General features: G+C 41.9%; 31 protein-coding genes and 2 pseudogenes (2 of these 33 running past the window's edge). 19 read left to right on the top strand and 14 right to left on the bottom strand.

Annotated features, from left to right (window positions below; all coding sequences use genetic code 11):
- The 15 genes and pseudogenes from HMPREF9010_RS10465 to murQ all read left to right on the top strand — a co-directional run.
- Nucleotides 1-548, top strand: the 3' portion of a protein-coding gene (locus HMPREF9010_RS10465; RefSeq protein WP_004324552.1) for a DUF4876 domain-containing protein. The gene continues 685 nt to the left of window position 1, outside the view; 548 of the gene's 1,233 nt are visible here — the last part of the coding sequence; its start codon lies beyond the left edge, outside the window; the stop codon is at nt 546-548.
- A complete protein-coding gene (locus tag HMPREF9010_RS10470) occupies nt 541-2,052 on the top strand; it encodes a DUF6850 family outer membrane beta-barrel protein (protein ID WP_004309656.1) in 1,512 nt (503 codons plus the stop codon). The genes HMPREF9010_RS10465 and HMPREF9010_RS10470 overlap by 8 nt, the downstream gene beginning before the upstream one ends.
- A gap of 35 nt (nt 2,053-2,087) precedes the next feature.
- A complete protein-coding gene (locus HMPREF9010_RS10475; RefSeq protein WP_004324550.1) occupies nt 2,088-3,713 on the top strand; it encodes a fimbrillin family protein in 1,626 nt (541 codons plus the stop codon).
- A gap of 180 nt (nt 3,714-3,893) precedes the next feature.
- Complete coding sequence (locus HMPREF9010_RS10480) at nt 3,894-4,481, top strand: hypothetical protein (RefSeq protein ID WP_004309654.1); 588 nt, start codon at nt 3,894-3,896, stop codon at nt 4,479-4,481.
- On the top strand, nt 4,468-5,034 hold the full coding sequence (locus HMPREF9010_RS10485) for a PepSY-associated TM helix domain-containing protein (protein ID WP_004305100.1): 567 nt from the start codon (nt 4,468-4,470) through the stop codon (nt 5,032-5,034). The genes HMPREF9010_RS10480 and HMPREF9010_RS10485 overlap by 14 nt, the downstream gene beginning before the upstream one ends.
- Nucleotides 5,035-5,056: 22 nt before the next feature.
- On the top strand, nt 5,057-5,944 hold the full coding sequence (locus HMPREF9010_RS10490) for an ABC transporter ATP-binding protein (protein ID WP_004309652.1): 888 nt from the start codon (nt 5,057-5,059) through the stop codon (nt 5,942-5,944).
- A gap of 70 nt (nt 5,945-6,014) precedes the next feature.
- Nucleotides 6,015-6,683 (top strand): hypothetical protein, encoded by a 669-nt coding sequence (locus tag HMPREF9010_RS10495; RefSeq protein ID WP_004299700.1) that lies wholly within the window; start codon nt 6,015-6,017, stop codon nt 6,681-6,683.
- Nucleotides 6,684-6,723: 40 nt separating this feature from the next.
- The gene (locus tag HMPREF9010_RS10500; RefSeq protein WP_008649530.1) at nt 6,724-7,758 is read left to right on the top strand and encodes a DUF4857 domain-containing protein; all 1,035 of its coding nucleotides are present in this window, start codon (nt 6,724-6,726) and stop codon (nt 7,756-7,758) included.
- A 261-nt stretch (nt 7,759-8,019) separates the two neighbouring features.
- Complete coding sequence (locus HMPREF9010_RS10505; protein ID WP_008649529.1) at nt 8,020-9,294, top strand: hypothetical protein; 1,275 nt, start codon at nt 8,020-8,022, stop codon at nt 9,292-9,294.
- Between the two features lie 91 nt (nt 9,295-9,385).
- Nucleotides 9,386-10,879 carry a sodium:solute symporter gene (locus tag HMPREF9010_RS10510; protein WP_008649527.1) on the top strand — a complete coding sequence of 498 codons (1,494 nt, stop codon included), beginning with the start codon at nt 9,386-9,388 and terminating at the stop codon, nt 10,877-10,879.
- The gene (locus HMPREF9010_RS10515; protein WP_008649525.1) at nt 10,879-13,344 is read left to right on the top strand and encodes a DUF4922 domain-containing protein; all 2,466 of its coding nucleotides are present in this window, start codon (nt 10,879-10,881) and stop codon (nt 13,342-13,344) included. Before HMPREF9010_RS10510 ends, HMPREF9010_RS10515 begins: the two co-directional genes overlap by 1 nt.
- Nucleotides 13,341-14,690 (top strand): SpoIID/LytB domain-containing protein, encoded by a 1,350-nt coding sequence (locus tag HMPREF9010_RS10520; protein ID WP_008649523.1) that lies wholly within the window; start codon nt 13,341-13,343, stop codon nt 14,688-14,690. Before HMPREF9010_RS10515 ends, HMPREF9010_RS10520 begins: the two co-directional genes overlap by 4 nt.
- 14 nt (nt 14,691-14,704) lie before the next feature.
- Nucleotides 14,705-15,988 (top strand): MFS transporter, encoded by a 1,284-nt coding sequence (locus HMPREF9010_RS10525; RefSeq protein WP_004309646.1) that lies wholly within the window; start codon nt 14,705-14,707, stop codon nt 15,986-15,988.
- A gap of 13 nt (nt 15,989-16,001) precedes the next feature.
- Nucleotides 16,002-16,837, top strand: a pseudogene (locus tag HMPREF9010_RS10530) (ATPase).
- A gap of 40 nt (nt 16,838-16,877) precedes the next feature.
- On the top strand, nt 16,878-17,684 hold the full coding sequence (gene murQ, locus HMPREF9010_RS10535; protein ID WP_008649520.1) for an N-acetylmuramic acid 6-phosphate etherase: 807 nt from the start codon (nt 16,878-16,880) through the stop codon (nt 17,682-17,684).
- A gap of 101 nt (nt 17,685-17,785) precedes the next feature.
- Here the strand turns inward: murQ and HMPREF9010_RS10540 are convergent, their stop codons facing one another.
- The 6 genes from HMPREF9010_RS10540 to HMPREF9010_RS10565 all read right to left on the bottom strand — a co-directional run bounded on the left by HMPREF9010_RS10540 (nt 17,786) and on the right by HMPREF9010_RS10565 (nt 31,578).
- Entirely contained in the window at nt 17,786-19,126 is a 1,341-nt protein-coding gene (locus HMPREF9010_RS10540; RefSeq protein WP_032852738.1) for a hypothetical protein, read from the bottom strand.
- Nucleotides 19,127-19,160: 34 nt separating this feature from the next.
- Complete coding sequence (locus tag HMPREF9010_RS10545; protein WP_008649509.1) at nt 19,161-21,155, bottom strand: hypothetical protein; 1,995 nt, start codon at nt 21,153-21,155, stop codon at nt 19,161-19,163.
- 10 nt (nt 21,156-21,165) lie between these two features.
- Nucleotides 21,166-22,458 carry a glycan-binding surface protein gene (locus HMPREF9010_RS10550; protein WP_008649507.1) on the bottom strand — a complete coding sequence of 431 codons (1,293 nt, stop codon included), beginning with the start codon at nt 22,456-22,458 and terminating at the stop codon, nt 21,166-21,168.
- 18 nt (nt 22,459-22,476) lie between these two features.
- A complete protein-coding gene (locus HMPREF9010_RS10555; RefSeq protein WP_008649506.1) occupies nt 22,477-24,099 on the bottom strand; it encodes a RagB/SusD family nutrient uptake outer membrane protein in 1,623 nt (540 codons plus the stop codon).
- Nucleotides 24,100-24,111: 12 nt separating this feature from the next.
- Nucleotides 24,112-27,390, bottom strand: a complete 3,279-nt coding sequence (locus tag HMPREF9010_RS10560; RefSeq protein WP_083792345.1) for a SusC/RagA family TonB-linked outer membrane protein — start codon at nt 27,388-27,390, stop codon at nt 24,112-24,114.
- Nucleotides 27,391-27,603: 213 nt separating this feature from the next.
- Nucleotides 27,604-31,578, bottom strand: a complete 3,975-nt coding sequence (locus HMPREF9010_RS10565) for a two-component regulator propeller domain-containing protein (protein WP_008649504.1) — start codon at nt 31,576-31,578, stop codon at nt 27,604-27,606.
- A 280-nt stretch (nt 31,579-31,858) separates the two neighbouring features.
- Between HMPREF9010_RS10565 and HMPREF9010_RS10570 the strand changes: the two genes are divergently transcribed.
- The 4 genes from HMPREF9010_RS10570 to HMPREF9010_RS10585 all read left to right on the top strand — a co-directional run bounded on the left by HMPREF9010_RS10570 (nt 31,859) and on the right by HMPREF9010_RS10585 (nt 44,123).
- On the top strand, nt 31,859-34,210 hold the full coding sequence (locus HMPREF9010_RS10570) for a glycoside hydrolase family 2 TIM barrel-domain containing protein (RefSeq protein ID WP_008649503.1): 2,352 nt from the start codon (nt 31,859-31,861) through the stop codon (nt 34,208-34,210).
- Between the two features lie 52 nt (nt 34,211-34,262).
- On the top strand, nt 34,263-36,803 hold the full coding sequence (locus tag HMPREF9010_RS10575) for a glycosyl hydrolase 115 family protein (protein ID WP_008649502.1): 2,541 nt from the start codon (nt 34,263-34,265) through the stop codon (nt 36,801-36,803).
- 706 nt (nt 36,804-37,509) lie between these two features.
- Nucleotides 37,510-39,945 (top strand): glycosyl hydrolase family 95 catalytic domain-containing protein, encoded by a 2,436-nt coding sequence (locus tag HMPREF9010_RS10580; protein WP_008649501.1) that lies wholly within the window; start codon nt 37,510-37,512, stop codon nt 39,943-39,945.
- Between the two features lie 158 nt (nt 39,946-40,103).
- Nucleotides 40,104-44,123 (top strand): two-component regulator propeller domain-containing protein, encoded by a 4,020-nt coding sequence (locus HMPREF9010_RS10585; protein ID WP_008649500.1) that lies wholly within the window; start codon nt 40,104-40,106, stop codon nt 44,121-44,123.
- A gap of 21 nt (nt 44,124-44,144) precedes the next feature.
- On the opposite strand, the gene HMPREF9010_RS10590 is transcribed toward HMPREF9010_RS10585, so the two are convergent.
- From HMPREF9010_RS10590 to HMPREF9010_RS10625, 8 genes and pseudogenes are all read right to left on the bottom strand, one after another.
- A complete protein-coding gene (locus tag HMPREF9010_RS10590; protein ID WP_008649499.1) occupies nt 44,145-45,533 on the bottom strand; it encodes a glycoside hydrolase family 43 protein in 1,389 nt (462 codons plus the stop codon).
- Between the two features lie 7 nt (nt 45,534-45,540).
- The gene (locus HMPREF9010_RS10595) at nt 45,541-47,457 is read right to left on the bottom strand and encodes a sialate O-acetylesterase (RefSeq protein ID WP_008649498.1); all 1,917 of its coding nucleotides are present in this window, start codon (nt 47,455-47,457) and stop codon (nt 45,541-45,543) included.
- Between the two features lie 33 nt (nt 47,458-47,490).
- Nucleotides 47,491-48,804, bottom strand: a pseudogene (locus tag HMPREF9010_RS10600) (glycoside hydrolase family 5 protein); the annotation flags it as partial.
- A 127-nt stretch (nt 48,805-48,931) separates the two neighbouring features.
- Nucleotides 48,932-51,130 (bottom strand): endo-1,4-beta-xylanase, encoded by a 2,199-nt coding sequence (locus HMPREF9010_RS10605; protein ID WP_004324537.1) that lies wholly within the window; start codon nt 51,128-51,130, stop codon nt 48,932-48,934.
- A 19-nt stretch (nt 51,131-51,149) separates the two neighbouring features.
- The gene (locus HMPREF9010_RS10610; protein WP_008024360.1) at nt 51,150-52,208 is read right to left on the bottom strand and encodes a DUF5627 domain-containing protein; all 1,059 of its coding nucleotides are present in this window, start codon (nt 52,206-52,208) and stop codon (nt 51,150-51,152) included.
- Between the two features lie 26 nt (nt 52,209-52,234).
- On the bottom strand, nt 52,235-54,022 hold the full coding sequence (locus HMPREF9010_RS10615; protein ID WP_004305123.1) for a RagB/SusD family nutrient uptake outer membrane protein: 1,788 nt from the start codon (nt 54,020-54,022) through the stop codon (nt 52,235-52,237).
- A gap of 33 nt (nt 54,023-54,055) precedes the next feature.
- Nucleotides 54,056-56,890 (bottom strand): SusC/RagA family TonB-linked outer membrane protein, encoded by a 2,835-nt coding sequence (locus HMPREF9010_RS10620; RefSeq protein WP_004305124.1) that lies wholly within the window; start codon nt 56,888-56,890, stop codon nt 54,056-54,058.
- A 42-nt stretch (nt 56,891-56,932) separates the two neighbouring features.
- Nucleotides 56,933-57,671, bottom strand: the 3' portion of a protein-coding gene (locus tag HMPREF9010_RS10625; RefSeq protein WP_032846732.1) for a RagB/SusD family nutrient uptake outer membrane protein. It continues 1,262 nt past the right edge of the window; 739 of the gene's 2,001 nt are visible here — the last part of the coding sequence; its start codon lies off the right edge, out of view — the gene reads right to left on this strand; it ends in the stop codon at nt 56,933-56,935.

Below are 57,671 nucleotides of genomic sequence, written 5' to 3'. Positions count from 1 at the left end.
CGGTTGACCATGCGGCACAATATCCGCAATCTGTCAACCTGAACAAACCCGGATATTTTGTATGCTATAATAATGTTTATTTTCCGAACACACAGTATCATCCGGCTCCGGGCGACCAGATCACACCGGATCATTACCTGAACGTAGTGTTGAAGACTGGTCAGGCGAACGCCTATTCATTCTCGATATTTTCTCCTGCCGCGGTTATTTTTAAAGCCAAGGATACCACGATACAGGACTTCGTTCTAAAAGAGGGAAGCGTCATACAAAAACCGGGAAGCACTACGGATCAGGTGATAGCGATACCACTTGACTGGATGATTGATGGCACGGAAGTATATTATGGCGGTTCTTCCAACAATAAAAAGCGTATTTCTCCATCCATCGATGCGGGATATGTCACTCAAAGTGCCACATACAACGGACGCAGTTTATACCGTCATGTGGATGAAGAAGCGACACAGGAAGCGGGTTACGAAGTACTGGTAGATACAAACAACTCTTCTACCGATTTTTATGAACGGGAAAAACAATCTTTGCATGAGTGAGATGAAGAAAATATATATAACAGGCCTTTGGATCCTATGTCTGACATCCGGAGTTTCGGCGCAGACTTATGACATCATCGAACGGCGTAACTCCTGGAATGCCGGGACAAATGTCACAGGTATCATGATGGACAGTATTTCTGCTTCCTATGCCGAACTGTACGGAAAGAATAACCACGGTGATTTCCGCAACTATTACGAAGCAAAAGAAGCATGGAGTGCCGGAGCGGTAGCAAAGTCCATCACTCATCTGAAAGGTTATTCACTGACGGGTTCGTTCTCATTCGATCATACTTCAGGCAAGGATATGAGCGGTTCGATGTTTATCCACCCAGGATTTTATCCCGTAGACCTCCTGGAGTTCACACCCGGACGTAAAGACTTGCAAACTTACACTTTCATGGGTGGTATTGCAACTGATATTTCACCCAACTGGCGATTAGGAGGAAAGATAGACTTTGCCGCTTCCAACTATTCCAAACGAAAGGACTTGCGGCATACCAATTACCGACTGGATTTGAAAATAGCCCCCAGCATCATGTATCATTTGGGAGATATGGCGATCGGCTTTTCCTATATTCTCGGCAAAAATAGCGAATCAGTAAAAGCAGAAGTCATCGGTACAGCCGAAAACTCTTACAATGCTTTTCTGGATAAAGGACTTATGTATGGAGCTTACGAGGCATGGGACGGGAGTGGAATCCATCTTAGTGAATCGGGTGTCAACGGTTTCCCCATCAAAGAATTGTCGAACGGGGTAGCCGTGCAACTTCAATGGAAAGGATTTTACGGAGATGCAGAATACACATATTCTTCAGGTTCTGCCGGTGAAAGAGATGCTATCTGGTTTAAATTTCCAACCCACCGAATTACCTCCCATTTGAGTTATCATTTCAAACAGGGAAAGAAAGAGCATTTTCTGCGACTGAACTTGCAATGGTCACATCTGGTCAACAACGAAAATGTGATAACCAAAGAAACTGTGAACGGGATAACGACCACTCACGTACACGGTTCCAATCGTATTTTTGAGCAGGATGTTTTCTCTGCTAATCCCGAATATGAATTGATTAGTCCCCGCACGGAACTTCGCCTGGGAACGAATATATCAACATTCAGACGACTGACCACACAGATGTATCCTTATGTGGTTTCGGAAAAGATGATTTGTAGCCAGACTTATATCTCCAGCGTATTTCATCTAGGGAAACTCGACCTGAAAGCGGCTGCATCCTTTGCCATAGGAAACTTTACCGAGAAAAACAGGACTACGGCAACAGATACGGAACCGGGTAATCCGCCTTATCGGCTGACTGATTATTACAATCTGAAAAATGAATATGCAACCGCCCCACAAGCGACATTTCATCTCGGATTGCGCTATCATTTCAACTATGGAATTTATGCGGAAGTAGAAGGTAGTTATACGCACGGTTTCAACCTGCAATATATAGATGGTTCGAACCGTTGGAACGAGACTATCAAATTAGGATATACTTTTTGAAAACAATGAATATAAATAAACTAAATTATTAAGCAATGAAAAAGAGTTTGACATTTATCTTCGCAGCAGCGCTTTTGGTATCTTGCCAACAGGAAGAGAACGAAGCTACGACTCCTGCAAACAGTCGCATTACTATCTCTCCTATTATTACACGTGCTACGGAAGTTAACTTTGAGACCGGAGATAAAATCGGTGTTACAATCACCCAAAACGGTGACTTCGTATATGCAGAGAATAAACAGATGACATACAATGACGGAGTATTTGCAGGCGATTTACTCTGGTACCCGGAAGGAAATGACAAATCGCAAATAGTAGCCTATTATCCCTATAAGGAGGGTAATACTCCGGCTTCATTTACTGTTGAAACCGATCAGACTAGTGGATATGGAGCGTCAGATTTTATGGCAGCAAAGAAATCGGATGTACTTCCGACTACCAACGTTATAAGCATGAACTTCAAACACATGTTTACTAAATTAGTGATTAATGTAACAAAGGAAGTAGAAGCTAACATCTCGTCTATCGCATTGAAAGGTTCCATCCCGACTGCAACTCTTGATTTGAGTGCTCTCACAGTGACTGCTGATGCAAACGCCTCCGCAACAAGCATTGTTGCACAAGCCGTTAAAGCGAATGAGACATACCGCGCCATTATCGTTCCCCAAACAGTAGCCTTGACGCTTGAAGTAGCAACATCTGACGGCAAGACCTTGTCACAGAAGCTCACATCTACCACTTTGGCACAAGGAGGACAATACAGTGTGAACATTCGCGTGTTACCTGACGATATAGAAGTCAAACTTAGTGGTGACATTGAAAACTGGACAGATGAGGGTGAAATTGGAGCTGATAATGAGATTCCTTTCGAGGAACATCTCGATCAGAACTATTTCCTGTATGATAATGTAAAATATAAGACTGTAACTCTCTCAAACGGTACGACATGGATGGCTGAACCGCTTATTTATTTACCGAAAGGGTATACTCCTTCAAGTGATCCAACTGCTGATAGCCATGTTTGGTATCCGTATGAAATCACAGCCGACGGTGCAACCGTAGCTACAACAAAAGAAAGTGCCATAAAAGAATTAGGTTATCTATATGATTTCCAGGCTGCACTGGGTGGTAAAGAAATTACTGATAGTAATCTGACCTCCTTTGAAGGAGCACAAGGAATCTGCCCGAAAGGATGGCACATACCGACACGTCTGGAGTACTTTAATCTGGTAGGAAAAACAACGAATGATGCCGACGGCAAGGTACCGGCTGATGGTGATAAAGCTCTTTTTTATGATACAGCTTATGATGGAGCCAAAATATCATCACTGATGGATGCAGGATTCAATTACCAATTCTCCGGTGTTCGTATGGCAACAAGTCTTACAGGCGCCGGCAGCTACCAAAAAACTGCAATAGCAGATGACGCCAAGATTCAAGCTGCGTGGCATGGAAAACCGGCAATGAATTATCTCATGACTTCGACCGCCTACAAACCCATATACAATAGTACCAGCGGCCTACTAACCAATATACAGTTCTTTGGATTAATGAGTACAATCAATGCAACCAAGTATCCGGAAGGCAGATTATCATTATCTTATGTTAGCATTAAAGCCGGTATGCAAGTTCGTTGCATAAGGGATCAAGCCGGCAACTAAAAGACTAATATTTGTTTCATGCCTTGAAACCTTTAGTTTCTCGGTGAGAAACTACCAGTTTCAAACTGGGAAACTAAAAGTTTCAAGTAAGGCTACCCCCCTCGCCCGTAAGGCGAACTACGATAAGCTATAAACAAACGAAAAACAGATTACAAACTATATAAAAACGAAGCAATAACAATGAAAACAAAAAAGCTAACAATCGCAATTGCCATCATGGCAATGACTTTTATCGGAACTTCATGTGGTAACAAACAACAGAAAAGCGCATCAGAAGCGACTACAGAACAGTCTGCATCTTCCGCCTTGGAAATTGATTCTCTTCTTGCCAATGCCGAAAGCCTTGCAGGACAAGAAGTGACCATTGAAGGCGTCTGCACACATACCTGCAAACATGGCGCAAAGAAAATCTTCCTGATGGGTAGCGACGATACCCAAGTGATCCGTGTAGAAGCGGGCACTTTGGGGACATTCGATCCTAAATGCGTGAACTCCATCGTTCGTGTTACCGGAACACTGAAAGAACAACGCATTGACGAAGCCTACCTCCAGAACTGGGAAGCGCAACTCAAAGCACAGGCTGCCGAGAAACACGGAACCGGTGAAGCCGGATGCGACTCTGAAAAGAAAGCACGTGGTGAAACAGCCAACAGCCCTGAAGCCCGCATTGCAGATTTCCGTGCAAAAATAGCCGACCGCAAGGCAGAAACAGGAAAAGAGTATTTATCTTTCTATTTCATGGAAGCTGACTCGTATGAAGTGGAGTAGTAACATCCGTAAGTGGAGTCGGCTCATACACCGTGACTTATCATTTTTCTTTTCCGGAATGGTATTGATATATGCCATTTCCGGAATTGTAATGAATCACCGTGACACTATTAATCCGAACTTCTCCATCACACGGAAAGAGTATAAGATAGCAGAAAAGCTACCGGATAAAGCAGGAATGAATAAGGAGAAAGTGCTCACTCTCCTGGAACCATTGGGAGAAAGCGGCAACTATACCAAATATTACTTCCCGAAAACGGACGTAATGAAAGTATTCCTGAAAGGTGGCTCCAACCTTCTAGTAAACGTAAAGACAGGGGAAGCGGTATATGAATCCGTCACCCGCCGCCCGCTTATCGGAGCAATGTCCCGTTTACATTACAACCCGGGACAATGGTGGACTTACTTCGCGGATATTTTCGCCATCGCTCTTATTATCATTACTCTCTCCGGCATCATCATGCTGAAAGGGAATAAGGGCATTATCGGCAGAGGAGGGATCGAAGTCATTGTCGGAATCTTGATTCCCATTCTTTTCCTTTTCTTCTTTTGAATAGAATAACAGATTAAATCAAATGGAACATATTATCGAATGTAACAATCTGACGCACTATTACGGCAAACGGTTGATTTACGAAAATCTTAGTTTCACAGTACCCAAAGGACGCATCCTGGGACTGTTGGGAAAGAACGGTACAGGCAAGACCACCACTATCAATATCTTGAGCGGTTATCTGAAACCCCGTTCAGGGGAATGTCGCATCTTCGGACAGGAGATTCAGACAATGGCACCGGCTCTGCGTCGCAATATCGGACTGCTCATCGAAGGTCATGTGCAATATCAATTCATGACCATCACCGAGATAGAGAAATTCTACGCAGCTTTCTACCCCGGTCAATGGAAAAAGGAAGCGTACTATGAACTGATGAATAAGTTGAAAGTCGCTCCCGGACAACGTATCTCACGTATGTCATGCGGACAGCGCTCACAAGTTGCCCTCGGACTTATCCTTGCACAAAACCCGGAACTTCTAGTATTGGACGACTTCTCACTCGGACTCGATCCCGGTTATCGCCGCTTGTTTGTCGACTATCTCCGTGACTATGCCCGCTCGGAAGGGAAAACCGTCTTCCTGACCTCACATATCATTCAGGATATGGAACGACTCGTTGATGACTGTATTATCATGGACTACGGAAAGATACTGATTCAGAAACCAATCGTCGAATTACTGGAAAAAGGACGTCGCTACACTTTCACTATTCCCGAAGGTTATGAACTTCCTGCGTCTGATGATTTCTATCATCCTTCTGTCATGCGAAACCAGTTGGAGACTTTCTCCTTCCTGCAACCGGCAGAGACAGAAGCAAAACTGAAATCAATGTCAGTACCTTACACTAATTTTCATAGTGAACAGGTAAATTTGGAGGATGCATTTATCGGCCTGACAGGCAAATACTGATTAAATTAAGAATAAAAATTGGCTACTCGTAACCCACAAATCATAATTCATAAATCATAAATCCTCAAAAATGTACGCTATATTTTATAAAGAATGGATAAAGACACGGTGGTATTTTCTGCTTGCCGTGCTCGCCACACTCGGTTTTACAGGCTATTGTATGCTTCGCATCAACCGGGTGGTAGAAATGAAAGGGGCTGCTCATGTATGGGAAGTCATGCTGCAACGCGATGTTATCTTCATTGATATGTTGCAATATATCCCCCTGATTGCCGGAATCCTGATGGCAATCGTGCAGTTTGTCCCCGAGATGCAACGCAAATGTTTGAAACTGACTCTCCATCTGCCTTATCCGGAACTAAAAATGACGGGCAATATGTTACTCTCCGGACTCATATTGATTCTTGTCTGTTTTGCTTCTAATTTCCTGTTGATGGAAGTATACCTGAACGGAATACTTGCCCATGAACTGAAGAACCACATATTGCTCACCGCTTTAACGTGGTATCTTGCCGGGATTTCCGGCTACCTGCTCGTCGCATGGATCTGCCTTGAACCGGCATGGAAACGTCGTATTCTGAATCTCATTATCGCTGTATTGTTACTACGGATCTTCTTTCTGTCGCCCACACCGGAAGCATACAACAAGTTCCTCCCTTATTTAGTGGTTTATACTTTGTTGACAGCTTCTTTCTCGTGGCTTTCTATCGTACGATTTAAGGCCGGAAAGCAGGACTAAACAATTAAAAATTAAAGATTAAAAATTAAAAGATTGAGAAATGAGACGTTTCAGTACCATACTATTATATGTAACCATCGCTTTCCTGCTTCTTTGGCAGTTGCCTTGGTGTTACAATTTCTTTGTCGTAAAGCCGGAGAAGACTCCCTTTACCCTATATAGTTTCGTCATTGGCGATTTCGCACAGATGGGACAGGAAGAGGGAAAGGGAAGCGTGCGTCGCGACTTGGCAGGAAACATTTATTCGGAAGCTGCTTTCGACAGCATCCTGCCTATGTTTTACTTCCGCCAGTTGATGTCTGACGAGCGTTTTCCAGATACCATTCAAGGAATCGCAGTGACTCCCAAAATGGTGCAGACGGAAAACTTCAACTTCCGCAGCGTTCCTTCGGATATCAATGCGCCTTCTATCGGACTTTACCCGCTAATGGAATCCATGTCAGGACGTGTGGACTTAAAAATGCCGGATGACGTATTTCGTATCACCACCAAAGGGATCGAATTCATCGACATGGCCTCCAACAGCGTAAAGGAAGACAAGAGTCTTCAGTTTACCGAAGCTATGACTAAAAAGGAGTTTCGTTTCCCGGCAACGGAGATCGTAGGAAATCCAACGGTGAAAAAGGAGTATGACGAAGGTTATCTTCTATTGGATGCCGACCGCCGTCTGTTTCATCTGAAACAGGTGAAAGGGCGTCCGTATGTTCGTGCCATCACCTTGCCTGAAGGACTGACACTGGAACATCTGTATCTGACAGAGTTCAGAAATAAGAAAACACTTGCGTTCATGACCGATGTCAACAATGCTTTCTATGTACTGCAGAGCCGGACATACGAAGTAGTGAAAACAGGAATTCCTGTATTCAATCCCGAAACGGATGCATTAACCATCATCGGTAATATGTTCGATTGGACGGTACGTGTGACTACTCCGACCTCTGATAATTATTACGCATTGAATGCCGACGATTATTCATTGATTAAAAAATTAGAGAACGCATCGTCTACTCATTCCATGCCCGGTATTACTTTCACATCTTATACTGATAAATATGTAATGCCACGTTTCGAATAGTATTCCCATATTGAATGTAACAGTTGTAAGGGACTATCAAAAGTCAATCTATTAAATATGACTTAGGGTAGTCCCTTACTGTTTTCTTCCCATGCGTGTATAGGAAACAAAAAGAATTACAATCTTTTCTTCTGTAAGTATGGGCTTTTTCCGGCAAGAAAGTTTATCTTTGCCGACTCATTCAAATATTCAGACCGCAATTGCTTCTGCATTATACACAAACAAATACGGTAAAACGAAAAAACTCAAATTAAAAACCGTATGAAAGTTTACAAAGCATTTGCTTTCCTAAGTATCTTCATCATATTGTTCTATAATTGTTCGCTCCCTACTGATGACGAAGAAAAAGGAGATTCAGAGGGAGAGGATACAGTTACCTCCGAACTTCCCTGGGAAGGAGAGATGGACAAATTCACCATCAATTCTAAAGAAGGAATCCATCTGAATGATCCATACGAAGACGCCGGAACAGCTTATGTCACCATTCCTTCCACCTCTGTAAAAAATACCCGTTGGGAATTTGGAGTTCACCTCACCTTTAATCCTTCCGCTAACAATTATGCACGATTTTATCTGACTTCTTCCTCAAACATTCTTTCCGGTAATTTAAACGGTTATTATATTCAGATAGGAGGAGCCAAAGATAATGTAACTCTTTATCGTCAAAACGGAGACCAATCTAAACTACTGGCTTCGGGAAGAGAGTTGATGAAAGGAGACTCTTCACCGAAACTATATATAAAAGTAGAACGTGACAATAATGGTTACTGGACTTTTTGGACACGACGTGAATCCGAGAATGAATACGTAAAAGAAAAACAAATAAAAGATACCGATATACAAACTTCCCGCTACTGCGGTATATACTGCATTTACACCAAAACCCGCTGTAAAGGATTTACATTTCATCACATACAGCTATCTAATAACGTAGAAACGGACACTACACCTGATGAAACACCCGATCATCCCGGAACAGACATTCCAGATAATCCGAACACCCCCGAATTACCGAAAGATGTGAGAGGTATGCTTCTTTTCAATGAAATCATGTATAATAATGCCACTGATGGTGCAGAATATATAGAAATCTACAATCCGACTGAACAGGCTATCATTTTACCGGCACTTTATCTATATAAGATGTATAAAGACGGGGCAATATACAATACTACCATCCTTCAAAATGAAAGTCCTTCTACTCCCCTAACCATTCCTGCCAAAGCATATCTTTGCTTCACGAAATACTTCAACAGAGTTGTTCAGAAACATAAAGTCGGTGGAGAAAATATAATAATTATACCGAACTTCCCGGCACTGAACAATAATGGCGGGTATCTGGCACTTTCAAGTAGTAAAGAGACTGCACCAGGACATACTTTTGACACTTGTTGTTTTAGAGATGAAATGCACACCATTGATAAAATAACCGGCGTTTCGCTTGAAAAGAAATCTCCGGAGTTGTCCTCGCTCAACAAAAACTGGCATTCATCAAAACATGCAACCGGAGGCACACCCGGAATAAAAAATATGTAAGAGTATGCATATCTATGATAAATTCCCTACATTTGTAGGCAAAGTAAACAAGTTCCGGATATTTATCCTCAAACGAATTTAAACAGCAGATATGAGTCCAGCCGTTATATCTATTACTATTGTGGCATACTTTATAATCCTGTTCACTATCTCTTATATAGCAGGACGCAAAGCCGACAATGAAGGATTCTTTGTAGGAAACCGTAAATCAGCCTGGTATATCGTTGCCTTTGCCATGATCGGTTCCACCATTTCCGGAGTCACTTTCGTTTCCGTTCCGGGTATGGTACAGGCAAGTAGCTTTTCTTACCTGCAAATGGTGCTGGGATTCATAGTAGGACAAATTATCATTGCGTTTGTACTCGTTCCTCTCTTTTATCGTATGAACCTGGTTTCCATATATGAATATCTGGAGAACAGGTTCGGAAGCTCTTCCTACAAGACGGGAGCCTGGTTCTTTTTTATTTCAAAGATGCTAGGGGCAGCCGTCCGACTCTTTCTCGTATGCCTGACATTGCAGTTTCTTATCTTCGATCCTTTCCATCTTCCATTCCTGTTGAACGTAATTCTTACGGTATTTATCGTATGGCTTTACACTTTCCGCGGTGGAGTGAAATCATTGATATGGACGGATGTTCTAAAAACATTCTGCCTGGTAGTGTCGGTTGTACTTTGCATCTATTATATTGCTTCCAGCTTGCATCTGAATTTCAGTGGTTTGGTTAGTACGATTTCAGACAGTGACTTTTCCAAGACATTCTTTTTTGACGATGTTAATGACAAACGATATTTCTTCAAGCAATTCCTGGCAGGAGTATTCACCGTTATTGCCATGAATGGGCTCGACCAGGATATGATGCAGCGCAATCTTAGCTGCAAGAACTTCCGGGACTCACAGAAGAATATGATTACCAGTGGAATCTCACAGTTCTTTGTCATTCTGCTTTTTCTGATGCTGGGAGTACTGTTATATACGTTTACAGCACAGCAAGGCATTGGGAATCCGGAAAAAAGCGACGAGTTGTTTCCGATGATTGCTACCGGAAATTATTTTCCCGGCATAGTCGGAATATTATTCATTATCGGACTGATAGCCTCCGCCTATTCTGCAGCGGGTTCTGCCTTGACGGCACTGACCACTTCCTTTACTGTAGATATTTTACATGCACAGAAAAAAGGAGAGGCGGCACTTAGCCAAATACGCAAACATGTACATATCGGTATGGCAGTTGTGATGGGAGCAGTCATTTTCGTATTCAATCTGCTGAACAACACGAGTGTGATTGATGCGATTTACACACTGGCCAGTTATACGTATGGCCCTATCTTAGGACTGTTCGCTTTCGGCATCTTCACCAAGAAACAAGTTTATGATAAATATATTCCGTTGGTAGCTATCGCTTCTCCTATTCTTTGCTATATCCTGCAAAGAAATTCGGAAGCATGGCTCAACGGTTACCAAATTAGTTACGAGTTGTTGATAATCAATGCCCTGTTCACATTCCTTGGACTTTGTTTGTTCATCAAAAGACAAGACAAAGAAACATCTTACACAACTCATACTACAAAACAAAAAGTAAAATAATGAAAACAACAATCAACTGTTTTCTTCCTTTCAGCCGGTTGGAAGAAACTGTGCAAACAGTTAAGGAGTTACGTGCATCGACGCTGGTAGACAAAATTTATTTATTGGCATCGCCAATTACCAATGTCTGTATTCCCGGATGCGAACTCATCTCTGTAGAGAAAATGCAGTCTACACAAGCAATGCGAGCTATTGCAGAACATTCTGATAAAACATATACCTTGCTCTATACCAAACACACTGCACTAAAAATAGGCATGTTCGCTCTTGAAAGAATGGTTCAAGTAATGGAAATGACCCAAGCTGGCATGGTATATGCAGACCATTACCAACAGATAGACGGTGTGCAAAAAACAGCTCCGGTCATTGATTACCAACCCGGTAGCCTGCGTGACGACTTCAATTTCGGCTCGGTTTTACTGTTCAATGCCAACGCATTCAAGGAAGTTATAGAAAATACGGAAGAGGAATATCAATATGCAGGCTTGTATGATTTGAGACTCAAAATATCCCAAAAGAGCAAACTGGTACATATCAACGAATATCTATATACCGAAGTAGAAAGTGACAAGCGGAAAAGCGGTGAGAAGCAGTTCGATTATGTAGACCCTAAAAACCGTCAGGTACAGATCGAAATGGAACAGGCATGCACCAACCATTTGAAGGAAGTTGGCGGATATCTTTATCCTATCTTCCGTCCTGTAGACTTTTCTTCCCACACTTTTGAGTATGAAGCTTCTGTCATTATACCCATACGCAACCGTATTCGCACAGTCAAAGATGCCGTACGCTCGGCACTGAACCAGCAAACGACCTTTCCGTTCAATGTCATTGTCATCGACAATCATTCGACAGACGGGACCAGTGAAGTTCTCCGTGAACTTAGTTCGGACAAGCGGCTGATTCACGTCATTCCCGAAAGAGATGACCTCGGTATAGGCGGATGTTGGAACATAGGTATCCATCACGAGAAATGCGGAAAGTTTGCCGTCCAACTTGATAGCGACGACGTGTATAAAAACGAACATAGCCTGCAAATCATTATTGATACTTTCTATAAACAGAAATGTGCAATGGTAATCGGCACTTATATGATGACTAACTTTGATATGCAGGAAATTGCCCCCGGCATCATCGATCATAAGGAATGGACACCCGACAACGGACGAAATAATGCATTACGTATCAACGGTCTGGGAGCTCCCCGTGCATTCTACACGCCCATTCTTCGGGAAATCAAAGTCCCGAACACAAGCTATGGAGAAGATTATGCCCTTGGATTGAAAATTTCACACGATTATCAGATAGGTAGAATATACGACGTGATTTACCTTTGCCGCCGTTGGGACGGCAACTCGGATGCTGCACTGCCTGTTGAGAAAATCAACCAGAATAATCTATATAAAGACCGGCTTCGTACGTGGGAATTGGAACAGCGCATCCTGCAACAAAGAACGACATTAGAGAAAATTCAGCAAAAAATCGAACAGTTATTCCAAAAGCAAACTCTTTCTTGGGAACTAGCCAAAGAGAATTACCAAGCACTGGAACAGTATCGGTCACGAACAAAAAAAATATCCAAGTGGTTTGGTAACAATTGTTTAAGTGCGAAACTATTCTTTAATCCGAAACGTATTCTTTCGGCTACCGCACAGACAGATACTGCCTCCATTCACTCACGGCCTTGCTTCCTCTGCCAAACAAACCGACCGCAGGAACAAGAGTTCATCAGTTATGGAAATTATCAGATACTGGTTAATCCCTATCCCATATTTAAACACCACTTTACAATTGTAGATAAGGAACACAAGTCACAATCCATAGCCGGGCGTTTTAAAGATATGATAGAACTCACCGACATTATGGAAGAATACTTCCTTTTGTATAATGGACCGGAATGTGGAGCTTCCGCTCCCGATCATGCCCATTTTCAAGCTTGCAGTAAAGAGGAAAGTATGCAGGGATCATATTACGATCACATAGAATTAATAGATAACGACAAGGTGCGAATTAGTTATGAAGATTTTCCGTACAGTTTCATCAGGATTCAGGCGAAAAATAAGAAAACAATGTCGAGAACCTTTCATCTGATTTACGACATCTTAGCTGCCAATAATAACGGAAAAGAACCAATGATGAATATTCTTGCCTGGTATGGTTTGGAACGCACCAAAGAGGATTTTAGAGAGCGCTACGAAGAAGAATTTGAATCAGTGGCCGAACACCCTTACAATTGTGTTATCTTCTTACGCAGCAAACATCGTCCTGATTGCTATTACGCAAAAGGAGACGAACAAATTCTCATCAGTCCTGCTATTGCTGAAATGAACGGCATATTCCCTATAGTACGTGAAGAAGATATGAAGAAACTGACTCCTGAAAAAGTATATGATATCTATCGGGAAGTATCGATATCTAAAGAAAAGCTACAAGAAATAATAGAACGCATTAAAGCCGCCTTATGACAGAGCCTCAAATAGCAGTTGGCATTCTTTCCGGGAAAGAGATTGAATTCTCTTTCCCGGAAAAATTTAATTCTTCTGTCGGAACGGAAATTTCCGGGACACAGAAAGTTATTTATCAGGATGGGAAGATTCATTGGCAAGGGAAAGAATATAATGAATTATCTTTCACTCCCCAACAAGGTGCACATGCTTTCTTTGAACTGAAAGATGTAACCATCGGAATCAACTTCCATTGGGAACGCAAAGAAGTCCAGAAATTCAAAGGGGAATTAAAGATTATCATCGAAGGAGAACAACTAACCGCCATCAATGTGATTTCCATTGAAGAATATCTTACCAGTGTAATTTCATCCGAAATGAGCGCAACAGCTTCTTTAGAACTACTAAAGGCTCACGCCGTCATCTCCCGAAGCTGGTTACTTAATAAGTTGAGAGTTGAGAATGGAGAGTGGAGAGTTACTGTGCAGCCGGATAGCGCAGCCCACTCTCCACTCTCCACTCTCCATTCTCAATTTATAAAATGGTATGACCATGAAGCGCATAGAAATTTCGATGTATGTGCCGATGATCATTGCCAGCGTTATCAGGGAATTACACGAGCCTCAACACCACAAGCCATCGAAGCAGTCTCCGCCACGCGGGGGGAAGTGCTGATGTATAAAGGAGCGATTTGTGATGCCCGTTTCTCTAAATGTTGTGGCGGAGCTTTTGAAGAGTTCCAAAATTGTTGGGAAAACGTAAAGCATCCTTATCTAATCAGACAACGGGATAGCAAGACTGAAAAACAACTTCCCGATTTGGCCATAGAGGCGGAAGCTGATAAATGGATACGTACCTCACCTGTTGCTTTTTGTAATACGCAGGATAAGAAAATTCTAAGCCAAGTACTAAACAACTACGATCAGGAAACAGCAGACTTCTATCGTTGGAAAGTCAGTTATACCCAACAGGAACTTTCAACACTGATTCATCAACGTTCGGGAATTGACTTCGGACAAATTCTGGATTTAATTCCTATAGAACGTGGAACGTCGGGACGTCTTGTCCGATTGAAAATTATAGGAACCTTGCGAACGCTTATTATCGGGAAAGAACTGGAAATACGCCGTACCTTATCTACTTCTCATCTGTATAGTTCCGCCTTCGTAGTAGACAAGGAATATGAGGAAAAAGGACATAAAGAGGATAAAATCCCTTCACGATTCATCCTTACCGGAGCCGGATGGGGGCATGGAGTAGGACTTTGCCAGATTGGTGCTGCCGTAATGGGAGAGCAAGGTTACAAATATGAAGAAATACTGTCTCACTATTACCCCGGCAGTACGCTCGAGAAACAATATCAATAAAAAAGAATAATACCATGACAACCCCCACTATAAAAAGAAATCCCTGGAGCTGGATACCCACCCTCTACTTCGCAGAAGGGCTGCCATACGTAGCGGTAATGACGATTGCTGTTATCATGTACAAGCGTTTGGGATTATCCAATACGGAAATAGCCTTATACACTTCCTGGCTCTACCTTCCCTGGACTATCAAACCGCTATGGAGTCCATTCGTCGATCTGGTGAAAACGAAGCGTGCCTGGATTATTGCCATGCAAGGTTTCATCGCTGCCGGATTTGCGGGGATAGCCTTCTTTATTCCGACTGCTCATTATGTACAGTTGACTCTTGCTTTTTTCTGGCTGTTGGCGTTCAGTTCCGCTACGCATGACATCGCAGCAGACGGTTTCTATATGCTCGGACTCAATAATAAGGAACAATCTTTCTTTGTCGGTATCCGGAATACTTTCTATCGGCTTGCCAATATTTTCGGGCAGGGAATTCTAGTCATGCTGGCAGGATGGCTGGAAACGTCACAGAACAATATTCCCCTGGCATGGAGTATTACATTCTACCTCCTTGCCGGATTATTTCTGGCTCTTACTATCTATCATCGGCTTATCCTCCCCCATCCTGATTCGGACATTAAACGTCCCGGACTCACACCGGGTAAGTTGTTGGGAGATTTCCTCCTGACCTTTGTCACATTCTTTCAGAAAAAGAACCTCGGTCTCATGTTCTTTTTCCTCCTCACCTACCGGTTGGGAGAATCACAGTTAGCCAAAATAGCTTCTCCTTTCCTGCTCGACACGACCGATAAAGGTGGACTGGGTTTATCCACAGCAACTGTCGGAATGATCTACGGCACGATAGGTGTCATAGCTTTATTGCTCGGTGGAATCATTAGTGGTTTCCTCGTTTCCCGTGACGGATTCAAGAAATGGATATTACCCATGGCATTAGCCATCAACATTCCCGATCTATTATATGTATGGATGGCTGCCGCCACCCCGGACAATCCTATATTTATAGCCATTTGTGTAGCGATCGAACAGTTGGGGTATGGTTTCGGTTTTACCGCTTATATGCTATATCTGATTTATATAGCAGAAGGTGAACACAAAACGGCGCACTATGCTATCGGAACCGGATTTATGGCACTAGGCATGATGATTCCCGGTATGCCTGCCGGATGGATACAGGAACATCTCGGATACACAAACTTCTTTATCTGGGTTTGTATTTGTACCCTACCCGGTATCGTCGCCTCATTAATGATTCGCAACCGACTGGAGGATTCTTTCGGAAAGAAACAATAAAAAACTCAAAGATATGATACTCATTGCAGATAGTGGTTCTACAAAAACCGACTGGTGCATCGTTTTCAACGACACCCCAATCAAACGAATGGGAACGAAGGGAATTAATCCCTTCTTCCAATCAGAAGAAGAAATTCAACAAGAGCTGACACATTCCCTTCTGCCACAACTACCGGAAGGAACGATCAACTCCGTCTTTTTTATGGTGCAGGCTGCACTCCCGAAAAGGCTCCCGTCCTCCGGCGGGCCATCGCCGACAGCCTGCCTGTCATCGGAAATATCAAAGCCAACTCGGATATGCTTGCCGCTGCCCGCGGACTATGCGGACATGAAGCAGGGATTGCCTGCATCCTCGGCACAGGTTCCAATTCCTGTTTCTACAACGGTGAAGAGATTGTCAACAACATCTCCCCTCTTGGATTCATCCTGGGAGATGAAGGAAGCGGCGCAGTCTTAGGAAAACTACTGGTAGGCGATGTACTGAAAAACCAGCTTCCACCCGCCATCAAAGAAGCTTTCTTAAAACAGTTCGACCTGACGGCCCCCGAAATCATCGACCGCGTTTACCGCCAACCCTTTCCGAACCGTTTTCTGGCTAGTCTCTCCCCTTTCCTTGCACAGCACTTGGAAGAACCGGCTATCCGTTCACTAGTACTCAACAGCTTTATCGCTTTTCTCCGCAGAAACGTGATGCAATATGATTATAAGCAATATCCGGTACATTTTATTGGTTCCGTAGCTCACTGTTACAAGGAGATTTTGCAGGAGGCTGCGCAAACAACAGGAATTCAGATCGGTAAGATTCTTCAAAGTCCGATGGAAGGGCTGATTCAATACCATCAACAATAGTTCTTTTACCTATTGTAATTTATAACCAGTAATTATAAAAATGCAAATAACCGAACAACCGTCCTTTTACGATCATCTGGAAAAGAAATCTGTGCGAGAGATCTTAGAAGATATCAACCAGGAAGATCAGAAAGTAGCGTTAGCCGTACAAAAGGCTATTCCACAAATTGAAGAGCTTGTCAATCAGATTGTGCCCCGCATGAAACAAGGCGGACGCATCTTTTATATGGGGGCCGGCACAAGCGGTCGCCTGGGAGTATTGGATGCTTCCGAAATTCCTCCTACTTTCGGTATGTCTCCCAACTGGATTATCGGACTGATTGCAGGAGGCGATACAGCCTTGCGCAATCCGGTAGAAGGAGCCGAAGATGATGAAAATCGAGGTTGGGAAGAACTCGTCGAACACCAGATCAACGAAAAAGACACCGTTATCGGCATTGCCGCTTCCGGCACTACCCCGTACGTAATCGGTGCTTTGCGGGAAGCCCGTAAACACGGTGTCCTGACAGGTTGTATCACCAGTAATCCCGATTCTCCAATGGCAGCAGAAGCGGATGTAGCCATCGAAATGATTGTAGGACCGGAATATGTGACAGGCAGTTCCCGGATGAAATCAGGCACCGGACAGAAAATGATTCTGAATATGATTAGCACCTCCGTCATGATTCAACTCGGACGGGTGAAAGGGAATAGGATGGTGAATATGCAGTTGACCAATCATAAACTTATAGAAAGAGGGACGCAGATGATTATGGATGAATTAGGATTGGACCATGACCGTGCGCAAAAACTCCTTTTACTTCATGGTTCTGTAAAAAAGGCTATTGATGCATATCAGAAACAATAACAAGTGTCTTTGATTCAAGCTAGAAGAAACCTACAGGTCCCCAATTAAGACAGGATTCTTTTTCTGCTTTAATTGGGGGCCTTATAAATAAAACAGTACAGCTATCTCTTTATATTCACAGTCACAATACTATATGCCTTTATATCCAGCCCATTCTCTAAAGAAGAAATAGCAGATTCTACTAACATACCTTTATTTGTTTCAGGAAAAGATTCTGTAGGTACTGTCGACACAGTCATTTTTACTTCCGCAGGAATGAAAGGAAGAGCCAGATTCAAACCTTTTATATCCGAAGAAGTCCTATTGACAAACATCAAAGTAAGATTTCCCTGACTATCTTTATATGCCGTACAATCTACAGAGGCAGATACATTTTTGGAAGCAACGACCTTGACACGCGTTTTTCCCGTCAGATTTTTTGCAAACTGTGTATACATATACCCTCGGGGAGTAATAGCACTCATAGTAGAGTTAGCCAGACCATCACCCAACATTCCATAATAGCGACGACCATACCAATAAATATAAGCATTGAATCCCGAAGCCATTGCAGTATTAATCTCCGCTGCCAACTGTAATGTTTCCGCACGGACATCACCAATCAACAGGTAAGGAGCTTTCTTTTCCCATGCTTCATTCAGCAAATGTTCAGTCATCCAATATTCTTTACCTTTAGCTTTTGCCAGATCATACGGAGTATTTCCACCTCCATAGATGTGTCCTCCCACAACATCAATTACAGCGCAGGCTTGTTCATCTTCAAGAATGGGATCTGTACTCTCATGCCTGTACTGGAATGACTCTCCAGTCATTAGTTTCACATCGGGATGAGCAGCTTTAATACTCGCACCATACTGTTTAAAGAACTTAGCCTGCTGCAAACCTGTCCATCTACAACTTTCATAAGTCACTTCAAAATCCGGTTCATTCTGAATAGATACTACATCAACCGCAGCGCCCTGTTGTTTCATATAAGTAAGGAACTCTTTCAAATATTCAGCATATCCAGCATAATCAGCCAGTTCACCATCCACAATATTATCAATTGTTTTCAAAGACACAGGTGGCGTCCAAGGAGTTGCCAGAATCGTGGTTCCCAGATCCTTTGCCACTTTCGCAACCCGAGCAACAGTTCCCCATCGACTATCCGCAGTCTGATTCTTATCTTTAGGGGCAATGCGGATCCGCAAAATATTACATCCTAGCTGATCAGCTCCCGTACCAAACAAGGTATTCATCTCCTCCTCTGTCAGTGCAGTTTGCTGCCAAGATGTTTCCATCACTCCAAAACCCTGCACTTTCTGATATTCGATATCCGGTTGAATAGTCAATGTAGCCGGAATCTGTTCGGGTACAGTATAGCCTGTTGTATCTTCATCACTGCATGAGGCTAACAAGAGTAATAGAGAGTATAAAGTATACATATATTTAATCGTATTCATAATTCTTCTTTAAGTCTAAATTATTATTCCAAGATTACTGCTTCTCCGGCTTAGTATAAGGCACCAGGCGGAAGTTTCCAAAACCTAGTTGATAACCAATCATGTCGGTTCCCTTTGAATACTTGCCATCTGTTCCCATATAGCTACCCGCTTTCAAAGACAGATAAGTATTCAGAGAAGCCGGAAAGCTCGTCTTTGCATCGTTTACTGTCAAGCCACTAAAACAGGACAACTGTGACAAAGGAATGACCATCGTACGCCATCCGCCATAAAACTCAAAAGGTACAATCTTACCATTTTGGTTCCAGGAGATCAACGTGATTCTGCCATCTCCGTCAGAGGAATTCTTCCCTGTCTCCCAACGCCAAGCTCCTAAAGTCCAATTGCAAGTCATATAGAAGTCAAACTCTATAGCTAAGTCGGAACACAAGGTAGCATCCGTAATTAAACCACCCGAGTTTGCAACGACTACTGACCATACTTTTCCGTAATCAAATCTAAATTTCAGTAAATCGTCTCCATTCGAACTGATCTTATCCACAGTCACATCAATCGGATTTCCAGTGGGGATAATGCGATACAGATCGGGAGCTGTCGGAGCTTTATCCGGATTAAGAATAGGGAACGGATTGGCTGATGCTGTATTATTGGATGACATAGCGAGATTAATTCCATCAAACCTAGCCTGATTACTACCAGCATAGGCATCCCCTCCATTCGCAAAACGGTTAATGAATAAACATCCCTTACAATTTATATCTTTATAAGAATATCCCTCACCTGAAGCAGATACTACTGTAATATATCCGGGCGTCTGATCACCTCCGGTTGGAACGACCACTTTTATGTTCTTATTATCAACCGTTTCAAAATCCGTTGCTTCCACATCTCCCGGGAATATGATCTTCTGAATGCTCTCGAAGTTCATACCATAAATGTAAATAAACTCCCCAGCCTTAGCCATCGTATGAGATACACTAGTAATAAATGGAGCGCCCGCATTACCTGCAAACTTGATTTCAATCAGCTTCTCCGAGTAATCAGAAACCAGTTTAATGGTATTCATATCCTCCACATTCGTCACATTGCCCTCTCCGACAGGAAGATCTGACGGAACAGAAATTGTAAGAGCCGTTTCCGTGGCAACAAAACTAGTAACCAAAGTTCCGTTACAGTAAACCTCTTTCACCAGATTCAAATTTGTTCCGTTCAATACAACATCACTTCCCAAAATAATTAGAGTGACAGGTTGTCCGTCCGTGCCAACCACTGTCTCATCAACGGTTATCGTAGGCCCTGATATTGTAAATGAATAGTTATAGGTTTCCCCTAACTCTGTTTCAAGTTTAATCACATTCTCATCGTTTACATTCTGAATCTGTTCCCCCAAAGGCGTTTCTTCAGGAATGACAATGCGAAGAGCAGTAGAAGCAAGATGATTTTCAGAAGTCATATTTACAGCATAACCGTTAAAATACACTTTACTCACATAATTCAAACCGGCACCTTCCAATTGAATCTCTTCACCAATTGATGCAGTTGTTGTCAATGTACCTACCAGATCATTCACATCTGCAAAAACCCGTACTCCATTCACTGCCAATTTCCAACTGATAATACTCAGAGAAAAGATAAATTCATTTCTATCACTTTTCACCTTCACCGTATTCTTTAATGACTCTTCGACAACCTGATAACCCAATGGGGTATTTTGAGGAATGACTACCTCAATATATGTATTTCCTTGTTTCAGAAAATCCTTAGCAGCCACTTCCAATCCATTAAAATATGCCGCAGAAACAGTGGATAAGTTGTTACCCTCCATACGTATTTTCGTTCCCACCTTCACTTGAGTCGCCTCTTTCCAATCATTCCCACTCTGTACATTCACACTTTGAATGACAGCATTTGTCAAGCTTCCGCTTCCAAGATCCTGGTCGTCATCATCACAAGACAAGAAGCCCACCATCACAGCCGTCAACAACATAATAGTTATGCTTTTATTCAAATATTTATATAGTTTCATCATTCATTCCTGTTTAATCATTCTTATAAGAACTTTTCACATAAGGCACAATACGGAAATTACCAAAAGACATTTGTGCATTCTCCATAGGATTACCAGAGAACCAGTTGCCTGATTTATCTTGGAAACTTCCACATATCCAGAATATAGCCCCACTCATATTATTCAAAAGGGAACGTAAATCTCCAAGCGTCAGTGTTGCATAATTTGTTATCTCTGCAATAGGCCATGTCATGGTCTTCCAGCCGTTTGTAAAAGTAACCGGAACGACAGCACCATTATTGATCCATGGTACCGGAGTACAGCGTTCACTCGCAAGCGTCAGTCGAAGAGCTCCGGATTGCCAAGGGACATTCACATAGTAATCACATTGGAAGGCCAATTCATTGCATGGTGTATCTTCTGTGATCACCTTACTTTCAGCACACGCATCCAACACTATTTGAATTGCTTTATCCGGATAGAAATTGAAACCTCCGATTTCCCCTTGTGTCGGAGTATCCGCCGGTTCTCCAGGAACAGAGCGATACACTTCCGGACTTTTCGGTCCCTCAACTCCAGACGGAATCACAGCAGTTGTATTAGTGGAAATACTTCCTCTCCCATAGTTATACGCTTTCTTATCTGCAGGATCTTCACTGAACTTCACAATAAACAAGCCCGGTTTGAAATTGAAGTTATTATAAGTATAAGCTCCTCCATTAGCCCCTTCAATAATCAATCTACCGTAGTTGTATTCCACACCGTCCGGCACCTGTACTGAAAGCACCGTATAATTGTTATTTACCTTAAGATTAGTAGAAGCTATACCACCCGGAAACGTTACTTTTTCAATATCCTTCAGATTTGTACCATAAATGTCAATCCACTCACCTACTCTTGGCATCGTATGGGAAACATCCGTCACAGACGGAGCAGCTGCCAGAATTGAGAACGGGAATACAAAATCATCGTGTTTCGTAACAATACGTATTGTATTACGCACCGTTTCATCTGTAACTTCCGTCCCGGTAGGAATTGTAGTTGGGATAGTGAAAATAATCGCATTATCAGTGATATAATTTGAATTAACGCCTGCAACTTCCACGCCATTACAATAGATGGCTTTGGTTGTAGTAAAACCACTGCCTTCAATACGGATTTTTTCACCCAGACGTACTTTCGTCAATACAGTCTCTGTGTCAGTAACTTTCTGGGCACACACACGAGTGACGGACACACTTTCGTCATCTGAACACGAGAAAAAAAGAACAGGCAATGCTACCAGCAGTCCGAACAACCAATTATTAATTATATATTTTTTCATCTTGGATAGTCTTTTATCTTATTTCACATCAAAATGTACAGGTTCTTCGCTCAACAAAGGATTTAGAGTTTCTTCATTCAACGGATAAACCAATTTTAAGCAACTAGCATCGGGAGTCTTCATTTCACGTCCGTCTGACGCTCCCCAGGAAAATGTAGGAGGAGCACCATAATCATAGCGAACACCACGTTTCTGATTCTTCATAAACTCGACGACCCAGTCTGTATCCCAATAACCACGACGAACAATATCATACCAGAACTGACCTTCCATTGCCAATTCACAACGTCGTTCATTCCAAATATCCTGCAAAGTGATTTCATCCATTCCATCCAACCCAGCACGTTTACGAACCAGATTAAAATAGTACAACGCATCCTCATCACTTGTATTAGATCCAGTCCCTAAAATAGCTTCCGCATAGAGTAGATATACCTCTGCCAAACGCAACATGGGAGTTGCCATCCCCGAATTCTGGCTTACACTCTGTATGCCTGTATCCTTACTGCTGCCTACAATATGTTTTTTCACCGGACAAAGCTTCACGTTAGGTACCACGAAGTATCCTTCTTTCGTATGTGTTCCAATATAATCATACTTTGCCCCGGTAAAAAACATCGTTCCCCGTTTTCTCGAACTTTCTCCACGATCTATCATCAATTCAACCAATTCTCCGGAAAGATATTCGTTCCCCCCCCAAGCCTGGTCGCCGTCCATCAACGCGGAATATTTATTCAAACGTGCCTGTATAGCATTACCTACTCCATAAGTAGTGCTGCCTCCAACCCACTGCAAAGCAAATAATGATTCACTATTATTGTTATTCTGCACACGGAACAGTTCTTCATAATTGTCCATCAATTTATTCGGACTCTGTTTACATACGATTCCAGCCGCTTCTTCAGCTTTCTCATAATATTGTGCGGCAGTCATCGGATACCTGTCTGCCGAGAACTTACCACCACGTGCATAACAGGCAGCCGTGATGTAGAAACGAGATAACATCCCCAACGCGCTGTAACGTGTCAACCGTCCGATTTCATCCGAAAGAGGAAGATTTTCTGCAGCAAACTCCATATCTTTTATTGCATATTGCAATACGTCTTCCTGGAAATTGGCATGTACCATATAATTCTGTGCCAATATCTCCGGATCTTCCACAATAGGAACATCCCCCCAGACGCTCATTAAATACCAGTAAGCAAGGCCTCTCATAAAACGGGCTTCTCCCTTGCAACCATTTACCACTGTCACATCCACTCCTTTCTCTACAGCACGATCTATATTTTTCAGAATAATATCCGCCTGTCCGATGACTGAATAGAAGCTATCCCATCCATCCTCCACTCCCAACGTACTGGAGTTGTCTACCAAGCGGTTCAAAATGGCTCCAGGATTAGTAACCTGATCCACATATTGATTATTCGCGCGGGCATCGCCTACAATAAAGTAAAAACGACTGTTAAAAGGATACCAAGGGCGGTTGTACAATGCACCAGTAGCGGCACGACATTCTTCTGCGGATTTATAGAAATCATCCAGCAACATTTGGTTCTCTGAAGTTACGTCCAGAAAGTCTTCACAAGAAACGACTGACAACCCCATGAGTCCTATAGCTAATATACCTAAAATTTTTCTCATTGTTTCATTAGATTAAAAACCAATATTAATACCGAAAGTAAACGTACGGGGAGAAGGATAGCGCCCTGCATCAAAGCCGTTCAATAGGGCACTTTGAGCATAATTGCTATATTGATCGCGTGCCATACCCACTTCTGGATCATAACCTGAATATCCACTGATTGTAAACAGGTTGGATACATTGCAATAAAGTTTCAGCATTTCCAATCCCAGCTTAGAAGTTAGTTTTCTCGGGAAAGTGTATGACAAATTAACTGTTTGCAAACGAATATAAGAACCGTCTTCTATCAGATTGGAAGATACACGGTTATTCTCATTCAAATCATTCGAACTGATACGGGAGATATTTTTCTTGCCACTGATCACTCTTACATTGTAGATATTATTGGCAGAGCCTTCCGGATCAATCACTCCATATTTCGCATAGTGCAGTGCCGCATCCTTTAGCAAGTTATTCGTATAATCACGTGGATTATTAATTGTCATATTCAACCAGTTCATTACATCATTGCCATAGCAGAATGTGAAATAAAGGTTCAAGTCAAATCCTTTATAACTGAAGGTATTACCGAAACCACCCGTAAATTTGGGCAAGGGATTACCAATCACCTGTTGGTCCTTTGCATTAATAAGCCCATCTTTATTGACGTCTTCAAACAGAAGGTCGCCTACCCAAATACCGTTCTTCTCATCAATCTTCTTCGGTTGTCCGGTCGCGCCCTCTTCCGGAAGAGCCACCTTCAATTTGCCACTCTCATCAAACAAATCTGCCGCAGAGTTTATACGTCCGATCACTTTGTACCCATAAAATTGACCTATTGCATATCCAGGTTGAGTCAAGGTGACTTGTTTGTCATTCCCCCCAAACTGATAGGTTTTGAAAACCTGCGCTGTAGCCGTATTCAAATCCAGCACTTTATTCCGGTTCAAAGAAAAAACCAGACTACTTCTCCACTGGAATTCCTTGCGCGATACATTCACCGTATTCAAGGTAAACTCAAATCCACGGTTTCTCAAGGACCCGACATTGCCCCATGGTGCCGACATTGCTCCAGTCCCATTCGTTCCGGTTATACCGGGCAAAGTAAGCACAATCAGCAAATCATCAGTACGCTTGTTATACCAATCAGCTATAAATTCAACACGATTATTGAAGAAAGAAAGATCTAAACCGATATTAAATGATTTTGTCGTTTCCCAAGTTAATCCTTCATTAGGAAGTCTTGAGAGAGCCTGCCCACTTCCCCAAATCGTTTCCGTATTATTTAAAATAGAAGTATAAGCAAAAGAAGCCACATTCGAATTACCTACCACACCATAACCAGCACGCAGTTTCAAGTTTGACAACCATTCTACTTCTTTCAGAAAATTCTCCTTATTTATGCGCCATGCCAATGCAGCCGACGGGAAAGCCCCCCAACGATTTCCTCTTGCAAAGTTGGAAGAACCATCATAACGCATAGTGGCGGTCAACATATAGCGATCCAACAATGAATAATGTGCCCGTCCGAAGAAAGATAAGAATGAACTTCTTCCCGTATATCCATCATTCTCGGCTGTACTTGCATCGCCGGCACCCAAATCTGTCAACGAGTTACTTCCCAAACGACGGCTCCCTTTCAGATAATTACTTCTGGTTTCAGTCATTTCATGCCCCAACATCAAGGTAAGATTCTGATTCTTTCCCGGCTTCAGGTTAAAATTCAACAGATTCCTCCATGCCCAATAATAATTGACCCGGATTGATTCTTGCCGATCCGCATAATCATTCTTCTGCCAAGAAGTGAAATAATAGCTCGGAGTAAAACTATGTACTTCTTCCGTTCCTACATTGCTCGAAAATTCAGTTTTGAAATTCATCCACTTAAATGGAGTGACAGTAGCATAAAGATTAGAACGCACCGACAACTTACGATTATTCTTATCAACCAGTTGCGCGATAGCCAGTGCATTCACCGGGCTACTATTATCATCGCTTTCAGAAGGACTACCATAACTCCCATCCAAATTATACACCGGTACATTCGGTTTCTGTTTCACTGCACTGTTGATAATATTCCAGTCGGCAATAGAGGTAGTCTGGGTAGTACGCGACAAATTAGCAGATCCTCCGATTTTAAGCCATTTGTTCACTTCCGAATCAATGGCCGCGCTCAATGTGATACGGTCGAAATCCGATCCTTCGGCAATACCATCCTGTCGCAGATAGCCAGCTCCCACTTTATAACTGGTTCCTTTCACACCTCCCGACATATTCAAGTTATAATTTTGCATGGAAGCCGGACGAAAGATAGCCGTCTGCCAGTTTGTACCCTCACCTAGCAAAGAAGGATTTGCAAACTCTGCAGTTTTACTACGCCCCATCATTTCAACAACCTCATTATTATGCTGGGCATATTCCCGCAAATTAGCCATATCCAGTTGCTTTGCCAAGTACTGAATACCATATTGAGCTTCCAGATTGACCCTGGGTTTTCCTTCCCTTCCACGCTTGGTTGTAATAATAATAACGCCATTCGCACCGTTGGCACCATAAATAGCTGTAGCCGAAGCATCTTTCAACACTTCCATTGATTCAATATCCGAAGGATTGATAGAGGACAAAGCATTATCTGTGTCTGTACCTGTATTACCACTGATTGTAACTCCATCAATAATATAAATAGGTTCATTTGTACCGTTGATGGAGTTCAGCCCACGAATCTGTACAGAAGCTCCACCACCCGGCATACCATTATTCTGTATCATCAATACACCGGCTGCACGTCCTTGAAGAACCTGATCGATAGAAGTAGGATTCATTTGTGAAATCATCTCCGAACTAACAGAAGTAACAGCTCCGGTCAAATCCGAACGCTTCATAGAAGCGTATCCGATAGCTACCACTTCATCAAGAGCCACTGCATTATCCTGCAAAGTTATATTCACCACTTTCTTATCAGCAATCTTTACCGCTATAGGCTTCATTCCTATAAAAGAGAATTCCAACGTTTGTCCTTTTGCGACAGTAATGGAATAATTGCCTTCAAGATTGGTTACAGTACCGGTAGAAGTGCCTTTCACCACCACACTTGCTCCAATGACCGGTTCTCCATTTTCATCGGTCACTTTTCCCGTTATACGCACAGCTTGCTGTTGCTGTTCTTCAATAGAGACTACCGCATCCGAAGCATACACCGGAAGCGGATAAGAAGAAGTTCCCCAGACACAGAACCCAATCAGAAGTCCGGCACAGCATCGGGTTAACACCGATTGTGTTTGTTGCTTCTTACAATCAAACTCATTTTTCATACTATAAAATTTAATGTTAGTAAAATACATCAAAGTCCTGATAAAGAAGCTGACATTTCTATCTCATTTATCAGTTGATGCAAATTTACAGCACTCCACTCTTAAGGACATTCTTATACGTTACAAAAGCTAAAGTACCCGTTTCCACGACTATTCAATCCGTTTCATTCAGGTTTCTCAAAGTAACGTTCTTCCTTCTATACATATACAGAATTAGGATTCATTCTCTAATCTGCCAATATAATCCGTAGGAGAAACTCCATAAAACTTTTTGAAAGCAGTAGAGAAATGAGTATGATTAGTGAAGCCGACAGCATAAGCAACTTGAGATATATTCATTTTTTTATCCTTCAACAATAAAGCAGCTTGTTTAAGACGGATATTGCGTATAAACTCACTGGCAGGAATTCCCGTCAGTTCTTTCAACTTCCGGTGAAGTTGCACACGACTCAATCCAACCTGTTCTGCCAACATCTCCACATTCAGTTCCGAGTTATCCAAATAGTCATTAACCACCTTCATTACACGCTCCATCAATATCTCGTCATTTGACTTCATTTCTACTGTTCTCACTTTATCTTCCTGATCCTGTGCACCGGAGAATTTTCCTTTCAACAACAAACGATTGGCTATCAGACTTGCAATCATAGTCGAAAGTTCTTCCACAATAAAAGGTTTCGTCAGATAAGCGTCCGCTCCCTTATCCAATCCTTGGATACGGTCCGGATGTTCGGCTTTTGATGTCAGCAGAATGACTGGAATATGGCTGGTATTTCCGTTTCCCTTCAACTTTTTCACTAGTGTAAAACCATCCATTTCGGGCATCACAACATCAGATACAATCAAATCGGGCAATTGCGCTAATGCCAGCCTCAACCCCTCGTTTCCATTTTTGGCTGTCATTACCCGGTAAATTCCGCCTAATTCCATCTGCAGAAACTCCCGGACTTCATCATCGTCATCCACTACCAACACTCTATAATTAGTTTTACTACGTCCAATTTTCTTTTTCTCCGGTTTCTCCAATTCATAAGGATGGCTCTGTAAAACCATCCTGTTTTCCAAGGAGTGTTCCACCATTTCTTCTTTTTTCAGATGATTATTGCCGAGTGGAATACGAATTGTAAAACAACTCCCTTTTACATCTTTCCGATTAGATGCAACCACTGTACCATGGTGTAAACCAACCAACAAGCGGCAAAGATTCAACCCGATTCCAAACCCTATAGGAGTAGAAGACAACTCGGCGGATGCCTGGTAAAAACGTTCGAATATTTTCTCCAGCTTACTTTCATCAATACCCGGTCCGGTATCCATAATCATTATCTCTGCATAATTACGAAGAACACCCGACTCTTTTTTATTTACTCCCGCAGATAAACATACGGTAATCTCCCCTCCATCCGGAGTATACTTAAAAGCATTTGAGAACAAATTAACTAGCACCTTATCAAAATTATTCCGGTCAATCCATACAGGAAGTTCTTTCAGAGTATGTTCGAAAGTAAACTGTATTCCCCGTTTTTCCGCCTGATAATCAAAAGCCTGGAACAAGTCATCAATAAAGCCCACAATATCTGTTTCCGAACAATGAATTTTCATCTGCCCCTTGTCGATTCTACGAATATCAAGCAACTGATTAATCAGTCCGACAATCCGATTCGCATTTTTATATATCGAGCGTAAAGCTTTCGTTGTAGGTTCATCATATTCACGCCTCAACAATGTCTCCAGAGGACTAATAATCAACGTCATTGGCGATCTTATCTCATGAGATATATTGATGAAGAATTTCAATTTCTCTTCGTTGATTTCTTCCCTCTGTTTACGCTTCAATAGATAATAAAACTGCATCCCAAAAACTACCAGAAGCAAGAGATAACAGATATATGCCACGGTAGTCTGATACCAAGGAGGAGAGATATGGATACCCACCTGCTTCACTGGGGTATAAGTCCCATTTTCACAGGCACGCACTTCCAGCGTATAGTTTCCGGGAGACAAATGGCTGTACGTAATACGATTCACCCCGGACAAAGTAATATTCCAAACAGTGCTCAATTCTTTCAGACGATATTCATAATGAATATTCTCCGGCTCGCGAAAATCCATCGTAGAGAATTCAAAAGTAAATGTATTGTCTTCATGCGAGAGCCGGAAGTTTTTCGCATCCATCAATATCCCTTCAATCACTTTTTTCCCTCCGGAAAAGGTTTCAGAAGTAATAGGCTGATTACCTAAATACATATTCATAATCATCACCTCCTGCAAAAACTTCTCCGGCATTATCAGTGCCGGAGAAAAACGGGTGATTCCATTACTTCCTCCAAAATAGATATTATCTTCCTTATCATAAAAATACACTCCACGGGAATACTCTTTATCAATCAGTCCATTACCCGTATAATAATTGATAATTCTCGATTCGGCAATTTTAATCTGGTTAATGCCTTTGAATGTACTACACCAGATATTTCCTTCCTTGTCTTCCGCCAATCCGCATATCACATTATTAGAAAGTCCATCATCGGTCGAATAAAGCATAAAGGAACGACTGCTACGGTTCCACATATACAAACCGTTATTCGTTCCGATCCAAATATTACCATTATGATCTTCCAACAAAGAATAGCAGACACGAGTATTCAAAATGGAATCCCCTTCAATCTCTACGAAACGATCGCTTCGGGCATCATAGCAACTGATACCTTTATAGTGTCCTATCCATATAATATCTTTTGAATCACATAAAAGCACATTGACCCATCGGTTTTTCATCATTTTTCTAGTTTCTGGTGCTTTCTCGCCCGGGTTCCATGTAGTTCCGGTAGGAAGATGATAACCTTTTAGCCCTTCACCGAATACTGAAATATACAAATTTTTCCGTGAATCTTCCGTGAGACTTTTTATGCGACATTTTCCGATCTGAGGGAGAAAATGACACTGTCCCGTACGAGTATCCAACTGTGCCAAACCATTATAATAAGTACCGATCCAGAAAGTATGATTACTATCTTCAAAAATAGAAATCACAGTTTGTGAGGTGGCAATATGATCTATAATCTCACCCTCGGCATTAAACTTAAAAAGCCCCCCATTTTCCAGTCCTGCCCAAACGAACCCCTGACTATCCTGATATATGGAAGTGATAATATCCCCCATATCATATCCCTTCTCCGAGAGATTCCAAAATCCGAATACCACCGGACGGTTAGGAATCATCACTATTCCTTTCTGAAAGCATCCCAACCAAAGATTCTGATTACGGTCTTCTGTTATCGCAACGACTTTGGCCGTATTCATATTCAAAAATGGAGTATGTATATTTTCTACAGGAGTCAATAACCGTTTTTCCTTATTAATAGAATAGACTCCCTTACCGTATGTACCTAAATAGATAACTCCATCTTTTGTTAAGGTCATTTCACGTATATCTATCCCTTGTCTGTCTTTAACTCTGAATGGAATAAAAGTACTGGATACTTCATCAAACATCAGGACCGTTCCGGCAACTGTTACAAACAAGGCTCCCTCCTTATCTTCAAGAACTATACCTGCCAAATTTCCCGGCAAATCCGGTGTCTTATAAACAGCTTTTTTCCTACCAGAAGCATCCAGGCATACCAGTCCTTGTCTATCTGTACTAATCCAGATACGATTAAAACGGTCTTCATAAATGTGATTGATTGATTGTGTACCACATATTTTATTAATTTCCCCCAAAGCAACGACTTTATTATTCTCCCGATCAACCTTGAAAAGCCCGCGTCCAGTAGCAACTAACCATATTTCACCATTCTGCAACTGAACAATTTCCGCCACACTGGGAGTCAGGTTTTCTTCAAAAGGGACTGTGCAGAATACATCTTTCTCCGGAAGATAATATTGTAATCCATTGCTACATCCCACCCACAATCGTTGATCCCTATCTACAAACAATTCACGTACAATGTTTCCCAACAAAGAAGTAGCATCGTTCTCCTTATTCAAATATTGGGTAAACTGTACCCCATCAAATTTGTTCAAACCATATTCGGTTCCTATCCATACAAATCCGCGCGCATCCTGACAAATCGTAGTCATCAGGTTACAGGTTAACTGACCCGAGTCATAAAAACGACTATTCTCCGAATAACCATATCGGCAAAAAAATAAAAGAAAGATAAAAAGAAAAAATAACTTTCTCATAGCATTTCCAATTAGATTCAATGCTGCAAAATAGGAAAGTTTCTCCGGATTATACAAATAGAAAAGGAAGTTTTTTCCAGGTTTCACAGGCCTTCCGGAAAGTATGTAACGAAAAGAATACAATATGAAACATGTAGAATAGTGTTGTAACACCAATCAATGGAATAGAAGCATATTCCCAAACGTTTCTCCCCCGGATCTCCTATCTTTGCCAATAAGAAAACACACTATCAGTGTTCCTTGTAAACTATAGAATTGAACCTTTAATAAATGCTCAACCATGAAACAAAAAATTTTAGTCACTCTTGTATTAATCATTTGTGTTACGAACCTATCAGCACAAAATAATATACGAATCAAAGAGAATTTCGATTTTGACTGGAGATTTACACTTAGTGACCGGCCCGAATATGCCACAGTAGATTATAATGACAAAACATGGGATACGGTTCAGTTGCCACACGACTGGAATATCCAACAAGAGTTTGACATCAAGTGCGGAGGGTCTGCAGCCTATTTGCCCGAAGGGATCGGCTGGTATCGTAAAACATTTAAAATTCCCTCACATTACAATGGGAAGAAAATTTCTATTCTTTTCGATGGTATCTTCCAACAAAGTGACGTATACGTCAATGGGAAGCACCTTGGGTTCCGTCCGTATGGGTTTTGTAGCATCGAATACGATTTGACTCCTTATCTAAATGCAGATAAAGAGAATGTGATTGCCGTCCGTGTAAATACTACTGGAGGACGTCCGCGCTGGTATGCTGGTGCGGGTATCTACCGACATGTTTGGTTGCAAGCGTTCAATCCGGTACATATTACCACTTATGGTACCTATATTACAACTCCTTCCGTCAGTACGGATAAAGCAGAAGTGCACATTGTAACCACTATGAAAAACAGTACTGACAAAACACAGACTCTCACTATCTCCCAACAAGTACTCGACGCCAGAGGAAAGGCAGTTACCCAAAATGACAGCAAGAAACTCACACTGCCAAGCCAAGATACTTCCGATCTGAAACAGATACTTTCATTGAATCATCCACAATTATGGAACTTGGAGAATCCTCAGATGTACCAGATGGAGACCATCATCAGAGCCGGTTCTAAAATAATAGACATCTATCGGACACCTTTTGGAGTACGAACATTCAAGTTCGATCCGAAGCAGGGATTCTCCCTCAATGGGAAACAGATCAAGTTAAAAGGTATGTGTCTGCATCAAGATGCAGGAAGTATGGGAGTAGCAGTTCCCGATCGGTCATACGAACGGCGGCTGGAAATACTGAAAGAGTATGGATGCAACGCTATCCGCTGTGCCCACAACCAACCTTCTCCCGAATTTCTGGATATGTGTGACCGTATGGGATTCATTGTTATTGATGAAGCATTTGATAAATGGAAATCAGGATACTATGAGAAATACTTTGATGAATGGTGGCAGAAGGATCTGGAAAACATGTTGCTTAGAGATCGCAATCATCCGAGTATCGTACTTTGGAGTATCGGAAACGAAGTACAAGAAGCATGGGACAACAGCACTACGGGAGTTGAAAGAGCTACAATGCTGCAAGCATTTGTACATCAATACGAACCCAGCCGCCCGGTAACCCTCGCTGCACAAAACGGTCATCAAGCCAAATTTTCCGGTGTAACCGACGTAATCGGCTACAACTATCTGGAAGCCCGTATGCTTAATGACCATCAAAAGTATCCCGAACGTTGCTTCCTCGTATCGGAAGAACTACCCTATTTCAGTGGTGAGGAAGGAAATATACGTAGCTACACTCCCTATAATCCTTGGAATATAGTAGCTTCCCATGACTTTATTGCAGGAGGTTTCATTTGGTCAGGAGTAGATTACTTGGGTGAAGCCGGATGGCCCAGTAAAGGATGGCCGAATGGTTTGTTCGATATATGTATGTTTGAGAAGCCACGGGCCGCCTATCACCGGGCTATGTGGAATCCGGAACCAATGGTGCGCATTGCAATCATAGATCCCTCACTGGATATAGATCACGGACGTGACTTATGGCAATGGCCTAATATGGCCGCACATTGGAATTTTCCCGAACATTATCGAGGACTGGTCATGGAAGTACGCACCACTACCAATTGTGAGAAAGTGGAAATGCTAATGAACGACAAATCAATGGGAATACATAAAACCGAGAATTTCCCCAATAATACTATTATCTGGTATTTGCCATATACTCCCGGGAAACTAGTGGCCAAAGGTTTCAACGGAGATACAGAAGTAGCCAACTATCAACTGGTAACCTCCAAAGAAACGACCAATGCGCTTATTACGCCAGACAGAACCGAAATTAAGGCTGATGGTCAGGACTTGTCACACATTGCCATTCAACTGATTGACTCTGACGGCAACCGAGTGCAGACAGATGATAGAAAAATAACGGTAAGTGTAGAGGGAGAAGGGAAATTCCGAGGTATTGACAATGGAGACTTGCGTCGCAAAAGAACATTTGCCGGCAACCAATTAAGAACCTATTTTGGAACAGCTCTAATTACCGTACAATCTACCCGGAAAGTGGGAACAATGCAGGTAAAAATAGAAATGGAAGGAAACAGCGTCCCTTATATTGTAGAAATCCGAAGTAAATAAGCTGTAGGAGATTTTAATAAATCCCAATGATTAACAATTTATTTATAATGACATGAAAAGAGTAACCGCTTTATTAAATTTTCTGTTCTTTATCAACATCGCTTTCGCTGCCGACCGTTTTGTTGTGTTCCAACAAAGTCCGGATTATTTTCCAGTTATCTCAAATGGAGTTCCTTGTTCTATCCTTACTGACAGTAATGAAGAGAAAGGAATCCAGATGGCTATCAAAAATCTTCAAAAAGATATAGCCCAAGTTTCCGGCAATCGACCGGAAATTCTGAATATTTCTAATGGAGATAGACAAACGATCATTATCGGCAGTAACGAATCCCCTTTTATCAAAGCTCTATTTAAAACCGGCAAGTTGGAAAAGGAAGAGTTGAATGGGAAAAAAGAAAAATATATAATCCGGACTATCGACAAACCACTAGAAGGAATTGACCGTGCACTAGTCATTGCCGGAAGCGACAAGCGGGGCACGATTTACGGTATTTACGAACTTTCCGAACAAATAGGTGTATCCCCCTGGTATTGGTGGGCCGATGTCCCTGTCGTAAAACAAAAGAATGTATATGTTATTCCGGGTAGTTATACCGACGGCGAACCTGCAGTCACTTATCGAGGTATCTTTCTAAACGACGAAGCTCCCTGTCTGACCGGCTGGGTAAAACAAACTTATGGAACAAACTATGGTGACCACCGCTTTTATGCACGCATTTTTGAACTGATACTTCGCCTGAAAGGTAATCTTGTATGGCCTGCCATGTGGGCATGGGCTTTTTATGCGGATGATCCTCTAAACAGTAAGACAGCTGATGAAATGGGAATTATTATTGGCACTTCCCATCACGAACCCATGGCACGCAATCATCAAGAGTGGGCGAACAAGCGTAAAGAATACGGAGCATGGGATTACACGACCAACCAGAAAATGCTCGACCGCTTCTTCCGTGAAGGTATTGAACGAAGACAAGGTACAGAGGATATTGTGACTATCGGTATGCGTGGTGACGGTGATGCCGCCATGAGCGAGGATATAAACGTGAAATTGTTGGAAAGGATTGTAAAGAATCAACGCAAGATTATCGAGAAAGTGACCGGACGACCGGCTAAAGAGATTCCCCAAATCTGGGCTTTATATAAAGAAGTGATGGATTACTATGACAAAGGAATGCGTGTTCCCGATGACGTAATCATGCTATTGTGCGATGACAACTGGGGAAATGTACGCCGCTTGCCCAACGAAAAGGAGCGTAAACATCCTGGTGGTTGGGGAATGTACTACCATGTAGATTATGTAGGAGCCCCCCGAAATTCAAAATGGATCAATGTTACTCCGATACAAAATATGTGGGAGCAACTCCAACTGACGTATAACTACGGGGTAGATAAATTATGGGTATTGAATGTAGGCGACCTCAAACCCATGGAGTATCCCATCACTCTCTTTCTGGATATGGCATGGAATCCAAGGCAATATAATGCCGGCAATCTGTTAGAACATCCCCGCCGTTTCTGCGCACAGCAGTTTGGCAAAGATCAAGCGGATGAAGCTATGCGAATCTTAAACCTGTACAGCAAATATAACGGTCGCGTAACGGGAGAAATGCTCGACCGGAATACTTATAACCTGGAGACCGGCGAATGGAAACAAGTATCTGATGAATATCTGAAACTGGAAGCGGAAGCTTTGAGACAATACATATCATTGAAACCAGAATATAAAGATGCCTACAAGCAATTAATCCTCTTCCCTGTTCAAGCCATGGCAAACCTGTACGAGATGTATTATGCACAAGTCATGAACCATAAATTGTACAAAGAAAACAATCCGCAAGCTAACGAATGGGCAGATAAAGTGGAACAGGCTTTTGCACGGGATAAAGCGTTGAGTGACGATTATAACAATGTTATGTCCGGCGGTAAATGGAAGAACATGATGATTCAGAAACATATCGGTTATACCTCATGGAATGATAATTTCCCCGCTGATACACTACCACAAACCTACCGAATCGAAAATCCGGAAAAGGCTGTCGGTGGATACGTCTTCACCGGGAAAGACGGATATGTAGCTATGGAGGCCGAACACTATTACAGCACTAAAGCAGCACCAGGTACGGAATGGACAGTGATCCCCTACATGGGACGAACCCTTAGCGGCATGGCTCTGATGCCTTATACCCAGCCGACCGACGGAGCTTCTATCTCCTACAAAATAAAATTGCCTAAAGGAGTCGACAAAGTGACTGTTCACGTGATAGTGAAATCGACTCTTGCTTTCCACGACCGGAAAGGGCATGAGTACAGTATCGGATTCGAAGGAACGAAGGAACAGACTATCAATTTCAATCATAACTTAAATGAGCTTCCTGAAAATGTATACAGCATATACTATCCGACAGTTGCAAGACGTATCGTTGAGAAAAAGGTCAAACTGAATGTGCCGAATACATCAGACGGCATGCAGACACTAATTTTCAAACCTCTTGATCCGGGCATCGTGCTGGAAAAGTTGGTTGTAGACTACGGAGGCTATAAGAAATCTTATCTGTTTATGAATGAATCGAAAAGCAAGAGAGATAATAGATAAAAAGATCAATGTAGAGACAAGTCAATTACTACACACTGATTCTATTTACATATAAATTTTGCAGTTCTTATTGTCAGCCGTCATTCCTATTCATTAGATAAATGATTTTCAATCCATTAGATGCTGACAATAAGCCCTGACAATAGGCTGACAATAACATTTTATAAGTTTTATTGTCAGCCTATTATTTTATGATTTTGCTCTCCCATATCTCCTATCCAGCTTTACTTACTTTTCAAGAAAAGCCTCCATTAAACATCCGTCATACAACCGGCATACTTATATCATTCAATAACTATTGTTCGATCAGGATGCCGGTATACTTAATTCTTCACGGCCGTGGTAGCTTCTTCCCACAGCCGTGACGAGTTCCTACCACGGCCGTGGGAAGATCTTGTCACGGCCGTGGGAAATTAATGATACCGGTACTTTAATGGAACAATACCGGCATCCCAACGCAACTATACCAGCTTCCCTTCTTATACCTCCCTACTTAATCAGCTTGCAAACAAGCTACTTGACAAGAGGGCAAGGCTGATAATAAATCAAAAAGAAACCAGCAGTTATTATTTTACCCTGTGGAACATACACCATATATATTAGTAACATAAATATGGAAAGAAGTTACTTCCAAGGTAGATTTCAGAAACAGTTTTTTGCCTTTTGTATTGGGAAATGAGCTACCTTTGCTACAAATCCATACAATATGAACAGAAACACTTTTTTTGTATTATTCCTATTAATAAGCAACCTTGTTTCAGGACAGGACCTGAAACTGTGGTATAGTCAACCTGCACAAAATTGGTCGGAAGCTCTCCCTATTGGTAACTCCCGTCTTGGAGCCATGGTATATGGCGGAATCGAACGCGAAGAATTACAACTCAACGAAGAAACATTTTGGGCAGGTTCTCCATACAATAATAATAACCCGAATGCCGTACATGTGCTACCGGTTGTACGCAAACTGATTTTTGAAGGGAGAAACAAGGAAGCGCAAAGACTCATTGACGCCAACTTCTTAACCCAGCAACACGGAATGAGCTATCTGACATTAGGTAGTCTTTACCTGGAATTTCCGGAACACCAAAACGGATCCGGCTTTTACCGCGATCTGAATCTGGAGAATGCAACGACAACTACCCGTTATCAAGTGGATGACGTCACTTATACCCGCACCACTTTTGCTTCATTTACTGATAATGTCATTATTATGCATATCAAAGCAAGTAAAGCAAACACACTGAACTTTACTATTGCATATAACTTCCCTCTAGTACATAAGGTGAATGTTCAGAATGATAAGCTGACCGTCACCTGTCAAGGGAAAGAGCAGGAAGGTTTGAAAGCCGCACTACGGGCAGAATGTCAAATCCAGGTAAAAACGAATAGCACTCTCCGCCCGGGAGGAAATACGCTCCAAATAAATGAAGGAACAGAAGCAACCCTTTATATATCGGCAGCAACCAACTACGTAAACTACCAGAATGTCAGCGCCGATGAATCCCACCGGACCAGCGAATATCTGAAAAGAGCGACGCAAATACCTTACGAAAAAGCTCTCAAAAGCCATATCGCTTATTATAAAAAACAATTTGACCGTGTACGCCTTACATTACCGACAGGCAAAATTTCCCAACTGGAGACTCCCAAACGAATTGAAAACTTCGGAAATGGGGAAGACATGGCAATGGCAGCTCTACTTTTCCATTATGGACGTTATTTACTGATTTCTTCTTCGCAACCGGGTGGGCAACCGGCTAATCTGCAAGGTATATGGAACAACAGTACTCATGCACCTTGGGATAGTAAATACACCATCAACATTAATACAGAAATGAACTATTGGCCGGCAGAAGTCACTAATTTAAGTGAAACACATAGTCCGCTATTCTCTATGTTGAAAGATTTATCTGTCACAGGAGCAGAAACAGCCCGAACTATGTATGATTGTAGGGGATGGATGGCGCATCATAATACTGATTTATGGCGAATTTGCGGAGTTGTAGACTTTGCTGCAGCCGGCATGTGGCCTAGCGGCGGTGCCTGGTTAGCTCAACATATCTGGCAACATTACCTCTTTACAGGAAATAAAGAGTTCCTGAAAGAGTATTATCCCATCCTGAAAGGAACAGCGCAGTTCTACATGGATTTCTTGGTAGAACATCCAGTGTATAAATGGTTGGTAGTGTCGCCTTCTGTGTCGCCGGAACACGGTCCCATCACGGCCGGTTGCACAATGGACAATCAGATTGCCTTTGATGCACTGCATAATACCTTATTGGCTTCATACATCGCAGGTGAAGCCCCCTCTTTCCAAGACTCCCTCAAACAAACACTAGAGAAGTTGCCACCTATGCAAATAGGAAAACATAACCAACTACAAGAATGGCTTGAAGATATTGACAATTCCAAGGACGAGCACCGTCATATTTCACATTTGTACGGGCTATATCCGAGTAATCAAATTTCTCCATACTCAAATCCCGAGTTATTCCAGGCAGCAAGAAACACATTGCTTCAACGCGGTGATAAAGCTACCGGTTGGAGTATCGGCTGGAAAGTCAATTTCTGGGCACGTATGCTGGATGGAAACCATGCCTTCCAAATCATTAAAAATATGATTCAACTATTGCCCAACGATCACTTGGCTAAAGAATATCCGAACGGGCGTACCTATCCCAATATGCTGGATGCCCATCCGCCTTTCCAGATTGACGGTAATTTCGGTTATACAGCCGGAGTAGCGGAAATGTTGCTCCAAAGTCATGACGGTGCCGTACATTTATTGCCGGCATTGCCTGATGCATGGGAAGAAGGAAGTGTGAAGGGGCTGGTGGCACGTGGAAACTTTACTGTCGATATGGACTGGAAAAACAATGTGTTAAATAAAGCGATCATCCGATCGAATATAGGCGGTACGCTCCGCATCCGGTCTTATGTCCCACTGAAAGGGAAAGGCTTAAAACAAGTAAACGGGAAAGAGTGCTCAAATAAATTATTCGCCACCACTCCTATCAAGCAACCTCTCGTAGCCAAAGGGGTAAGTGCGCAATCTCCCAAACTGCAGAAGGTTTATGAATATGACATCGAAACAAAGGCGGGTAAAACCTATATTGTAAATACAATCGAAGGAAAACAATAATACAGAAGAAGGGATAAATCTTTTCTCATGTTACATTATTTACAAACGATGTTACAACATCCGATTGTACTCCCGGAGCCTAATGAAAATATTCATTTTTTATTAGGTTATATTTAGGTTTTTAGTTTTCTTTGTACAACAAACAACGATCTATAACTATGAAAAATGTATTCACTTTTCTATTATTATTGTTTTCTTTGTTATGCAACGGGCAATCTCCTAAGTTATTCACTACTGACAAAGAACTCTCCAGTAGTCTGATTAATCAAATATATCAAGACCGGAACGGTTTCATTTGGATTGCAACAGAAGATGGTCTGAACCGTTATGACGGTGCTAAATTTACCATATACAAACATGAGCCCAATAATGAACATTCGTTAGCCCACAATTTTGTTCGTACTGTTTTTGAGGACAGCAAAGGTCATTTGTTTATCGGTACATATATGGGAATTCAAATGTATGATCCGGCTACAGACAATTTTACCCCACTTGCAATAAGGGAAGACAATGGAGAAATATTTGAAAGCAATATTGTTTCCTTTATCGAAAGGAGAAATGGAGAAATATGGGTATCCGGAAATATGTTGTGCAGGTTGAATATCAAAGATTACCTGTTGACTGTTCAAAAAATTGATATCCCCATGACATCAACAGGATTTATGATTGAAGACAAGAAACAGAATGTCTGGATAGCAAAAGACGAAGAAGGAGTATATCGTCTTGATTCTAATAACCAACTTACTTTATATTTATCTAAAGACAACGGATATGTCAAAAGTATATGTGAAGATTCACGTGGGAATATTTATGTAGGAAGTATGAGAAAAGGACTATTCGTCTATAACAAAAGACAAGACTCCTTTATACCTATTGATTTTAAAGAAAAGAGAGAACTTCCTATCTGTTTCCTCTATTCCGGACCGCAAAATGAATTATATATCGGAACTGATGGTAAAGGTATGAGTGTCTACAATAACCAAACTCATGAAATCTCCGAATACAATTTTGACAACAACTATTTTGATTCAAAAAATTCAAAAATACATTCTATCCTAAAAGACAATTCCGGTAACTTATGGTTGGCTGTTTATCAGAAAGGAGTCATGCAGATACCTGCCCGAACAAACAGTTTCAAGTATATAGGACATAAATCCATGGATAAAAACATGATCGGTTCCAGTTGTATAACCTCATTCTGCAAAGACAACAACGGTATGTTATGGGTTGGAACAGACAATGACGGAATTTATGCCCTGACAGAAAAGTTAGAACCGGCTAAACATTTCTCGCATACTAATCACCCTAATTCTGTGCCTTCAACAGTTATAAAACTATATGAAGATTCCGAGTACAACATTTGGGTCGGCTCCTTTATAAACGGTATGGGAAAGCTGAACAAACAGACAGGATTATGCGATTACCAGTACAAACTGGTAGATAAGAACAACAACTATATACAACGTGTATATGATTTCGCAGAAGATAAAAACAAGCGTCTCTGGATTGCGACAATGGGATTCGGTTTGTTCTACTATGACCTGAAAACGAAAGAATTTACATCCGTACAATCTCAGACATCTCTAATCAACGAATGGATAGGTTGTCTGCACTATTCCGATGATAATAAACTGTATGTCGGAACTTATGACGGCGTCAACTGTATAGACCTTGACAGTCCTGATTTTCAAAGTCATAAGATACTCTCACAAAATGTTATTTATTCAATCTTTGAAGATGACGAAGGAGTTGTCTGGTTGGGCAGTTCCGAAGGATTATCCGGTTGGAATAAAAATACGAAAGAACTAACCACTTATACTACTGCAGACGGATTGCCCAGTAATACAATATATGCCATACAAGGAGATGGAAAAGATTTTCTTTGGATAAGCACCAATGCCGGAATTTCCCAATTCCAAAAGAAAAACAACAAATTTATCAATTATTATGTCAGCGACGGATTACAGGGAAATGAGTTCTACAAGAATGCCTCCTTCAAAGATAAACAAGGTATTATCTGGTTTGGCGGAATGAATGGTATCACCTATTTCAATCCGCAAGACATTATCAATCCGGCAAAAACATGGAATATCCGGATTACCGACTTTTTCCTGCATAACAATCCGGTTAGAAAAGGAATGAAATCCGGTATTCACAATATTATCAACTGCCCTGTATTCAACGCAAAAGAGTTTTATCTATCCCATAAAGACAATGTGTTCAGTATCGAGTTTGCCACTCTGGAATTAAATGCCCCCGAACACATCAACTACCTTTATTCTATCAACGATGAAAAATGGATTAGTTTGCCCAAAGGTGTAAACCGTATCTCATTCAGCAATCTGAAACCCGGTACCTATAACTTTAAAATCAGAGCAAAAGACAACACTGTGTATTCAAATATAAAAGAAATTACCATCTTTATATCTCCTGCATGGTATGCTTCATGGTGGGCCAAAGTTATCTACTCCTTATTATTACTGACCATTATATTTATCATTATTCTTCAGATCAGACATCGGTACAGAATGCATCAGGAAATGCTGCAACATATCCATGCCGAACAAATCAATGAAGCAAAATTGCAGTTCTTTATCAACATCTCTCATGAAATACGCACTCCGATGTCTCTAATCATCAGCCCTCTACAGAAACTGATTAAGAATGAGGAGAACAATGAACGCCTGAAAATATATCATATTATCTACAGAAATGCGGAACGTATTCTGAATCTTGTCAATCAACTAATGGATATTCGGAAAATTGATAAAGGGCAAATGTTCCTGATGTTCCGGGAGACCAATATTATTCCTTTTATAGAGGATTTATGTACAACTTTCGGCCAACAGGCAAATACTAAAAATATCCAACTACAACTTCATAGTACACTCCGGGAACTGAATGTATGGGTAGACACAAGTAATTTTGATAAAATTATCCTGAATATTCTGTCTAATGCCTTCAAGTTTACTCCTGAAAAAGGAAACATAGATATTACCATCCGTACGGGAGAAGATAATACACTGCCCGATCCCTTGAAACAATATGCCGAAATAATTATCGCGGATACCGGAACAGGCATCGATGAACAGGAAAAAGAACATATCTTCGAACGTTTCTATCAGATCCGTAACAGCCAACAGAATCCGAAAGGCGGAACAGGAATAGGATTACATCTGACTCGTTCATTAGTGGAATTACATCATGGAATTATCTATGTAGAAAATAATAAAGAACAACCGGGTTGCCGTTTTATTATCCGATTACCGTTGGGTAACAAGCATCTACGACCTGAAGAAGTTGACAACAATGAGCAAAAGGTAACAGTAGCCGTACCAACTGTTCCTGTCATCTCTCCCATTATAGAAAATGAGGAAAAAAAGAAAGTCAGGGTAAAAACTAAATATCGCGTATTAATTGTAGAAGACGATGAAGAAATCCGAAATTATATAGCGAAGGAGTTTGGGGACAAATTTCATATCATGGAAAGCCGTAATGGTAAAGAAGCATTAGAGCAAACATTTAAAAAGGCTCCGGATTTAGTCATTAGTGACATCATGATGCCCGAAATGGACGGACTTACCTTATGCCGGAAGATCAAGCAGAATGTAAATCTCAACCATATCCCAGTCATTTTGCTTACTGCGAAAACGAGGGAAGAAGACAACCTTGAAGGTCTGAATACAGGAGCCGACGCCTATATCATGAAGCCATTCAATATCGAAATTCTGCAAAAGACGGTAGAAAATCTGATTAATACACGGCAGCAGTTACGCAAAGTATTTACAGGCCAGCAAAATCTGGAAAACAAGGTTCAGAAACTGGAAGTGAAATCACCCGATGAGAAATTGATGGAACGTATTATGAAAGTGATCAATGAAAACATCAGTAACCCTAACTTGACAATAGAGACAATCACCACCGAGGTAGGTATTAGCCGCGTACATCTTCACAGGAAACTCAAAGAGCTCACCAACCAGACAACCCGTGACTTTATACGTAATATACGTTTAAAAGAAGCCGCTCGTCTATTGTCCGAAAAACAGCATACCATATCCGAGATAGCCATGTTAACAGGATTCACTGATCCTAATAATTTCTCGACAACATTCAAAGAATTGTATGGAATGCCGCCTTCAATGTATATGAAAGAGCAGTTGAGTAAAAAAGAAGAGTAACCCAACTGCTCTCTAGCATGTTTATCTGTTAAACTTGTACCAATCAAAGTTAAACAGTTTGCAGCCTTTACGTCCTTTGAATACAAAATAAATATCTTGTATTCCTGTGACCGGTTTTACAATATCAGTCTGCAATGTTTTCCAGCATTCCCAACCTCCCGTTGAAGGAATAGTCAGTTCCGCAATTAATGGTCCGCTTATACTGTCTGTACGTACTTCAAGTGTCCCGCCACGAAGGGCACTGGCAACGGTAGCAGTAAACCATTTGGGGGATTTTTTGCCGAAATCCACTTCACGTACCTTTATATAATCTCCATTATGAATTTCAGATATATATATACCGGTTTTCGCATTGGGTTCAGACTTCACACCTTCAGAAAACGCAATAGTTTCAGCTTCCATCCTTTCGTAAGGATTGAGCATACCTACCGGTGACACCCCTTCCCGGGTAGCATTAATAATCGGGAAAGTACCGTCAGCATTATACTTAAATTGCTCCACCGCCGCACTTCGCCCGAAGCCTCCACCACCCGGCAGCTTACCCGTATGATAGAAGAAATAAGAATTGCCTTTATAGTCTATCACTCCACAATGGTTAGTAAACGAACCCGTATCTTGTAAAGGCATGATTTCTCCCATATACTTCCACGGACCAAGAGGTCCGTCACTCATGGAATAGGCAATATGTTCGGGTACACCTCCGGCAGCATAAAGAAGATAGTATTTTCCTTCCCGTTTATGAAGCCATGGACCTTCTGTATAAGTATCTTTATACTTAACACCTTTGACACGCTTTTCCGGATTGGGTGCACCAAAGCTCTCAACAGTCTGTTCCAGTTTGCCCACTTCACCTTTCAAGGAAATCATGTCGTCATTCAGTTCTACATAATAGATATTCGGATTTCCCCAATACAGATAAGCACGACCGTCATCATCAATGAAGACCGTAGGATCAATATAGTCCCAGCTTCCGTCATGAAGCGGTTTGCCGATGGCATCTTTAAAAGGACCGACAGGCGAATCGCCTACCGCCACACCGATTGCCATCGTATTGGAAAGTTTGGAATGCAGGCAGACATACCAATAAAACTTACCATTACGTTCGATGCACTGTGCTGCCCATGCACGGTCGTCCGCCCAGTCGAATGATTCAATGGCGAGTGGAGAGCCGTGATCGGTCCAGTTCACCATATCTTTGGTAGAGTATACGCGCCATTCCTGCATCCAGAAGAAATCGGCTTTATCTTCATCATGTCCCGTATAGACATACAATGTGCCATCATGCACCATAGGAGCAGGATCTGTAGTAAAGCAAGTTTGCACAATCGGGTTCTGTGCCGACAGTCCTCCTTCGGTCATAACCGAAACGAGCAACAGTGTGGCTGCGATAAATGTAGATTTCATTTTCATGCTATTTTCAGTGTTTAAATAAATGTGGTACAAATTCTTTCAGGCAACGTCTCCAAGTGAGCCACTCGTGTGCCGTGCCTTGCGATTCATAATAATCGACTTTGATTCCCAGTTCCTGAAGGGAGTCAGCCATCTTCTTTGTGCCCATTTGTTCCTCCGTGCCACAGCCGAGAAAGAAATAATTTACTTTCTTATTGAACTTGTCCGCATCCGCAAACACTCCGTTAAAACAAGTCTTCATATCCAGACCGAAAATCGCCCCGCTGAAACTTCCGATATAAGAAAACTTATCGAGATGAGGCAGAACCGTATTGAAAGTCTGATGTCCTCCCCACGAGAGTCCTGCCATAGCACGGTGTTCGCGGTCGGTTTTCGTACGGAATGTCCGGTCTATCATAGGAATCAGGTCTTTCAGAATAACGTCATAAAAGGTGGCGCCATACAAAGCCCGCTCCTCGTTCACATCTTTTCCCGAACGCGGCCGGAACGGAGCTTCCACATCACCGCTATCCATCACCACGAGCATCGGCACACACTGACCGGATGCAATCAGGTTGTCCATAATATGATTCATCTTTCCCTGCGTGCTCCAGCCGGTTTCATCTTCACCCATGCCATGTTGCAGATACAATACCGGATAGCGCTTCTTCGGATGAGTTTCATACTCTGCCGGCGTATATACCATACACCGACGGAACTCTTTCTGCGTTTCGGAGTAATACGTACAGGAACGAACCTGCCCGTAAGGTACCTGTTGAGGACGATAATAATCCCCCTCCTCACCTTCAGGGATTTCGATGCCACTTGCCATACGGCAACAACCGAAGAACGTATAACTGGAAGGATCTGTTACCGACACCCCGTCTGCAATCAGGAAATAATAATGGAATCCTACAGGCAGAGGGTTGGTCGTTGCCGTCCAGAGTCCTCCGGCATCTTTCCACATATCATACTTCTTTCCGCAACAATCCACTTGTAGCCTGTTAGCCTGCGGAGCATAGAAACGAAAATGAGCACGCCCCTCTTTATCCACCCGGGGATAGTCATATCCCGGAATATTAGTGGATGCCGGTTCGGTAGTAATCCCGGAGTTTGGTTCCTTCTCCAACAAAAGGAGTCGTTTCTCGGCATACCGAACTCCCAATTTCCTGTATCCCTCTGCCGTGAAATGCAAATTATCTTCTGCGGCAGGACAGCCCGAAGAAGGAATCACGTATGCGGTCGGAATCACTTGCGGCAGCGTATTGATTATCTCATTCATGCTTGCACATCTGCCATTCTGGTCGGCATGCACTACTTCTCCCGCCAACAAGGGAACATCTTTTGCCTGAAGATTCAAATCCCTCAACAAATTCTCATAGAATCTCTTTACCTTTTGAGGCCACTCTTTATCACCGGTATTAGACTCGCCCTGATGCAAGAGGATACCTTTAATCACTCCCGCTTTTTGTGCTTCTACAGCCAATTCCTTTAGTCTACGGTAAGGATTATTACCATACGCTTTCGCGGTATTTTTCAGCCATTCCGGTTGAGAGGCAATATGCTCTTCGCAATTCTCCTCATCAAACAGTTCAATCCTGCAACCACCTACAGCTACATTGATGACACCTACCTTAATATTATCAGGCAGCCTTTCCACTAACGTACGTCCGAAATAATCGGCCGGTGTTAACCCTGTATGGCAACGTACCAACGGAGGAATAGCCTTATACCACTGTCCTTTGACACGTCCCAAAAACGGACAATCAACAGCCGCCATCATCAGAAAGCGTTCATTGACATTGCACGTATCCTGGGCCTCGATCTTTGCATTCCCTTCCATATTGGATTGTCCCAGACAAAGATAAATATGGAAATTCGGGTCTTGTGCAAAGGCAAATATGCCTGCACATAATAAACAACTTAATAATATAATCTTCTTCATCTTGTAACAAAACTGATATTATTATTCATCCATTTCGGCATACTCTTTAAACCAGTGATAAATAGCCCACGGGCACGCTTCCGGATCATTCAAAAAAGTATAGTTTCCCGGTTCACCCGCTACATCCTTAAAAGCAGCCAGTTCATGAGACTTTGTAGTAAAGAACAGCCAGGAAACATTGCCGGATTGATCGGCTATGTATTTGAAATTAGCTCCAAAACCTTCGCCTTTCGCCACTCCCGTAATACTTTTCCCCCATGTTGCATCATATTTCTTCGGTGCCCAGTCTATCTCAGTCACCATGACAGGAGCAAAACTAGCTACCGGACCTACTTGCTTGTCCCAACCACGTTGGAAAGGTTCATATCCCCCTCCTGTAGAGGAGCCATTTCCTTCACCACTGTCCTGTTCGGCATCACTTCCATACCAGCCCGGATAACAGTGTACGGCAAAACCAATATTTTCTCCTTCGATACGATGGTCTTTATAGCCACTATACTGAGATTGCCAGCCCAATCCGGGTACCCAAATGATATTGTTACAAGCATTTCCACGTATTTTATCAACAATCGCCTGAAAATACTTTTGCATATTGATGAAGCAAGCATCACCGTCACCACCATATTTACCGTCTGTACCTTTTATATGAACGGGTTCATTAGCCAACTCGAACATAATCCCGGGATTATTCTTCACAACAGCATTCTGCGATACAATGTCCCATACTTTCAGCAGAAACTCCTGATAAGAATCTCCCAACTCTATACCTAGATACCTGTTATCTTCAGTATCACCTGCATGTGGACAAACTCCCGGCGGGCGCATCACCACATACATCCCTTTAGAAATAAAATATTCCGCCATCGGGACAAATAACTCTTTCAGGTACTTCTTGAAACGTGTTTCCGAGAAACGTTCATGTCCTTCATAACGCACATAAGGCAACGTAGTATCATCACTCCAATAAGGATCCATGTGCAGACGTACAAAGTTAAATTTCCATCCGGCAGCCAGTATTTTATCCACCATACTTTTGTTATAGCTAAGACAACTGCTTACATCATAATTACTCCATGCGTTGTTATTAAAATAAGGACTATAAGTCTGCGTAAATCCATGCAAGTTGACAATTTTCCCTTGTTCATTTTTCAGATAACGTCCCTCTACATGTAAAGGAACAACCAGCTTCGGAGAATCAGGATCATCATCCGATTCATCACCGCCGGTATCATCACCGGGTGTTGTTTCTTCTGTTTTTTTTTCGTTTTCCTCTTGCGGAATTTCATCCTTGCCACAAGCAGAAAACAACAGACAAGACAAAGTTAATATACCTATTATTCTTTTCATAATTTCATCAATCTATTTAATTACATCTATTTAAAATAATAGCGGAGCTCTATCGAGAGACTCCGCTATCCGGACGAGCGTGCCTAATCTAAATCAGCATAAACTACATGATAGTTTTCTATCTCATTTATTTACTGGCAGTACCATTTCTCAAACCTTCAAGGAAACCGACATAGACAGGTTTGCGGTTGTAATTCAAATCCCACAGACCAATTGGCTGGCCTTTTCTCCAGAAGGAGTTTTCAGAAGGGCTGTCTGTCGGGCTCCAATGAGTGATGCCATATTGCTGTGCCACCGGAATAATCTCAAAATATTTCTCAATAATGAACTGATAGAAATCAGACATATTCTGCTGCATTTCGTCTGTCAGATTCTCTGTCAGTATCGTTTCACCAGCTGCATCGACAATACCCATATCCAATTCTGTGATCTTTATGAGCTTACCGGTAGAAGCTAACAGGGTAAACATATTGATAATGGCGTTTTCCTTACTAGCCTGAGTAGCAGGATTCATATAGTAAGACACATGCATTTGAGTACCGATACCGTCCACCTTTGTTTCCCCGTCAGACTCCCAACGTTCGATCCAATGTATCAAGCTCTTTAACTTCTTATTCTGATCCCAGTCGGATTCCAGATTATAGTCGTTAATAAAAAGCTTCAACTCATCAGGGTTACCACCGGACTCCGCAAAATACTTACGCGCAAACTTAATCGGAATACGGGCGTAATCATCACCCAAATAATCCTGCCAATAGAAGTTTTCACCGGAAACACCATTATCATCTGTTTGAGAAGCTGACTGAAGATCGTAATAGCCATCCCCATCCGAATCTTTTCCGGAAATAGGTTCATTCACGACATCCCATGCCTTAACATAACCACCGCAAGATTCCAACATACCTTTAATCCAACGTTCCAGTTCGTTCGTGAGGATTTCTTCTTTCTCTTCAGGAGTCAGAGGAATCGTATTACCTGACTTCTGCCAATATATAGACAAATCATCAATATAGATGGTACCGGCATACTTCCCATAATTAAAAAGAATACGAGTAGCCGCATCTCCCGTGCAGTTGGTAAATACAGTAACCTCTTCCCATTCTGTTGTAATTGGTATGGAAGGGAAGTCACCACGCCCGGCAAATCCGTCCGGTTTTTGAAAGACCGCCCCAATACTACCTGCTACACTGCCTTTAATCTTCATCTTTAAAAAATAGGTAGTCCCTTCTGTCAAAGGAGCTGAAAAATCATAGCCAGCCTGTGCTTCCCAAGAATTTACTTCCGACGGATTTGTCATTTGATGTACTCCGTCAATCACCTGCCGAGTCGAGTTATTTCCCCAACCCATCATAGCTGTTCCGCTTGAAAAGTCATCCTCTAATATATATACATTAGTTAACACGGATCCACTTTCCTGGACCTCCTCTATCCCATAAGCAAAATCAATCCAACTCGCTTTACTCCATCGGGACAGATCTTTGCTTTCTTCGAAAGTAGAGTTCATAATCAAATTTCTATCAGAGCCCGAGGCAGTCAATGTTAAATCATCAAAATACAAATCACCGCCAAACAAACCGAAACAGAACCGTAACCTATCGATATCAGCAGAAGGTGTAAACGTGAATGTGTTAGTTGACCATTGCTCACCCGCTGAAAAGGTCCCTGCACCATATTGAGTGTCAGTCCCATCTTTCTTCCCCGGCCAGAACGGAAAGGTTATAGCCGAAGAAGCCTTCATCCGCACACTTATAGTATATTCTTGATTTGCTATTAATGCTTCATCCAAATCATAATACAATTCCCAATCCCATACATTCGCTTGAGGCTTCGAGGTTTTTATATGAAGTGCGATTTCTGAACTACCAGGAACCGGTTCCGGTTCTTTATCCGCAATCAGCCCATTCAAATAAGCATTTTGCTGCTGTGAATGCCAACAGAGCGTATGCCCGTAAATACTAATTCCTGTTTCTTTTGCAGTTTTCACAAACTTCTTGACTGTGCCGAAATCCATATTTCCTTTGGCATCTACACAGGAGCTATATTTCATGGCATTACCAGCCGTCACGTCGTCATAGTTGTTGACAGTCAAAGTATAAACCAAATCTTGCTTCAAGAAATCACTCACCGTGACCCCCGTTCCCAACTTGAAGTCGGGATGGGAGATACGGTCAATATATGTTTTCAAATCACCATATTCGTTCAAGTACTCATACTTTTTCAGACTCTCCGGTTTCTCTGTCTTGTAGTCCGCAAAAAGCGCATCCGCACAAGATACAGTTATTCCGGCAACCATAGCAAGCAGTAAAATTCTATTATAGTATTTCATATTCTTCTAGATTTAACGATTAATTCTTCACATAGATCGGCGTAAAATCTTCTCTTGCCACGCCACGACTATGCGCAACCAGTGTATCTTCTGTTTCAAGCTTTAATCCATTACTGAAATCCACAGTATACTTCAAATAAATGGCATCACGGTCTTTATTACCCCAACTATTCTTCTCACCGTCTTGAACAAACTTACCAGTACCAGTAGCCGTAACGCCGTCCAACCCGGAAACCACACATTCATCGCCATTAAAAACCAGCAGCAACTTATAACTGATATTACGCGGATTGTCTGTTGTCCCTAAATTGGTAGTAACTGTAAGAATGGTTTCAGTCAAAGATTTTGTTACAGTCTGACATATTTCATCATCTTCTACATACTCGTTATGGCGATCATTCTCGGTAGTTGTCCCGTTTTCTGTCACTTTGTCCACGCCATGACGCAGATACTTACCAGTCCATTTATTGATGTATTTCACACAATAAAGTACATAATCCTGTGGTTGCACCAACCACACTGACGAATTACATCTGACGGCTTCTGCCCCTTCGGACAAAGTACCATTCAAAATACGGTCAGCATTAGTCACGCCTGTCATTACCAAAGGTATAACATAGGTAGCGGTCAATGCTTCGGGATCAGCAAAAAAAGCATCAGTAAATGAGACTTCCACACCATCCATCAATACATTCTTCAGAGTGATCTTATCATCAGATAATGTATAGTAGTTGGAAGGCATAGCTTTTACTGGCACATTTTCAGATGCAGAAGTATACGAATAATAAAGGTTATCACACAATGTATTGTCTACTTCAATATCTATCGTGATATCCTTCTTATTAGCATAAACACCGCCCATAGTAGCATTAATCTTACATTTATGAGCATTGTCCAGCGTCGTATCATACTCATCTTCACCCATAACCAACGTTCTCACCGGATACTGGGTTGCAAAATAGACTGAAGTGCCGCCCTCATAATCAGGAAATTCATTATCTTGATTTTCACAGGATGTCATCGTCCATGAAACAAAGACTCCAACTGACATGGCAAATATTAATTTAATTAATTTCATATGCTTCATTATTTATTATTTTACAATTATTTCCAACCGACATTCTGTTCCAGATTGCTCCACTTCATTACTTCAGCAAAAGGTATTGGCCCGTAAATCATATACTCCTCATACTTTCTTTTCTCTACCGTAAGCGGAGAGTAGTTCATTACAGAACCATTCTTGCTTATTTCCACCCCAAGAGCAGTTTCATTCAGTTTGGTCAAATCAACATTCCAGCGACGTAAATCCCAAAAACGGAAATTCTCAAAACAAAGTTCGATACGGCGTTCATTACGGATTAGTTCACGCATCTTGTCTTTATTATCCTTTATGCTCTCCAAATAAGCATCTCCATTATCGAGACCTAAACCGGCACGCGTACGAATGGCTTTGATTACATCATAAGCACTAAAAAGATGTCCATGATTATTCTGTGGTCCCCAAGCCTCATTAGCCGCCTCCGCATAAATCAGAAACATCTCTGTATAACGGATACGTGCGGTATAATGCTTCTTCTTTGTATTATACTGTGAATTAGGGTTACACTCTTTACGCAATAGTTTCCGCAAGTAATAACCTGTACGAGTAGACCTTCCGCTTTCCTTATTCACAACGTCTGTATTCGTTCCGTAAGTCCCTGTAATAATTTCCGTATCACTAGGACCTTGCTTGCTACCATTGTAAACGATGTATTTTGCCAAACGCGGATCACGGTTATCATACGGGTTTTCTGCATCGTAATTGCCTGATGTTTCAGAAATAGGGTAACCGTTCGCCATAGGAAAGGCATCCACCAGATTCTGGGTAGGATTGACACGACCGTTTCCGTAAAGTGATGGAGGGAAGTTAGCTGTTTCCAATGTATTATTATCATCTGTACTACTACGCCAAATAACCTCAGCGGGACTGCCGCCCGTTCCATAATCTTTATCCGCAAGTGTATACCACTCCAATCCATCTGCATCCAGCCCGCAGCCGCCGCCACCGTTAGCTTTCTCTATAATTTCAGCAGCATAATCGGCAGCTTGTTCCCAAGTCATTCCCGACCCGCTTTGAAATGCCGGACTGGCAGCTAACAGAGCCGTTTGTGCACGGACTGCCAATGCAATCCGTCCGCTCATCAACCCTCTATATTCTTCACCACAAACACGCCGATAATCACTCGCATTCGTCACACCGATGTTTTTATATTTTTCCGGTATCTCACTATCTGCAAATTTCTTATAATCGAGCGGCAATAATTCGATAGCCTTATCAGCATCTTCCATTATTTGCTTCACGCAATCGGAATAAGTGGCACGAGCATGATTAAAATCCGCATCCGGTCCTTCCGATTTCAAAATAATAGGTACTCCCATCAATGTGCCGTCCGCAATCTTGCCACCATGTGCACGTAACAAATAATACATATGCAGTGCACGCAACCCATAAGCCTCTCCTTTCAAACGATCAAGAAACATGGTAGAGATACGTTCATCTTTTGCCCATTCTACCTTATCTACATTCTCCAAAAAAAGATTGATATACTGGATAGCATTGAAACGATTCTGCCACTGGGAAACCGGATTATTATTGGCAGTCCAGGAACCTGTAGCCATTCGCAGATAGTTACTGGAAATCTCATTAGTCACAGCATCATCCGTAGCCAAGTCACTTGTAGGTGAAGTTTCGTAAGGAAGTATAATATAAGCGTTCGCAAGTATACCCTGCGCATAGCTCGGTTCTTTATACATAGCCTCAAGATCTCTGTTGTTCTCCAGTGCCGGTTCAAACAAATCGTCACAAGCAGTCAGCAGAGGTAAGAAAGCCAATAATTTGAATATATTTTTCATAATTTCGTTCTTTAATTATTGAAATAATCTGTATTAGAAAGTTGCAGTCACACCTAAATTATAGAAGCGGCATTGCGGGCTGGAGCCAACATTCAATTCCAGCGCCTTGCGTTCCTTGGATATTGTGAGCAAATCAGAACCGCTGATATATGCGGATACTCCATGAACAAAACTATTCTTAAACCACTTGGAAGGCAGGTCATACGTGACCTGTACTTTTGCCAAACGGAAAGCATCCGTCTTATACATCCAGAAGTCGGAAGAATAAAAGTTATTAGTTCCACTTTCTGTAGTCAGACGCGGATAAGTAGCTGTTGCTGCCGTTTCCGGAGTCCAACGCCCCCGGACTACTGCCGAGTATTTATCTTCACCGGATATCCAATAATAAGACTCGTTGTTTTTCATGGCATGTCCGCCAAACTCACCTGTACCCAATACAAAGAAAGTTAATCCTTTCCATTTAGCAGTCAAGTTTATACCCAACGCCAAGGGAGCTCCATACCAACCTCCACGAGCCAGATAAACCTGATCTTTATCATCAATTATACCGTCATTATTCTGATCTACATACTTCAAATCACCCGGTCTTATTGTACCGCCAAGACGCTGTTCTGGAGAATCGATGATGTCCTGCTCATCCTTGAAGAATCCGATGCACTGTAATCCCCAAATACCGTCAACAGCATATCCTTTACGGTATTGGTATTTATCCTGATACAATTCATCCCGCTTGGTAGCTTTTGTTGTATAGTAAGTTCCGGTAACGCCCGCTGTAAAATCAACCTTGCCGAAACGTTTGTTGTAGTTTACGTTGAAATCAAATCCCATGCGACGGTCATTATCGTAGTTGATGTACGGACGAAACGAAGCAGTCGGATAATAAGTGAAGAAATACTCCGGATACTGAGTAGTAGAAGTCACGATTTTACCTTCGATTGAATTAACAAAGAAAGATGCATCCGCTGTTATCATCCGGTTCCATAAAGAAGTTTTCAAATTAACTGAAAGCTCTTTACGCTTGATAAAGCTCAAGTCTTCATTCGCCCCTTGTTTGGAGTTAGTAGAGTGTAGGGATACACTCTCGCGCCATCCCCACCATGCACCGTCCGACTGGTTGTAATAACCATCATACATATAATAGTTGTCAATTCCCAAATCCGTATTCAAGATACTGCCGGACACACTCAACATCAGTTCGTCCACTACCGGAGAATTTTCCAGAAAGCTCTCGTTTGATAATTTCCAGCCCAATGTCAAAGAAGGTGAGAAAGCATTACGATGTCCCGGAGCCAACTTTGCAGAATGTATAACAGCCCCACCAAAATCGGCATAATATTTATTGCGGAAGTTATATCCCAACTGCATGCCCAAATTTACATTGCTTGTCTTATGATACTCTCCTGAATAACTTTGTTGATAACCAGAGGCTATTAACATGGCAGCCAAATGATGATCATCATTAAAAGTGTTTTCGTAATCGAACTGGCCGGAGAATAAAACAGTCTGGTTATCCGAACTGCCGCTGATATTCTGCACACCGGACTTCTTGTCCTCATTGTATTTTGTCAAACCGACAATAATATCTTTCCCGCCATTATTAGACCAAGTAGGCGCATATGTGGCATAGCTGTTATTATAAGAAGTAATATAAGCAGTAGAGTAATCTACAGAAAACCGAGTATGAAAAGAGAGTCCTTTCAACACCTTGTCCAAACCAATGTTCACTCCCGCATCAAACTGGAACGAACGATCTGTTGCTTTGCTATAACCTGAAGCATAATAATCGCCAAATACATTTGTCATATCAGATTGTGTTCCTGCCAAAAAGTATTTTCCATCAACTATATTATTGCTATTCGCCACCAAATCCCATGCACTGGCTGCATTTGCATCAATATAGCTCAACGGAATCAACGGAGAAATACGATTGGGACGCAATGTAGATGCCGCACTCCAATAATAAGACCCATTGGCACTACGACGTGAATAGAAAGATACTTTAGCATTCACATAAGCTGTAATAAAGTCATTCAATGTCAAATCTACGTTACCGCGAATATTTAAACCATTGGTCCCATTATGCTTCGCTTCACCGATTTTGAAAACGTCATTGGAACGAAGATAATTTATATTCGTATAAAAATGGGCACGATGATTGCCACCCGAAATTTCGGCTGTAACATCCGAACGATTATATGCCTTCTTGATATAGTCCGACGAATACATATTCACATTAGCATAACGATAAGGATTCTCACCGGATCCATAATGGTAAATATCCTCCGCGCTATAGAGAGCACCGAGCCCGTCATTGGCACGTGCTTCATTATAAAGAGTCATGTATTCGGCCGAACCTAAATATTCGGGGTAACTCTTTGCGACATAAAACCCTGTATTGGCGCGTACATCTACTTGAAGATCCGTACTCTTACCTCTTTTAGTTGTAATCATAATTACTCCTTTAGCCGCACGACTTCCATAGAGCACCACAGCTTGCGCACCTTTCAAAAAGGTTATTTGGCTGATTTCCGTAGGAGAAATATAATCAATATTGCGAGGTACCCCGTCCACCAATATCAGCTTTTCATCCATTCCCCACAATGAGTTACCATTATAACCACCGACATATCCCTGCATATCGGTCAAGCTCCATGTATTGTAATTTTTCTTCGTCAATTCCTCTACATTTACTACTGAGGCACCTCCTAATAAATTGTTCTGAGAAACCTTTCGGAAAGCTACCTGCACCAACGAATCGTTTTGCAGCGAACTTGCATTATCCCCTGCCAACTCTTGTGCACCGGCAGAAATAACAACCGGAAAAACAAGCACTGCACTGAGAATGAATCTTCTATATATATGTTTCATTGTTTATTCATTTATAATTATACATTCAGTAACCATAAGGGATTACCATCCCGGATTCTGCGGGAATTCAGCATACAGATACACGTCATTATCCAATAAGGGGAACCAGTAATGCTTCGTTCCAAATACCCGTTTCAAAATAGTCTCCTCACGGAAGTTTCTCACTTCTGCCTCTGCCGGATCATTATTCTTATAAAAGTCTTCATTCTCTACACGTTCGAATTCTTGTGAAGTCTTAATAGTATAGGGCTCTTCGGTCAGCAGCAACCAACGCTGCAAATCGTTAAAGCGGAAACCTTCGAAAGACAACTCGACAGCACGTTCACGACGAACTTCATCCATAAATTTCTGGGAATTGGAAATATATTCCGGACAAAGAGTACCTTTTTCATCACCCGGTTCCCCTCCACCAACAGGGCCTACTCCCGCACGTTTACGCAAAGTATTGATCGCATCTTCAGCCGTTTTACCAAAATTCGTAGATTTACCTGCAGCACCGTCTACTGCCGCACAAGCCTCAGCATACATCAGATAAATATCCGCCAAACGCATGTAAGGTAAATATGTATGCAGGTTACCCGACCAATTATAGAGTCCGTCATATTTATTAGCCTGATGCGGTACTAATTTCTGGATGAAATAGCCGGTACGGCTAGCATTGGCCACGGCTCTCATAGCTCCGCCCGTATACAGAGTGCAATAGCGCAAGAATTCCTTGTCTGCTTCAGGAATAGCTGCATTGACATAATGGAATCCGTCAAAAACTATGTCATGATAAAAA

Origin of the sequence: Bacteroides sp. 3_1_23 (genome assembly GCF_000162555.1) — a bacterium.
Lineage (GTDB): Bacteria > Bacteroidota > Bacteroidia > Bacteroidales > Bacteroidaceae > Bacteroides > Bacteroides ovatus.
The sequence above is the reverse complement of the archived record's forward strand: the minus strand, read 5'-3'. Positions and strand labels throughout refer to the sequence as shown.

Coding starts and splice junctions, on each gene's coding strand:
- HMPREF9010_RS10470 (WP_004309656.1), top strand. CDS start 541: ATGAGTGAGATGAAGAAAATATATATAACAGGCCTTTGGATCCTATGT.
- HMPREF9010_RS10475 (WP_004324550.1), top strand. CDS start 2,088: ATGAAAAAGAGTTTGACATTTATCTTCGCAGCAGCGCTTTTGGTATCT.
- HMPREF9010_RS10480 (WP_004309654.1), top strand. CDS start 3,894: ATGAAAACAAAAAAGCTAACAATCGCAATTGCCATCATGGCAATGACT.
- HMPREF9010_RS10485 (WP_004305100.1), top strand. CDS start 4,468: ATGAAGTGGAGTAGTAACATCCGTAAGTGGAGTCGGCTCATACACCGT.
- HMPREF9010_RS10490 (WP_004309652.1), top strand. CDS start 5,057: ATGGAACATATTATCGAATGTAACAATCTGACGCACTATTACGGCAAA.
- HMPREF9010_RS10495 (WP_004299700.1), top strand. CDS start 6,015: ATGTACGCTATATTTTATAAAGAATGGATAAAGACACGGTGGTATTTT.
- HMPREF9010_RS10500 (WP_008649530.1), top strand. CDS start 6,724: ATGAGACGTTTCAGTACCATACTATTATATGTAACCATCGCTTTCCTG.
- HMPREF9010_RS10505 (WP_008649529.1), top strand. CDS start 8,020: ATGAAAGTTTACAAAGCATTTGCTTTCCTAAGTATCTTCATCATATTG.
- HMPREF9010_RS10510 (WP_008649527.1), top strand. CDS start 9,386: ATGAGTCCAGCCGTTATATCTATTACTATTGTGGCATACTTTATAATC.
- HMPREF9010_RS10515 (WP_008649525.1), top strand. CDS start 10,879: ATGAAAACAACAATCAACTGTTTTCTTCCTTTCAGCCGGTTGGAAGAA.
- HMPREF9010_RS10520 (WP_008649523.1), top strand. CDS start 13,341: ATGACAGAGCCTCAAATAGCAGTTGGCATTCTTTCCGGGAAAGAGATT.
- HMPREF9010_RS10525 (WP_004309646.1), top strand. CDS start 14,705: ATGACAACCCCCACTATAAAAAGAAATCCCTGGAGCTGGATACCCACC.
- murQ (WP_008649520.1), top strand. CDS start 16,878: ATGCAAATAACCGAACAACCGTCCTTTTACGATCATCTGGAAAAGAAA.
- HMPREF9010_RS10540 (WP_032852738.1), bottom strand. CDS start 19,126: ATGAATACGATTAAATATATGTATACTTTATACTCTCTATTACTCTTG.
- HMPREF9010_RS10545 (WP_008649509.1), bottom strand. CDS start 21,155: ATGATGAAACTATATAAATATTTGAATAAAAGCATAACTATTATGTTG.
- HMPREF9010_RS10550 (WP_008649507.1), bottom strand. CDS start 22,458: ATGAAAAAATATATAATTAATAATTGGTTGTTCGGACTGCTGGTAGCA.
- HMPREF9010_RS10555 (WP_008649506.1), bottom strand. CDS start 24,099: ATGAGAAAAATTTTAGGTATATTAGCTATAGGACTCATGGGGTTGTCA.
- HMPREF9010_RS10560 (WP_083792345.1), bottom strand. CDS start 27,390: ATGAAAAATGAGTTTGATTGTAAGAAGCAACAAACACAATCGGTGTTA.
- HMPREF9010_RS10565 (WP_008649504.1), bottom strand. CDS start 31,578: ATGAGAAAGTTATTTTTTCTTTTTATCTTTCTTTTATTTTTTTGCCGA.
- HMPREF9010_RS10570 (WP_008649503.1), top strand. CDS start 31,859: ATGAAACAAAAAATTTTAGTCACTCTTGTATTAATCATTTGTGTTACG.
- HMPREF9010_RS10575 (WP_008649502.1), top strand. CDS start 34,263: ATGAAAAGAGTAACCGCTTTATTAAATTTTCTGTTCTTTATCAACATC.
- HMPREF9010_RS10580 (WP_008649501.1), top strand. CDS start 37,510: ATGAACAGAAACACTTTTTTTGTATTATTCCTATTAATAAGCAACCTT.
- HMPREF9010_RS10585 (WP_008649500.1), top strand. CDS start 40,104: ATGAAAAATGTATTCACTTTTCTATTATTATTGTTTTCTTTGTTATGC.
- HMPREF9010_RS10590 (WP_008649499.1), bottom strand. CDS start 45,533: ATGAAAATGAAATCTACATTTATCGCAGCCACACTGTTGCTCGTTTCG.
- HMPREF9010_RS10595 (WP_008649498.1), bottom strand. CDS start 47,457: ATGAAGAAGATTATATTATTAAGTTGTTTATTATGTGCAGGCATATTT.
- HMPREF9010_RS10605 (WP_004324537.1), bottom strand. CDS start 51,130: ATGAAATACTATAATAGAATTTTACTGCTTGCTATGGTTGCCGGAATA.
- HMPREF9010_RS10610 (WP_008024360.1), bottom strand. CDS start 52,208: ATGAAATTAATTAAATTAATATTTGCCATGTCAGTTGGAGTCTTTGTT.
- HMPREF9010_RS10615 (WP_004305123.1), bottom strand. CDS start 54,022: ATGAAAAATATATTCAAATTATTGGCTTTCTTACCTCTGCTGACTGCT.
- HMPREF9010_RS10620 (WP_004305124.1), bottom strand. CDS start 56,890: ATGAAACATATATATAGAAGATTCATTCTCAGTGCAGTGCTTGTTTTT.